This is a genomic window from Streptomyces sp. NPDC005483 (genome assembly GCF_040606035.1).
In the GTDB taxonomy this organism is placed as follows: domain Bacteria; phylum Actinomycetota; class Actinomycetes; order Streptomycetales; family Streptomycetaceae; genus Streptomyces.
Genome location: NZ_JBEXEA010000003.1, coordinates 183957 through 241627, shown reverse-complemented (window position 1 = coordinate 241627; position 57671 = coordinate 183957). Strand labels below are relative to the sequence as shown.

The 57671-nt window shown below is 68.9% G+C and carries 40 protein-coding genes and 5 pseudogenes (1 of these 45 only partly in view); 27 read left to right on the top strand and 18 right to left on the bottom strand.

The genetic code is table 11. The features are described from left to right. Positions 1-263: 263 nt before the first annotated feature. Positions 264-1325, bottom strand: coding sequence for a ferritin-like protein (locus tag ABZT06_RS07195; RefSeq protein WP_355736129.1), 1062 nt, complete (start codon positions 1323-1325; stop codon positions 264-266). Positions 1326-1647: 322 nt separating this feature from the next. On the opposite strand from ABZT06_RS07195, the gene ABZT06_RS07190 reads away from it, so the two are divergent. Then, a complete protein-coding gene (locus ABZT06_RS07190; protein WP_355736126.1) occupies positions 1648-2103 on the top strand; it encodes a cupin domain-containing protein in 456 nt (151 codons plus the stop codon). Between the two features lie 445 nt (positions 2104-2548). Here the strand turns inward: ABZT06_RS07190 and ABZT06_RS07185 are convergent, their stop codons facing one another. After that, positions 2549-4291, bottom strand: coding sequence for an FAD-binding protein (locus ABZT06_RS07185; protein ID WP_355736124.1), 1743 nt, complete (start codon positions 4289-4291; stop codon positions 2549-2551). A 218-nt stretch (positions 4292-4509) separates the two neighbouring features. Between ABZT06_RS07185 and ABZT06_RS07180 the strand changes: the two genes are divergently transcribed. The 3 genes from ABZT06_RS07180 (at position 4510) to ABZT06_RS07170 (ending at position 8858) form a co-directional block, all read left to right on the top strand. After that, complete coding sequence (locus tag ABZT06_RS07180; RefSeq protein WP_355736121.1) at positions 4510-7329, top strand: AAA family ATPase; 2820 nt, start codon at positions 4510-4512, stop codon at positions 7327-7329. Between the two features lie 164 nt (positions 7330-7493). Then, on the top strand, positions 7494-8228 hold the full coding sequence (locus ABZT06_RS07175) for a sigma factor (RefSeq protein ID WP_355736119.1): 735 nt from the start codon (positions 7494-7496) through the stop codon (positions 8226-8228). A 144-nt stretch (positions 8229-8372) separates the two neighbouring features. Then, positions 8373-8858: a MarR family winged helix-turn-helix transcriptional regulator gene (locus ABZT06_RS07170; protein ID WP_355736117.1), complete on the top strand. Its 486-nt coding sequence runs from the start codon at positions 8373-8375 to the stop codon at positions 8856-8858. A 130-nt stretch (positions 8859-8988) separates the two neighbouring features. Here ABZT06_RS07170 and ABZT06_RS07165 read toward each other — a convergent pair whose 3' ends face one another. Then, positions 8989-9330, bottom strand: coding sequence for an antibiotic biosynthesis monooxygenase family protein (locus tag ABZT06_RS07165; RefSeq protein ID WP_355736113.1), 342 nt, complete (start codon positions 9328-9330; stop codon positions 8989-8991). A gap of 285 nt (positions 9331-9615) precedes the next feature. Between ABZT06_RS07165 and ABZT06_RS07160 the strand changes: the two genes are divergently transcribed. From ABZT06_RS07160 to ABZT06_RS07145, 4 genes are all read left to right on the top strand, one after another. Beyond that, positions 9616-10059, top strand: coding sequence for a cupin domain-containing protein (locus ABZT06_RS07160; RefSeq protein ID WP_355736110.1), 444 nt, complete (start codon positions 9616-9618; stop codon positions 10057-10059). 165 nt (positions 10060-10224) lie between these two features. Then, positions 10225-10995, top strand: coding sequence for a DUF427 domain-containing protein (locus tag ABZT06_RS07155; protein WP_355736107.1), 771 nt, complete (start codon positions 10225-10227; stop codon positions 10993-10995). A 349-nt stretch (positions 10996-11344) separates the two neighbouring features. Continuing rightward, positions 11345-14116 carry an AAA family ATPase gene (locus tag ABZT06_RS07150; protein ID WP_355736104.1) on the top strand — a complete coding sequence of 924 codons (2772 nt, stop codon included), beginning with the start codon at positions 11345-11347 and terminating at the stop codon, positions 14114-14116. Between the two features lie 206 nt (positions 14117-14322). Beyond that, positions 14323-15036 (top strand): sigma-70 family RNA polymerase sigma factor, encoded by a 714-nt coding sequence (locus tag ABZT06_RS07145; protein ID WP_355736101.1) that lies wholly within the window; start codon positions 14323-14325, stop codon positions 15034-15036. A 231-nt stretch (positions 15037-15267) separates the two neighbouring features. On the opposite strand, the gene ABZT06_RS07140 is transcribed toward ABZT06_RS07145, so the two are convergent. Together ABZT06_RS07140 and ABZT06_RS07135 are read right to left on the bottom strand one after the other, a co-directional pair. Continuing rightward, positions 15268-17994, bottom strand: coding sequence for an AAA family ATPase (locus tag ABZT06_RS07140; protein WP_355736097.1), 2727 nt, complete (start codon positions 17992-17994; stop codon positions 15268-15270). 107 nt (positions 17995-18101) lie between these two features. Next, on the bottom strand, positions 18102-19301 hold the full coding sequence (locus ABZT06_RS07135) for a hypothetical protein (RefSeq protein WP_355736094.1): 1200 nt from the start codon (positions 19299-19301) through the stop codon (positions 18102-18104). Positions 19302-19677: 376 nt separating this feature from the next. Here ABZT06_RS07135 and ABZT06_RS07130 point away from each other — a divergent pair, with 376 nt between their 5' ends. The 6 genes and pseudogenes from ABZT06_RS07130 to ABZT06_RS07105 all read left to right on the top strand — a co-directional run bounded on the left by ABZT06_RS07130 (position 19678) and on the right by ABZT06_RS07105 (position 25795). After that, the gene (locus ABZT06_RS07130) at positions 19678-19920 is read left to right on the top strand and encodes a DUF5133 domain-containing protein (protein ID WP_355736091.1); all 243 of its coding nucleotides are present in this window, start codon (positions 19678-19680) and stop codon (positions 19918-19920) included. Between the two features lie 180 nt (positions 19921-20100). Next, positions 20101-20961 (top strand): annotated as a pseudogene (locus ABZT06_RS07125) (N-acetylmuramoyl-L-alanine amidase); the annotation flags it as partial. Further along, positions 20957-21211, top strand: a pseudogene (locus tag ABZT06_RS07120) (transposase); the annotation flags it as partial. The pseudogenes ABZT06_RS07125 and ABZT06_RS07120, both read left to right, overlap by 5 nt. 1003 nt (positions 21212-22214) lie before the next feature. After that, complete coding sequence (locus ABZT06_RS07115; RefSeq protein WP_355736088.1) at positions 22215-24569, top strand: FtsX-like permease family protein; 2355 nt, start codon at positions 22215-22217, stop codon at positions 24567-24569. Continuing rightward, positions 24530-25227 (top strand): annotated as a pseudogene (locus ABZT06_RS07110) (hypothetical protein). The gene ABZT06_RS07115 and the pseudogene ABZT06_RS07110 overlap by 40 nt, the downstream one beginning before the upstream one ends. 196 nt (positions 25228-25423) lie before the next feature. Continuing rightward, positions 25424-25795: a DUF3099 domain-containing protein gene (locus tag ABZT06_RS07105; RefSeq protein WP_355737029.1), complete on the top strand. Its 372-nt coding sequence runs from the start codon at positions 25424-25426 to the stop codon at positions 25793-25795. A gap of 129 nt (positions 25796-25924) precedes the next feature. Here the strand turns inward: ABZT06_RS07105 and ABZT06_RS07100 are convergent, their stop codons facing one another. After that, positions 25925-26494: a TetR family transcriptional regulator gene (locus ABZT06_RS07100; RefSeq protein ID WP_355736085.1), complete on the bottom strand. Its 570-nt coding sequence runs from the start codon at positions 26492-26494 to the stop codon at positions 25925-25927. 954 nt (positions 26495-27448) lie between these two features. Here ABZT06_RS07100 and ABZT06_RS07095 point away from each other — a divergent pair. Further along, entirely contained in the window at positions 27449-28543 is a 1095-nt protein-coding gene (locus tag ABZT06_RS07095; protein WP_355736082.1) for a carboxypeptidase regulatory-like domain-containing protein, read from the top strand. 1119 nt (positions 28544-29662) lie between these two features. Continuing rightward, positions 29663-30340, top strand: coding sequence for a hypothetical protein (locus tag ABZT06_RS07090; RefSeq protein WP_355736078.1), 678 nt, complete (start codon positions 29663-29665; stop codon positions 30338-30340). A gap of 332 nt (positions 30341-30672) precedes the next feature. Here the strand turns inward: ABZT06_RS07090 and ABZT06_RS07085 are convergent, their stop codons facing one another. The 5 genes and pseudogenes from ABZT06_RS07085 to ABZT06_RS07065 all read right to left on the bottom strand — a co-directional run bounded on the left by ABZT06_RS07085 (position 30673) and on the right by ABZT06_RS07065 (position 33770). Then, positions 30673-31335, bottom strand: coding sequence for a hypothetical protein (locus ABZT06_RS07085; RefSeq protein ID WP_355737026.1), 663 nt, complete (start codon positions 31333-31335; stop codon positions 30673-30675). Positions 31336-31362: 27 nt separating this feature from the next. Continuing rightward, positions 31363-31875 (bottom strand): annotated as a pseudogene (locus tag ABZT06_RS07080) (hypothetical protein); the annotation flags it as partial. 93 nt (positions 31876-31968) lie between these two features. After that, a complete protein-coding gene (locus ABZT06_RS07075) occupies positions 31969-32883 on the bottom strand; it encodes a pyridoxamine 5'-phosphate oxidase family protein (RefSeq protein WP_355736076.1) in 915 nt (304 codons plus the stop codon). A 77-nt stretch (positions 32884-32960) separates the two neighbouring features. Beyond that, entirely contained in the window at positions 32961-33296 is a 336-nt protein-coding gene (locus ABZT06_RS07070) for an Hsp20/alpha crystallin family protein (protein ID WP_355736073.1), read from the bottom strand. 168 nt (positions 33297-33464) lie between these two features. Next, positions 33465-33770, bottom strand: a pseudogene (locus tag ABZT06_RS07065) (dsRBD fold-containing protein). 252 nt (positions 33771-34022) lie between these two features. Here ABZT06_RS07065 and ABZT06_RS07060 point away from each other — a divergent pair. After that, positions 34023-35048, top strand: a complete 1026-nt coding sequence (locus ABZT06_RS07060; protein ID WP_355736070.1) for a 6-phosphofructokinase — start codon at positions 34023-34025, stop codon at positions 35046-35048. Positions 35049-35102: 54 nt separating this feature from the next. Here the strand turns inward: ABZT06_RS07060 and ABZT06_RS07055 are convergent, their stop codons facing one another. Then, positions 35103-35993 (bottom strand): universal stress protein, encoded by an 891-nt coding sequence (locus ABZT06_RS07055; RefSeq protein ID WP_355736068.1) that lies wholly within the window; start codon positions 35991-35993, stop codon positions 35103-35105. Between the two features lie 219 nt (positions 35994-36212). Then, positions 36213-36518 carry a BON domain-containing protein gene (locus tag ABZT06_RS07050; protein ID WP_355736065.1) on the bottom strand — a complete coding sequence of 102 codons (306 nt, stop codon included), beginning with the start codon at positions 36516-36518 and terminating at the stop codon, positions 36213-36215. A 370-nt stretch (positions 36519-36888) separates the two neighbouring features. Between ABZT06_RS07050 and ABZT06_RS07045 the strand changes: the two genes are divergently transcribed. The 3 genes from ABZT06_RS07045 to ABZT06_RS07035 all read left to right on the top strand — a co-directional run bounded on the left by ABZT06_RS07045 (position 36889) and on the right by ABZT06_RS07035 (position 41708). Further along, the gene (locus ABZT06_RS07045; protein ID WP_355736062.1) at positions 36889-37755 is read left to right on the top strand and encodes an oxygenase MpaB family protein; all 867 of its coding nucleotides are present in this window, start codon (positions 36889-36891) and stop codon (positions 37753-37755) included. Between the two features lie 60 nt (positions 37756-37815). Then, positions 37816-40065 carry a serine/threonine-protein kinase gene (locus ABZT06_RS07040; protein ID WP_355736059.1) on the top strand — a complete coding sequence of 750 codons (2250 nt, stop codon included), beginning with the start codon at positions 37816-37818 and terminating at the stop codon, positions 40063-40065. 71 nt (positions 40066-40136) lie between these two features. Beyond that, positions 40137-41708 (top strand): NAD(P)/FAD-dependent oxidoreductase, encoded by a 1572-nt coding sequence (locus ABZT06_RS07035; protein ID WP_355736056.1) that lies wholly within the window; start codon positions 40137-40139, stop codon positions 41706-41708. A gap of 26 nt (positions 41709-41734) precedes the next feature. On the opposite strand, the gene ABZT06_RS07030 is transcribed toward ABZT06_RS07035, so the two are convergent. Further along, positions 41735-42544, bottom strand: a complete 810-nt coding sequence (locus ABZT06_RS07030) for a glucose 1-dehydrogenase (RefSeq protein ID WP_355736053.1) — start codon at positions 42542-42544, stop codon at positions 41735-41737. A 54-nt stretch (positions 42545-42598) separates the two neighbouring features. Here ABZT06_RS07030 and ABZT06_RS07025 point away from each other — a divergent pair, with 54 nt between their 5' ends. The 3 genes from ABZT06_RS07025 (at position 42599) to ABZT06_RS07015 (ending at position 46217) form a co-directional block, all read left to right on the top strand. Continuing rightward, complete coding sequence (locus tag ABZT06_RS07025; protein ID WP_355736050.1) at positions 42599-43450, top strand: helix-turn-helix transcriptional regulator; 852 nt, start codon at positions 42599-42601, stop codon at positions 43448-43450. A gap of 107 nt (positions 43451-43557) precedes the next feature. Beyond that, positions 43558-44667, top strand: coding sequence for a nitronate monooxygenase (locus ABZT06_RS07020; RefSeq protein WP_355736047.1), 1110 nt, complete (start codon positions 43558-43560; stop codon positions 44665-44667). After that, positions 44664-46217, top strand: coding sequence for an acyl-CoA synthetase (locus tag ABZT06_RS07015; protein WP_355736044.1), 1554 nt, complete (start codon positions 44664-44666; stop codon positions 46215-46217). The genes ABZT06_RS07020 and ABZT06_RS07015 overlap by 4 nt, the downstream gene beginning before the upstream one ends. 3 nt (positions 46218-46220) lie before the next feature. Here the strand turns inward: ABZT06_RS07015 and ABZT06_RS07010 are convergent, their stop codons facing one another. Continuing rightward, on the bottom strand, positions 46221-48617 hold the full coding sequence (locus tag ABZT06_RS07010; protein ID WP_355736041.1) for a penicillin acylase family protein: 2397 nt from the start codon (positions 48615-48617) through the stop codon (positions 46221-46223). A gap of 63 nt (positions 48618-48680) precedes the next feature. Between ABZT06_RS07010 and ABZT06_RS07005 the strand changes: the two genes are divergently transcribed. After that, positions 48681-50177, top strand: a complete 1497-nt coding sequence (locus tag ABZT06_RS07005; RefSeq protein ID WP_355736038.1) for an acyl-CoA synthetase — start codon at positions 48681-48683, stop codon at positions 50175-50177. Between the two features lie 4 nt (positions 50178-50181). On the opposite strand, the gene paaK is transcribed toward ABZT06_RS07005, so the two are convergent. Continuing rightward, a complete protein-coding gene (paaK, locus tag ABZT06_RS07000) occupies positions 50182-51477 on the bottom strand; it encodes a phenylacetate--CoA ligase PaaK (protein WP_355736036.1) in 1296 nt (431 codons plus the stop codon). Positions 51478-51654: 177 nt separating this feature from the next. Between paaK and ABZT06_RS06995 the strand changes: the two genes are divergently transcribed. After that, positions 51655-52380, top strand: a complete 726-nt coding sequence (locus tag ABZT06_RS06995) for an alpha/beta hydrolase (RefSeq protein ID WP_355736033.1) — start codon at positions 51655-51657, stop codon at positions 52378-52380. Here the strand turns inward: ABZT06_RS06995 and ABZT06_RS06990 are convergent. Further along, a complete protein-coding gene (locus tag ABZT06_RS06990) occupies positions 52358-54052 on the bottom strand; it encodes a sulfatase (RefSeq protein WP_355736031.1) in 1695 nt (564 codons plus the stop codon). The two genes, ABZT06_RS06995 and ABZT06_RS06990, sit on opposite strands and share 23 nt — an antisense overlap. A gap of 231 nt (positions 54053-54283) precedes the next feature. After that, the gene (locus ABZT06_RS06985; RefSeq protein ID WP_355737023.1) at positions 54284-55897 is read right to left on the bottom strand and encodes an acyl-CoA synthetase; all 1614 of its coding nucleotides are present in this window, start codon (positions 55895-55897) and stop codon (positions 54284-54286) included. A gap of 177 nt (positions 55898-56074) precedes the next feature. Here ABZT06_RS06985 and ABZT06_RS06980 point away from each other — a divergent pair, with 177 nt between their 5' ends. Together ABZT06_RS06980 and ABZT06_RS06975 are read left to right on the top strand one after the other, a co-directional pair. Continuing rightward, the gene (locus ABZT06_RS06980; protein ID WP_355736028.1) at positions 56075-56875 is read left to right on the top strand and encodes a crotonase/enoyl-CoA hydratase family protein; all 801 of its coding nucleotides are present in this window, start codon (positions 56075-56077) and stop codon (positions 56873-56875) included. A gap of 120 nt (positions 56876-56995) precedes the next feature. Further along, positions 56996-57671: the 5' portion of an OB-fold domain-containing protein gene (locus ABZT06_RS06975; RefSeq protein WP_355736026.1), read on the top strand. The gene runs 266 nt beyond the window's last position; the window shows 676 of its 942 coding nt (coding positions 1-676); its start codon is at positions 56996-56998; its stop codon lies off the right edge, out of view.

The following is a 57671-nucleotide window of genomic DNA, read 5'->3' as shown; positions in this document are numbered from 1 at the left end:
GCCGTGTCGCCGGCGGCCCGCAGGCAAGGCCGCAACGGGACTGGCTGAACCGACACCGTCGCCGCGATGCGGCGACCACATTGCGTACGCACAGGGGAACTGGGTGGCCGAGATGACCAGGAACAGATCGGCATCGTGAAGCGGCCGAGTGATGACCGAGAAGCCCGGCGAGCCCTGCGGCCGTTACGGAGTCCGGGAGCAGGCGCTCAGTCGGATGCGGTTCGCCTACTCCCGGAACGCGGCAGCAGTCAGATCTCTCAGTCTCAGGACTGGGTTTCGACGTACTCGAATGTCGGGCCGGCCGTCGTGTCGTCTCCATCGGGCATCGTCATCAGATTCTGCGCCTCCGCCTTGAGTGCGTACATCGTGCCCGTTGCGGCTCCGAGCAGCTGCGGACTGCCGTTGAAAGCCTGTTCGAGCTGCTGGAGCAGTTGGCAGTACGTCCGGTTGAACTTCTCCTGCGCTTTCCGGATGGGGCTGCCCAGGGGATGGTCTGCCAGCAGGGGGTTGGGGCGCATCGGCAGGACGCCGTCCGAGTCGATCACGACGGCCTCACCCGTGGGTCCGGACTGCGGTGTGTCGCCGCGCAGATAGCGGCGTCCGAGCTTCAGTTCCTGGAACCGGTAGTAATGAGAAACCTCATCGCGGTCGGGATGGAAGATGTCCTGGTCGCCGTCCCAGACCTCGCCACGTGCCGTCCCCTCACCTTGTTCGACGATTTCCTCCAGAGCCGCGAGCGCCGAAGCGAGGTCCGTGACCGCGGTCAAGGTGCCGCCGGTATGGGCGAAGGGACCAGCCGTCACCTGGCGCGCCCCGTCACCGCAGAAGACTTCCGTCTCCCCGAGTTCAGCGCACAGGTGACGCAGCCCTTCTTCGATCGCGTCATAGAACTGACCGATCGTCTCGTAGTCGTCACCTTCCGGCGGAGCGCTGGGCGCCGCCGGCTGTTCCAGACGGAGGAACATCTCGAGTGCCTCCGTCCCGAACGGAACGAGCGACAACCGCAGGGTACGGTCGCCATGGGGGAGAGGGCGAGGGTGACGCTGCAGCAGCGTTGCCGGATCCAGCCGAGGCTCCCCGCCGACCGCGTTGAGCAGGTTCGCCACCAGTGCCAGGTGGATCATCTCCTCGACGAAGACGCTGCCGATTGCTTGAGCAGCGTCCGGGTTGCGCTGCGGGTCGAGAGAGTAGAGCGCACAGAGATAGGGCGGCAGGGTGGCGTGTTCCAGTTCAATCGCCCATTGAACGTGCTCGCGAAGGCTGTCGAGCGTTTCAATCCGTGCTGCCGTTGCCTGGCTGACATGCGACACTTCTTCGTTGTTCACGGGTTTCCCATTTCGGGTGCAGGGGTGATGGGCGTGATGCCGATGCTGCCCACTCGCGTCACCGGCTGGTCAGAACCGTCGAATGCCACTGCCAGCGGAAAAGTGCATCGCCGACCGACCGTTGGTTAAGACAGGGCAGACGCCCGTTCTGTGACATCAACGGGTCCCGGGAAGCCGTGACTTCGGCCCCGTTCCCCGCTGTCACAGATCTGCCGCGTCCCCGGTCATATGGAACAACGGGATGAGCCACCAACTTTCACAACCATGTCTTCGGCTACTTCACAGCCCACGACGTGGTGGACATCATGGAAGGTGCGAAACAATGTCGGAGAATGCGCATCACGGGCATGGGCACGGTCATGGGGACGGCGGCGAGGACGGCCCGAGTTGGACCAGGGCGGCGACGCTGCTTCAGGACGCCGCGCCGATCACCGTTCCCGAGGGTGCCTCGGCCATGACCATTCATGTGCACTGGGAGCCTGGGGACCCGGGCACTCCGCCGCATCGTCACTCCGGTCCGGCGTTCGGGTACGTCACCAAGGGTGCGGTCCGTTTCGAGCTGGAGGGGGAGCCGGAGCGGGTCGTCGAGGCGGGCGGCACGTTCTGGGAGCCGGGCGGTGACGCGATCCATTACCAGGACGGCAACGCCCTGGTGGACGAGACGACCGAGTTCGTGGTCACCATGATGTGCGCGCCGGGCAAGCCCATGCTCGAACTCGTCGACGAAGAGGAACTCAAGCAGCGCGCCCACCTCCGCGCCCCGCGACCCACCGCCTGACTCAGCGCTCTCCTCCCCGAGCCCCCGTCCGGGGAGGAGAGCTCGATGCGGCAGGAATCCCTGCACGTCGAGCGCCGCGTGCCGTTCGCGGCCACCCCGGATTGCGGGTTGCGCCGGAGGCGATGTCCAGCATGATGCTGACGCGCCAACCGCCTACGACAGCACCGCCATCGCCGAACCTGGCGACGGCGGTGCCGTCGTAGGTACGGCGAAAATGTGGTGCCGGTGAGGACCGGCCCGCATCGCGCACGTGACGCACATGCTGCACCTGGTGCCCTCCACCCTGCGCGCCTTGCCCGCTACGGCCTGCTCCGCCCGATACTTATGGGCCGCGCCACCGGCCCGGTCGTATGCCGCCACGCACGTGAGCGGCCCGGCCCCTGGTGCACGGCGGCACCAGTGAACTCGACGAGGACCCGATGGCAGCGGCCCTCATGACCGGCTCTTATCCGAGCAACTCCGCATCGGCCGAGACGTCGTACATCAGCTCAGCGATGTGGGTAGGGATGGGCGGGACGGGTTCGCGGCGCACTCCGGTCGTCGGGGACCACACCATGTTGACCTTCAGGTCCGGGTCGACATCGGGGTAGTCGGACCGGTGGTGACAGCCCCGCGTCTCCCGCCGTTCCAGGGCGCACTCAAGTGTCGCGCGAGCGGCGAGAACGGTGGACCTGAGGTCATAGGCGTACGCGAGGTCCTGGAAGCCGCCGACGTCGATGTGCACACCCACGTCCGCCATGCGGGCCTCGATCTCGGCGAGTCCGGCGAGTCCGGCGATGAGCCCGGCCGCGTCCCGCACGACACCGGCGCGCTCCGTCATCAGGTGGCGCACCGACCGTTGCAACGCGCGGACGTTCTGGTCGCCGTCGGCGGTCAGAAGCCGGCTCACGTCCGCCTCCGCGGCGCGAGTCGCTGCCGGCGACCGCTGCTGGCTGGTAAGCCTGGCCGAGTACTCCGCGGCGGCACGGCCGGCGATCCGGCCGTAGACGAGTAGTTCGATCAGCGAGTTCTCCTCCAACCGGTTCGCGCCGTGCAGACCACTGGCCGCCTCTCCGATCACAAAGAGCCCGTTGACATCCGTGCCGTGGTCCTCGGGCCGGACCCAGACGCCGCCCAGGGAGTACTGGGCGGTCGGTGCGACCTCGATCGGGTCGCGGGTGATGTCGAGCATCTGCAGGTCCAACAGGGTCTCGTGCACCCGCGGCAGCCGCGTCAGGACCGTCTCACGCGGCAGGTGGGACAGGTCGAGCCACACGCCGCCGGCCTGGGTGCCGCGTCCCTCCCTGATCTCGGTATAGGACGCCAGCGCGACCCTGTCCCGGCTGGAGAGCTCCATGCGCTCGGCGTCGTAGCGCGTCATGAACCGCTCACCGAGATTGTTGAGCAGGACACCGCCTGCGCCGCGTGCCGCCTCGCTGACGAGCATGCCGGCCGCGTTCTCCGGCGCGATCAGTCCGGCGGGGTGGAACTGCACCAGCTCGGGGTCGCGCAACCGGGCACCGGCTTCGACGGCGAGGCGGAAGGAGTCGCCGGTGTTTTCGTTGCGACGCGAGGACGTACGCCGCCAGACGCGCGTGTGCCCTCCGGTCGCCAGGATCACCGCATCGGCGTGCACGAGGTAGCGCGAGCCATCGACGACGTCGAATCCGTAGGCACCGAACACCGCCCCGTCGTCGACCAGCAGCCGGGTGACATACACGCCCGGCAGAACGGGAATGGCGAGCTGCTTGGCGCGGTCGCGGAGCGCTCGCTGCACCTCGAGGCCGGTGTACTCGCCGGTGAACGCGGCGCGGTGGTACCTGCCGTCGCCAAGCTGCCGCAGGGCGGCCCCGCCGTCGCCTTGTCGGTCGAAACGCATGCCGTAGCGCCCCATGTCATGGAATCCCTGAGCGGCGTAGTGGGCCACGACCTGGGCGGTGCGCGGGTCGGCCAACAAGTCGTCCTCACGCAACATGTCGGCCGCATGCCGCTCCCATGCGTCACTGCGCCCGGGGCCGACACCAGGGATCGCGGGTACTCCCTCAGGACCACTGAATCCAGTAACAGTGTGGATATCGTCAGCCGGGCGCTTGAGTACCGCGATGACCTCGACACCGGCCTCGGCGACCTCGATCGCCGCTCGGAGCCCTGACTTGCCCGCCCCCACCACGAGGACGGACGTGGCGAGCTGGTGACCGAGCGAAGACATGGGACCTCCTGCGACAGCGGACAGACGACATCATGGGCAGTGGTCGACCGGATAGTGGCACCGTGTGTGACAGCATCAGGGGAATTTCTTGACGTGGGGTCAATCACAGCAACCCGACACACGCGGCGGGGACCCACCCCAGGTATCGTTGCAAGGCTCGTTCCGAACAAACGTTGTGTATGACTCCCCCCTCGGATTCCTCGAAGGAGCCGCGTCGCATGATCGCCAGCCCCCTTCCCGACCTGGTCGGCCGGCATCGGGAGTGTGCGGCGCTCGACGACCTGCTGGTCGGCCTGCGCGAAGGTGGCTCCCGAGTCCTCGTGGTCCGCGGCGAAGCCGGCATCGGAAAGTCGGTGCTCCTCGAGTACGTGGCCGCGCAGGCGTCACGGGTGAAGGTGACCTGGGCGCGCGGCATCGAGGCCGACATGGAACTGCCGTACGCGAGCCTGCATCAGCTGTGTGCGCCGTTCCTGGACGAACTCGAAGAGCTACCGGGACCCCAGCGAGAAGCCCTCCGCGTAGCGTTCGGGATGGCGGCCGGCGACCCGCCCGACCGCTTCCTGGTCGGCCTCGCCGTGCTTACCCTGCTCACCCGGGCCTCGGAGACCCGACCGGTGCTCGTCCTGGTCGACGACGCTCAGTGGCTGGACCAAGTGTCCCTGCAGACCCTGGAGTTCGTGGCCCGGAGGCTGCTCGCCGAGGCGGTCGCGATGGCCTTCGCGGTACGGGACCCCGAGGGGCAGGCGGCACTCAGCGGACTGCCGGCGCTACGGCTCTCCGGTCTCGACACCGCCGCGGCCGGAGAGCTCCTGGAAGCCGCCGTCGGTGGGCGGCTGGAGAAGCGGATCCGGGACCGGTTCGTGGCCGAGATGCACGGCAACCCGCTCGCGCTGCTCGAATTCTCCCGCGGTCGCAGCGCTGCGGAGCTGGCCTACGGCCTGGACTCATCGAGTTCTCCGAGTGTCCAGGGGCCGGTCGTGAGCCGCGTCGAACGCGACTTCGCCAGCCGCCTCGCTTCGCTGCCCCCGGAGACCCGGACACTGCTCCTGATCGCCGCGGCGGAACCGGTGGGTGACGCGCGCCTGCTGGTCCGCGCCGCCGCCTCTCTCAAGATCACTCCCTATGCCGGACCGGCCAAGGCGGCCGGCCTGATCGAGTTCGGTGAGTCCGTCCGGTTTCGGCACCCCCTGGTCCGTTCGGCGGTCTACCACGGGGCCGAGCCCGAGGAACGCCGGGTGGTGCACCGGGCGCTGGCCGAGGCCACGGACCCGGTCTTGGACCCCGACCGGCGTGCCTGGCATGCCGCGCAGGCCGCCGACGGGCCGGACGAGGAGGTCGCCGCGGGGCTGGAGCAGGCCGCCGGCCGAGCGCGGCAGCGCGGCGGCATGGCCGCCGAGGCGGTACTTCTGGAGCGCGCGGCCGAGGTGACGCCGGACCCCTGGCAGCGGGGGCGCCGAGCCCTCGCGGCCGCCGAGGCGTACTTCTCGGCCGCCGCGCCCGACCGCGCCACGGAACTGGCGACGCTGGCCGAAATGTGTCCCCTCAGCCTCTTGGACCGCGCCCGCCTGGCGCGCCTGCGTGCCAGGATCCTCTTCGCCCGCCACCGCAGCGACGAGGCGGCACCTCTGCTCCTTGACGCCGCCGCCCAGTTTGCTGCCGCCGACTCGCCACTGGCACGGGAGACCTACCTCGAGGCGATCAGCGCGACCATCTTCGCAGGCAGGCTCCACGGTCCGACGGGCGCCCGCGCCGCGGCGATCGCGGCCCGCGGGTCCGGGGCACCCTCCTCGGGCTCCGAGGCCGCCGACCTGCTCCTGGACGGTGTAGCCACGCTCCTCACAGGCGATTACGAGACCGGTGGAGCGGCGCTGCGCCGCGCGCTGGAACCTCTTGTACACGAGGACGTCGGCACCCGGGAGGCGACGATGCGTTGGCTTCTCCTGGCCCCGGTCGCACTGGAGGCGTTCATTCACCACGCCTGGGACCTGACCGCGTGGGACACGCTCGCGACTCGTGCGGTGCGCCTGGCTCGTGACATCGGAGCGCTCGGCGCGCTGCCACCGGCACTGGTCTACGCAGGCGGGGTGCACATCCACACCGGCGACTTCGCCGAGGCGGCCCGGATGATGGACGAAGCCGACGCACTCGCCGCCGCGACGGGCCACGCCCCGCACAAATACGCGACGCTTGTTCTGTCTGGGTGGCGAGGCGACGAGGACGCTGCCATCAGCCTCATCGAAGACGCCAAGGCGACCGCCTCACTGCACGGCGAGGTGGGCCTCCTGGGCGTCTCGGGCTACGTCCAAGGCGTGCTGTTCAACGGCCTGGCGCGCTACGACCAGGCTCTGGTGGCCGCTCGCTCGGGCATCGACCACGACGGGTTCAACTTCACCGGCCTGTCGCTGGTCGAACACGTCGAGGCCGCGACCCGGTGCGGCGAGCTCGGCCAGGCCCGTGCCTCGCTTGCCCGGCTGGTCGAACTCACCCGCGCTGCCGATACCGGCTGGGCCCGTGGCGTCACCGCACGCAGCCATGCTCTCCTCACCGACGGGGACGAGGCCGACGGTCTGTACCGGATCGCGATCGAGGAGCTCGGCCGCGACCGCGTGGCCGTGAAGGTGGAGTTGGCACGCACCCACCTGCTGTACGGCGAGTGGCTGCGTCGGACACGCCGCCGTTCGCTGGCCCGAGAGCACCTTCGCACGGCGCACGAGATGTTCGACGGAATGCGGGCGAACGCGTTCGCCGAGCGGGCCCGCCGCGAGCTGATCGCCACCGGCGAGCACGTCCGGGCGCGGGAAACCAAGCCGGCGAGCGCCCTGACCCCACAGGAGTCGCAGATCGCGACTCTCGCCGCACGCGGCATGACGAACGCGAAGATCGGCGCGGAGCTGTTCATCAGCCCACACACCGTGGAGTGGCACCTGCGGAAGGTGTACACGAAGCTCGGGATCAACTCACGACGCGCGCTGCCTGCTGCCATCGCGAGCGCCCCGGCCACGGACACGACAGACGTGAGCGCGGCGCAAACCGGCTGAGGTCGCGGGCCCCGGGGTTGTCCCGGGTCCTCCGGTTTCCCCAGGGGACCCCATGGGGTCCCTACGGACTCGACCACGGGCACCAAGGGCGCGGTGAGCAGTGCTGCGGACCGAGGGTGGAACCAATGCCCTCGATGGGCGCCGCCCACGAAGAGGAGTCCTCGATGTCCGCGCCCAGCCCGGAGGCGACGACGCACGCCGAACCGCCTGTCGCCCAGCCAGCCGAGGACGACCTGGACCTCGCCCTCGACGACTTTCTGGCCCAGCGGACACGGCTGTTCCGCATCGCCTACCAAATCCTCGGCGACGTTTCGGGAGCCGAGGACGTGGTCCAGGAGGTGTGGCTGCGCTGGCAGCTCACCCACCGCGCGTCGATCGAGAATACGGCCGCGTTCCTGACCACGGCAACGACCCGTCTGGCGATCAACGTGATTCAGTCCGCGTGGCACCGCCACGAAATCCCGGCCGAGTCGCATTTGGTCGGCCTCGGCGACCGGGCCGCCCAGGATCCCGTGCTGCGTGCTGAGCAAGCCGTGGCCGTCGAGACGGCATTGGCGCTGCTCATGGCGAGGCTGACGCCGGAAGGGCTGGCCGCCTACCTACTGCGGAAGAGCTTTGACTACGCCTATGCCGATCTTGCGAGATTGCTTCGGATCAGCGCCCCGAACGCACGGGTAATGGTCCACCGAGCGCAAATCCGCCTGGAATCCGGCCGCGAGCGACCGGTCCCTGCTGAGTCACACCGTCGCCTCGTCGCCGCTTTCCGGACCGCGGCCGGCACCGGTGACCTGGAAGGCCTCATACAACTGCTCGCCCCCGACGGCCACGTGCACCGCCTGCTGCCGCCGACTCCTCGATCGCTTCGTCCGGGTCACCCATCGGCCAGACAAGCGGCATAAGGAAACATGGCTGTCACAACGATGGCCGCTGGCCTGTCTACTCGGTACAGGCAAGCGGCGGTGGCTCAACGCCGCTTCCTCCTGCTGGGACGTCGTTCCGGCAGAAGCGGTCGGGCGCTGCGGACAGCATGGAGGCCATCCCCGATGAGTGACAATGCCACGTTGATCACGCAGTGGAACACACTGACCCTTGTCCATCGCCGGATCGAGACCCGGATCGAGCGACACCTTCATCAACATCTGGGCCTGGGGATCAGCGAGTTCTACGCCCTTCGCGCCTTGTCGGAGGGCATGCGGGCGGGTACGGGCTTGCTGTACCTCAACGACCTGGCCAACGGGATAGGACTGAGCCCGTCCGCCACCAGCCGTCTCGTGGCGCGTCTGCGGGACCGCGGCCTGATCATCACGCACACCTCGTTGCATGACCGTCGGAGCGTCGAAACCGAACTCACCGCCGTCGCACACGACGTACTGAGGGTGGGTTCGCCGCTCCTCCACCAGGCGGTCGAGGAGGCCGTGCGGGAACTCGACGGCGGGGACACCGACGAAGACCTGCTCCGCTATCTCCGGGGGAACACGTACGGCGCGGCCCCTCAACCGGACGAGGAACAAGTCCCCGCACTGGGATGAGCGGCGGCCCGGTCTCGAGACACCATCGGGTGCGTGACGACGCCGTGGAAGGGCGCCGGCTGGCGGTGGCCGAGCCCCGTCAACCCTTGAATGGTTACGACTGGCTCAACTCACCGCCATACGGCCGAAGTCAGGAGGGTTGAAGTTCGACCACGAGGCGATAGCCGGCGGGTTCTGAGGTGATGTGAAGACCGGGATCATCGAACATACGCCGTAGCGAGGCGAGCCACTCGGGGTTGGCGGTGGCTCTGTCGAGCGCGGTGCCCGAACTCCATTCGGCGATGTGCACGAACCGCACCTCCGGCGCGTCGACGAGCGCCCTGTGCAGGCGGGAGCGAAGAAAACCAGGTTGGGTCGACATGATCCGGGCGTTCTCCCGGTACACGTCGATGAAGTACTCGGCTTCCCCCGCTGGCACCGTGTAGTTCTTGATCAAGGTGACGGGCTCATCAATGTCGGTCTTCGACTGCAAGGCTTGACTCATACTTGTGAAGACCAATCACGTCCCGCAGTTGTGACATTGAACTGGCCGTCGAACGCCTTCCACCTCCGAAGAGCCAAGCGGTGCTCCGACCGCAACGCCGATGCGCGTTCTGACGTCGAGCCCGCGATCAGCTGGAGCCCGTCGGCTCCGCTGTCACAGATCTGGGCATCGCTCGGTCTGGATATACGAGCCCTTGTCGCGACTGACTATGCGGTCACGCTTGGGGCGGACGGCATGGTGTCCGCTCGTGGACATACTGGAGGGTGTTTCTCAGTGTCGGAGAATGCGCATCACGGTCATGGGGACGGCGGCGAGGACGGCCCGAGTTGGACCAGGGCGGCGACGCTGCTTCAGGACGCCGCGCCGATCACCGTTCCCGAGGGTGCCTCGGCCATGACCATTCATGTGCACTGGGAGCCTGGGGACCCGGGCACTCCGCCGCATCGTCACTCCGGTCCGGCGTTCGGGTACGTCACCAAGGGTGCGGTCCGTTTCGAGCTGGAGGGGGAGCCGGAGCGGGTCGTCGAGGCGGGCGGCACGTTCTGGGAGCCGGGCGGTGACGCGATCCATTACCAGGACGGCAACGCCCTGGTGGACGAGACGACCGAGTTCGTGGTCACCATGATGTGCGCGCCGGGCAAGCCCATGCTCGAACTCGTCGACGAAGAGGAACTCAAGCAGCGCGCCCACCTCCGCGCCCCGCGACCCACCGCCTGACCTCGACTCCGCAAACGTGACCCAGCAGATTGCATCGAGCTGGGGACACCATGTGACAACAACCTGGTGACGCGCCACCAGGCCCACCCCAGAGCATCAACTGAGTGGATGTGTGGCCCTTTCTCCGGAGGGCGCACAGCCAGCGAATCAATCAAGGTGATCACTATGGCAACCGAGAGTGTTATGCATCCAAGCCTGATCGTTCCGATCGGGCACGTCGAGCCCGTGCCCCGCCGTATCCGCGGCACGATCGGTGGCCGCGTCGCCTTCGACACCCGCCGCGCCCTGTACGTGTGGGAATGGCAGGCCTACCCTCAGTTCAGCATCCCGATCGAGGACCTTGTGGACGGTGTTCTCCAAGACGACGACCACACGGAACAGCTCGGTGCCGGACCGGCGCACCGACACACTCTGCGGGTAGGCCCTCACGTGCGCGCAGGCGCGGCCTGGCTCTGGGGCGAGGGCGCCCCGGGGCCCTTGCATGACACCGTACGCTTCGAGTGGGAGGCCCTGGACGCGTGGTTCGAGGAAGACGAGCCCGTCTTCGTTCATCCCAGGAGCCCCTACTCCCGTGTGGACGCCCTGCGTTCCACCAGCAGCGTTCGGGTGGAGCTGGATGGTGTGGTGCTGGCGGAGGCCCCCAATTGTGTGAAACTGTTCGAAACGGGCCTCCCCACCCGTTACTACCTTGATCGCAACTGCGTCGACTGGACCCGACTGCGGCATTCAGACACCGTGACCCGATGTCCCTACAAGGGGACGACGAGCAGTTACTGGTCCTCCGGCAGCGACAGAGCCTCCCATGAGGACATCGCCTGGGGCTACGACTTTCCGACCATTCACGCCAACCGCATCGCGGGGCTGACTGCGTTCTACAACGAGCATGTCGACCTGTACGTCGATGGTGTCCTACTGCCGAGGTCCACTCACGGCTGACCAGTAGTGTTCTGGTTTCGGCTCTTGTGGCGGAGGGCGGCCGCAGGGCCGCGGATGCTGTTCTGCGGCCTTGCCGAGTTCTCGGGAGACGCAGGGGTCGGTAGTCGACCGCCGGCCTCCCGCCGGCCGCGGCTCGGAAGCACCCAGATCGCGCCCTCGCTCGCTGCGCGCCCTACGTTCCGGCGTGCACTGCTGACAGAGGAGGCGAGCCGATCGAAGCAGTGGGCTCCAGGCCCAGGGCTGATGGATACGGCTCGCGAACACTCGTGGTCCTGTCGTGTGAGTAGGGATAGATTTTGAGACAGCGTGTACACGAGGCCGAGGGTATGGTGACAGCCGGGAGGCTGCCATGGGGAGAGACGGAGCGCGGGCCGGGCTCGTCGGGCGCCGGAACGAGTGCCGATATCTCGACCACCTCTTGGCAGAAGCCAGGGCCGGGCAGAGCGGGGTCCTGGTCGTGCGGGGTGAGGCAGGCATCGGGAAGACCGAACTGCTGAACTACTTGATCGAGCGTGCCGTCGGGTGCCGCGTCGTCCGGGCAACCGGCGTCCAGTCCGAAATGGAGCTCTCCTACGCTGGACTGCACCAACTCTGCGCTCCACTGCTGTCCCACCTCGATGATCTCCCCGAACCGCAGCAGAACGCGCTGCGCGCGGCTTTCGGGATGCGGGCCGGTGACGCGCCTGATCGTTTTCTGGTGGGGTTGGCCACTCTCAGTCTGCTTGCCGGCGCTACTGGTGACGAGCCGCTCGTCTGTCTCGTGGATGACGCGCAATGGCTGGACCGCGTGTCGGCCCAGACGCTGGAGTTCGTCGCTCGTCGGCTGCTTGCCGAATCGGTTCTGCTCGTTCTCGCCGTCCGTGAGTCCGGCCCTCGCGAGGCTTTCACCGACCTGCGAGAGCTTCACGTGCGCGGGTTGAGCGACAGTGATTCCCGCAGGCTCCTCGCATCGGTGATCACCGGCCCGCTCGACCGGCGCGTGCGGGACCGCATCGTGGCCGAAACGCGCGGCAATCCGCTGGCACTTCTGGAACTGCCGAGGGGCCTGACCGCAGTCGAATTGGCAGGAGGGCTCGCAAGGCTCGAGCGCCGCCCACTGTCCAGCCAGATCGAGAACGGTTTCCTCCGTCGCGTCCAGTCGCTCCCGGCGGAAACGCGACAACTGCTGCTCGTCGCCGCTGCAGAACCGGTCGGTGATGTGGCCTTGCTGCGGCGGGCTGCTGAACGTCTCGGAATCGCTGTGAGCACTGCCGAGGCCAGCGCCGAAACGTCCGGACTCATCTCATTCGGTACGTGGGTTCGCTTCCGACACCCGTTGGTTCGGTCTGCTGCGTATCGCGCCGCCGACTTCGAACAACGGCGACGGGTCCACAAGGCCCTGGCGGACTCGATCGACGCGCAATTCGATCCGGAACGCCGTGTCTGGCACCTGGCGAGCGCGACGGCGGGGCCGGACGAAGCCGTGGCCGCCGAATTGGAGAGATCGGCCGGGCGTGCGCAACTGCGCGGCGGAATCGCCACGGCGGCAGCTTTCCTCCAGCGAGCCACCGAACTGACCTCGGACCCCGCACGCTGGGGGCCTCGGGCGTTGGCTGCGGCGCAGGCCCAGTATCGAGCAGGCGCTTTCGACGTTGCGCGGGAACTGGTCGACGCGGCGGAACTGAGCCGCCTCGACGACGTCAGGTCCGCGCAAGCCATGCTGCTCCGCGGGCAGATCATCTCCGTCTCCCAAAGTGCCAGTGCCGGACTACCGCTGCTGCTCAAAGCTGCCGAGCGGCTCCAGTCATTCGACGCCAAGCTCGCTCGTGAGACCTACCGGGACGCCCTCTACGCGGCATTGACCGCAGGCCGACTGGCCGCGGGGGGCGTCCGCGACGTTGCAGAAGCGGTGCTGAGCGCACCCTCCTTGACTCACCCCCCGACCCGCGAGGATCTCCTCTTGCAGGGTGTCGCACGGGTGATCACCGAAGGTTACGCCGCTGGTGCGCCGGTTCTCATGGAGGCTGTGGCCGCCTTCCGCACTGATGAGGTCGCGCCGGAGGACGGTCTTGGGTGGCTCCCGCTCGTGTGCCGTATGGCACACACGACGTGGGACTTCGATGCTTGGTCCGAGCTCTCCGCCCGGCTGGTCGACATGGGCCGCGACACAGGAGCTCTCGCTTTTCTGCCGTCATCCCTCCTGCTCCGTCTGTCGAATCGGGCATTCGCCGGCGACCTGCGGGGCGCCGATTCCCTTGTCGCGGAGGCGAACGCGATCGGTGAGGCGACGGGCAGCACTTTCTTCGCGCACTACGGCGCACTGGTTCTGGAACCTTTCAAGGGGCGGGAGTCCACGACCCATCAGGCGATCGAAGCGCTCACGCAAGACCGTCTCCTGCAGGACGAGGGGAAGGTGACGACAGCCACGCAATGGGCCTTGGCGGTGCTCTACAACGGCCTTGGGCGATACGAAGAGGCCTACGCGTGCGCAGAACGTGGATGCGAGAACCCGCAGGAACTCGGCTTGTCCCTCCAGTCCAGGGTGGAATTCGTCGAAGCCGCCGTACGGTTGGGGCGAACAACCAGGGCGGCCGAAGCCCAGCGGATGATCGAAGAGATGGCCCAGGCCAGCAAAACCACCTGGGCACTCGGTATTTCGGCCGCTACCCGTGCCCTGGTGAGCGACGGAGGGGCAGCCGAGGATCTGCACCGAGAAGCCATCGAGCTGCTCGACAGGACGCAGACCCGGATGGACAGCGCCCGCGCCCGACTCAGGTACGGTGAATGGCTGCGAAGTGAAGGCCGATCGGCGGACGCTCGTGAACGGTTGAGCGAAGCGCACGAGATGCTCAGCGAGGCGGGCGCCGAGGCATTCGCGGAGCGCGCACGACGTGAGCTCCAGGCTGCGGGAGCGAAGGTGCGCAAACGAGCCTCAGTCGCGGCGGCGATCCTCACGCCAAAAGAAGTCGAGATCGCGCGGCTTGCCAAGGAGGGTTTCACCAACCCGGAGATAGGCGCCCGACTGTTCCTCAGTCCTCATACGGTCGATTGGCATTTGCGCAAGGTGTTCGCGAAATTGGGTATCTCCTCCCGCAAAGAGATCTCTTCGGTGCGGCCGGAAGGTCTGACGGCCACACGTTGACCGTGTTCGACACGTCGCCCGCGCTCGGCGTGGGGCCTGTCCAAGCCCAGGCCGAGCGGGGTGGCCACGGACCCACCACGGCATCACTACGCAGTCCCCCACGGGGTCCCACGGAGTGTTGAAGGCGCGGGCTACGCCGTGTCGGCGCGAGGTTGGTCGCAGCTCGAATTTCCAGGTTGCTGACCCACCCAGCGGAGGATCCGACCATGGACAGGTACCTGCTCGAAGCCAGACGCTTGCCGATGGACGGGGGCCACGCATCGCCCTCGACCATTGACGATCTGGAGGATGCGGCGTCCATATACCTGCGGAATCGGCCGGCACTCCTCAAGATCGCCCATCGCATCCTCGACAACGAGAACGAGGCCGAAGAGGTGGTCCAGGAGGTATGGCTGCGACTGCAGCGCACCGATCGAACGTCCGTACGATCTCCTCAGGCGCTGTTGCGGACGATCACCGTCAGGTTGGCGATCAACTCGGTTCAATCGGCTTACAGACGCCGGGAACGCAGTGCCACCCCTTGGCTTCCGGAGGCGTTGGACCCGGGCCCCAGCCCGGAATCAGCAGCCGAGCAGCAAGACACCGTGGAGCGAGCGGTCTCGCTGCTTCTGGAGACGTTGACACCTCCGCAGCGCACAGCGTTCGTCCTCCGGGAGGGGTTCGGTTATCCGTACGAGCGGATTGCCGGCCTTCTGCATCTCAGCGTCGCCAACGCCAGGCAGCAGGTCACTCGCGCACAACGGCGACTGGGTGCGAAGCGTCACCGGCAACCGGTGGACTCCATCAGCCATCGCCGTGTTGTGCAGGCCTTCCTCGCGGCGGCACAGGGAGGCGACCTGGACCGCCTGGAGCGGGTCCTCCTGTCGGAGACCGGCCCGACAGTTCGAGCCGCGAGGCTGGCCGGGGCGCGGGCGGCGTAAGAACGTGGTCGGACTCATCGGCGCCGTTTCTGGTCTACCCCATGGATTGATTACCGTCCCTTTTCTTAGAGACCCGGGGCGTTTGCAGTGTCGACCGGACTGAGTCAGCGATTTCCCCCTTGAAGGGGGGTTGACATCAGGTTCACGCAGAGAGGTACCTGGTCGCGCCCTTGACAGGCCGTAGGTGTCTCCGTGGTCACCCCGTGGCCCCTGGGGCGGTCCGTCAATCGGTCAGAGCGCCCTGGGCAGGAGCCGGCGAGAAGTGATGTTGAGTTTCGCGTACACCTTGCGCAGGTGCCATTCCACGGTGTGCGGGCTGAGGAACAGCTGTGCGCCGATCTCGGTGTTGGTGAGCCCCGCACGGGCCAGCTGCGCGATCTGCGCTTCCTGGGGGGTCAGCGTCGCCGCGGCGGCACCGGTCCGCCGGGTCACGGTCTCGCCGGCGGCCCGTAGTTCACGGATAGAGCGCTCGGCGAACGCGCCGGCGCCGAACTGACTGAAGAGGGTGTGCGCCGCGCGAAGTTGCTCGCGGGCGTCGACGCGGCGGTTCTGCCGGCGCAGCCATTCGCCGTACACCAGGTGTGCCCGTGCCAGATCCGTCCTGACCCGAGTACGTCCGAGTCGCTCGATAGCCTCGCGGTAGAGCTCTTCGGCAGAGTCCTCCTGGCCGAGCAGAGCCTGCGAGCGTGCCTGAACCCCCAAGGCCCAGTCCGTGGCCGCGGCTTCGGTGGCCCGGGTCAGTTCGGCCAGTGCGGCCTCGGCCGCCTCACGGTGACCACTGCGAACTGCGGCCTCCACCAGTTCAGTCAATCCCCAGTTGTATACCGCGACATCCTGCGGGTGCGCGCTCGCCTGACGGGCGGAGTCGAATGCCTCCTCGTATCGGCCCAAACCGTTGTAGAGCACTGCTGCGGCCCGATGGCCGACGGACAGGCCGGCGCCTTCACCGCGATTGAGGGCCTCGTCCTGGCTGGCCCTGATAAGCGTTACGGCCTCGCGTTCCCTTCCTTGCCAGGCGGCGAGGGTAATCGTTCCGTAGGGCGTGAAGCTGTTGCCGCCGGCGGCCTCCTGGACACTGAGGCTCTCTGCGATGAGTAGTTCCGCCGCGTCCAGTTCACCGGCGAACGTGTGGACGACTGACCGTGAGTGGAGCGCGAGGGGCAACTCTGTCAGCGCGCCGACGGTGCGGGTGGTCTGCACGTGGCGTGTCGCCAGCTCAGTCCAACCTTCGTCGTCCCACATATCGGCAGCGAGGGCGCCGCCCAACCATGACCAGCGCAGGACCTGCTCGGGCTCGGTCTCCTGACGGAGCCCGGTCACCGCGTCACGCGCGCCGGCGACGGCGGCACGGTACCCACTGGTGAACCGGGGGGCCAAGGCGTCCATGAGAAGGTCGGCATTGCGTGACAGCCGTGTGCCGGACGGTGACGTCCTGTGCGCTGCTTCCGCCACCTCTCGCACCGTAGCCCCGACAGCGAGGCGCCCTGCGAACATGGCCGCTGACACGGTGTCCAGAAACGTCTCGCGAGCCAGGTCGACGTCGATCGGGACCAAGCGCTGCGCGGCGGCCAGCAGGAGGGGGAGCGCTTCGGCGCCGCGGCTGCCGACGAAGGCGATCTGAGCGTGGGTGAGGTGCACGCGAGCGCGACCGATCTCGTCCAGGACCCCGCTCTCGGCGAGGGACAGCAGATCACGCGCCGCGGCTGGTGCACCGGCCCGAAGCTTCGCCTGCGCTGCCGCGAGGGCACGCGTCGCTTTCCGTTGTGGCTGCGGAGTCAATACAGCCGCGTGTGCGAGAAACGCCGCGGCTGCGGCGGTGCCGCCGCGCGCCTGCGCCCGCGCGGCGGATGACTCCAGTTCGGCGGCGATCTCCTCGTCGGGCCGCACCGTTGATCGTGCCAGGTGCCACGCACGACGGTCGGGATCGTGGCCGGGGTCGGTCACCGCTGCCAGGACGCGGTGGATCTCTCGCAGCTCCGCGAGTTCGGCCGACCGGTAGATTGCCGAGCGCAGAAGCGGATGCTTGAAACGCACCAGAGCACCGATGTCGAACAGCCCCGCTGCCACTGCCGGGCCTGCCGCTTCAGGATCGATGTCCAGGAGCGCCGCTGCGCGTCTGAGGAGTGTCACGTCGCCGATCGGTTCGGCGGCGGCTGCCAGCAGCAGTCGCTGCGTTGCGGGCGGGAGGGAGCGGACCCGCTCGAGGTAGCTCCGCTCGATACGGCCGGTCACCGGTCCGGGGTTAGGGAGGCCGAATCCGTCAGTGGGTTCGGTCTCTTCCGGGTTGTGCGGAAGTTCCAGAAGTGCGAGGGGGTTGCCGCGGGCTTCTGACAGGATTCGGTCGCGGACTCGTTCGTCCAAGGGACCGCCGGCCTCCGAAGCCAGAAGCGCGCGGGCGTCGCTGTTGTCGAGGCCGTCGATCGTCAGTTCAGGCAGTCCGGCGAACTCGTCGCGTGCCTTCAGTTCACGTGTGGCGAACACCAGTACGAGGGGTTCGGCGAGCATTCGCCGTGTCACGAAGGCCAGAGTCTGTGCGGATACCCGGTCGAGCCACTGCGCGTCGTCCACCAGGCAGAACAGCGGCTTTTCGGCGGCCACCTCGGTCAGCAGTCCGAGCACGGCGAGACCGACCAGGAACCGGTCCGGTGGTGGGCCGGTGCTGACCCCGAACGCCGTGGTCAGCGCTTCTCGCTGCGGGAGCGGAAGGGAGTCGGCGTGACCGAGGAACGGCGCGCACAACTGGTGCAGGCCTGCGAACGGCAGTTCCATCTCCGACTCGGCACCCGCACTGCGGGCGACGCGGTATCCGGCGACGTGCCCGGCCAGATGATCGAGCAGAGCGGACTTTCCTATGCCGGCCTCACCGCGTAGGACAAGAGCTGAGCTCTGTCCGGCCTCGACTTTCGACGCCAGCTCTTCAAGCGCATTGCACTCGCGGTGCCGACCGCGCAGTTGCATACGACCCTGTCCGCTCACCTTGACCCCCGTACGGGAGCATAACAACACCGTAGTCGATCAAGGCCGAAACGATGATGTCACGGTGAGCTGCGGTTCTGTGCAGCCGGTCACTGCACAGGCGCAGTCGTACCCTTCAGAGGCCAACGGCGGCTGACACCCACATGCAAAAGCACGCCCGCGCCCAGGGCGTTCACGCAGACATGCGACACCCATCCCTCGGCGCTCGAGGTTGTCCAGGTGAGCGTGCCCGCATAGGTGATCAGCCCGCCGAAGAGCCCGGCACCCACAAATACCGAGACAAAGAGAGTCGTCGCCCGCTCCCACGCCGAGGACATCCCGGATCGGAAGGCTCCCTCGAAGAGCATGGCCACCAGCAGCCCGGCCGCGCTGAAACTGGTAACGGTGGCAAGGATGGTACGTGCCGCCACGCCGAACAAACCGTCGAGCAGTGCGAAGCTGAACGCCGTGCCGGCGAACACGAGCAGATTCCCCAGAGTGATCCGAAGCCATCGCCGGTCGAGTCTGTTCAACGGCCAGCCACGCCAAACGATGAAGAACCAAACCTGCCACGCCCCGCACAGTGCGAACACGGCACTGAGGTCCTCGTGCGAGAAGGGACCATCCTGACTGATCAGGCCGGAGCCCGCCGGCGCGTGAAATTTGTACGCCGTGTACTGCACGAGGAGAGCCAGCCCCCAGGAGAGTGCTAGCGCTGCGAAACCCGCGACCAGCCTGGGCAGTCGCTTGAACGGCCAGCCCTCGCACACGAGGGTGAGCTGCAACATCGCGGTGAAGACCGTGAGTCCCAGCGGTATTGCGGCGGGGTACAACGGTGCGCTGCCGAGTTCCGGGGTGGAGTCGAAGAGACCGGACACGTCGAAATGGCCCACGATCATCTGGCCGACGGCCGCCAGGGCCACACCCGCCGCTGCAATGAGAAGCGTGTCCACAAGGGCCGACCAACCAGGGCGCAGGGTCGAACCCGGCCAGTCCTCCCACCAGAACGCGACCATGGAGAGAACCGGCAGTGCGAACGTCATCAGTGGCGAGAGGATGACCACTGCGCTCTCGGCGCCGTCCGGTCCGAAGGCGAGCAGTGCGGCCAGTGGAACGACTACCAGTAGCCCGGCAAATCCAAGACCCGGCTGGGCGGCAAGGCGTGCACGTTCGGCGTTGAGGAAGGCTTCGGAGTGCCGGAGGTAGGGGGTCGTTATCGTCGGCTGGTCGGGCAGCCTCTGGAACCAGATGCGTCTCGCGAAAGTTCCGCGCCTGGATTGGACCTTTGATTTATCCATGAAACGCACCATGAGATGTTGTTCCGTGTGTCTCTGTCGTCGAGTATCGGTCGTGCCACAGTAAATCCGTAGTCAGGAAGGGACTTTGAGCTCCGACCGGGGCAGCCCGACCATAGAGACCGAGTGCCTGTCCCAGGTGTGACACTGTGTTGGCGAGCGGCCAGCGCGTGAAAGTTCGTTCCTCCCGCCGTGGTGTCACAGATAGGTGCTCTGGGTGGTCCTTGTGTGAGGGCGGCCAAGTGAAGCCGCAGTCTCGCCGAATCAGTGCGTGTGAAGGCAGGCTCCATTTTTGCGCCCTCTGTTGGGGCAGTTGGCGTGCGGTTGGTCAACATGCCGGAGGAATAAGGGCGCCTGAAGGTTTGTGCTGCAAGAGGGAGAGGGAACCGCAGTGATCGTTCCTGTGGAGAAGGAAGTGCGCATTGCGCTCGCCCGGTTCGCGCAAGCGCGGATCGAGTACGACGTCTGTCCCACTGGCCGGACCAGCCGGGCTCTGGAGGATGCGAAGTACACGCTGTGTGTCATGACCGGAGTGCGTACCGCCGAGCAGGCGCTGGTCGCGGCGGACACACTGCTGGAGCAGTACAGCACCCGCCGGAGGGGAAGTGATCGTCCCGACTGGCCCGATCGTTGAGGGGTGGCCGGTCATCTGTGCTGCTGGGTCGGCGGGTCGAAGTCCCGGCACCGCAAGGCGTTCCGATCCGTAGCATCGGTGTCACAACTTGCCTGACTGGCCTGTCATGTTGACATCCGCGCCTCCGGACCGTTCCAGCGATTGGGCTGCTCGACCGCCGGCGGCGGCTTCTTCGACTGCGCGGTGACGCAGATGGTGCCCACGAAGAACATCGCCTTTCACGCGGGCAACTACTCCACAAACCTGCACTCCGTCGGTATCGAGCATGAGGGATACGCCGTGCAGGGCGCGACCTGGTACACCGAGGCGCAGTATCAGGCCACGGCTGACCTCGTGACATACCTGGCGGGCCGTTTCGACATCCCCCTGAACCGCCAGCACATTCTGGGCCATGACAACGTTGCTGGGCCGAACTCCTCGCTGGTGTCCGGCATGCACTGGGACCCGGGCAACGGGTGGGACTGGGACCACTTCATGCGCCTGCTCGGCCGTCCCATCAGCGGACTGCACAGCGTCGCGTCCGAGGGCTCGGTCGTATCCATCGACCCGCCCTTCGACGACAATGTGCAGACGGTCCAGGTCTGCCCGTCCGACGATCCGACGGGCGCCACGACATCCTGCACAGACAAGCAGCAGGCGTCGAACTTCGTGTACCTGCGCACCGCTCCCGACGCGGAGGCACCTCTCTTCGGTGACCAGGCGATCCACGGGACCGCTGCCGGCACGAATCGAATCAACGACTGGGGCAGCACCGCACAGGCCGGCCAGCAGTTCGTCCTCGCCGAGGTTCAGGGCGACTGGACTGCCGTCTGGTACAGCGGTGCCAAGGTCTGGTTCCACAACCCGGCGGGCAAGAACACCCGGCCCGTCTACGACGTGAAGATCATTGAGCCCGCAGGCACCACACCCGTGGCCGTCTACGGATCCAGCTACCCGGACAAGTCCGAGTACCCCGCCGGCCTGGGCGCGTCGACGCAAGCACCGTTGAGCATGTACTCGGTCCCGGAGGGCCAGGCCTACGTCGCCACCCAGTCGGCGGCGGTGGGCTGACCACCGCCGCACGCTCGAGGCCATCGCGTGGAAGTACCGCACCAACTCGCCCTGGCGGGACCTCCCGGAGGAGCTCGGCTCGTTCCAGACCGCTCACAAACGGCTGATCAGGTGGGCCGTCGACGGCACGTCGGAGAAGATCCTCGCCGCCGTCCTCGCGGCAGCCGATGCCGTGGACGACATCGGCTGGACCGTGTCGGTCGACTCCACCGTCGTCAGGGCCCACCAGCACGCCGCCGGTTGCGTGGCGCCGGTAGCGAGCCGAATGACATGTCGTGGCCCGGGACACGGGCGCGACCACGGGGTTGAGGGGCGAGAGGAACACATGGTGTCTGTAACCCACGCTGCGCATGAGATCGAGGTCACCGCCGAGAGCCTCCAGGAGGACCTGGCTCGGCTGGAGGTCCAGAAGCAGTCCCTTGAACGGGAGTTGGCCGCGGTCAAGGCACACCTCGGCTCAGCCCAGCGGGCCCTGGGTGCGCTGCAGACCCTCATGTCCGCCGCCGGGTCGGCACCGCCCGTAGCCGTCGGCGCCACGGGCACACACGAGACCGGCGGCGCCACCCGCGTGGAGCGCGACGGGAGCCGGCCACGACGGCTCCCGTCGACGAGGCCACGGCCTCCGACGAGGCGCGCGGTCAGCAGAAGTACGGCAAACTCACCGAGCAGATCCTGGATTACTTCGCCGGAGCCGGTGACACCGACGTCCGGGCACGCGATGTCGCCGAGGCGCTCGGCCGTGCCACGGACAGCGGCAGCATCAACGCCGTGCGCAGCACTCTCGACCGCCTGGCCGGCACGTCCCGGATCCGCCGCGCGGGCCGGGGTCTGTTACCGCGCCGCGTGAATCCCCGCGTCGCCGGGGAGCACACGGCGCTCGAACCCGCCAGCGGCGACGCCCGCAGCGGAGCCGGCCTCCCCACGGCTCAGCGGCGGGAACCGCTCCGCTCGCGCCCCTGATCCAGCGGGCGACCATCCGTACGCTCCGCGCCGGTGACCGGTTACCACCGCATGACGTTGTGACACGGTGCACCATGGTTGCTGCGGTACAAGTATGCGCCGACTATACCTACGGTGTATAGTGCGGCGTGCCAGCTGGCGGGTTCCACGCCATGCCGCCCCCTTCTGTACGGCCGATTGTGATCGGCACCCCTCCCCCCTAGCCGCCGGGCTGTACGGACGGCGCCCCGCGCCCGTACGAGAGGAAGACAGTGAGCCCAGCTCCGCAAGATGAGCGCCATGTCGTGACCGCGAGAGTGCCGGGCGGTGGACGGCGTTTCGGAGCGCTTCGCGCGCTCGGCCTCGGTGCCCGGCTCGCCCTGACCGGTGGCCGCGAGGGCAAGATCCGCACCACCCTCACGGCCGTCGGGGTCGGGCTCGGAGTCGCCGTGCTGTTGCTCGCCGCGTCGGTACCCACCGCCAGGCACGACCGGGACGAGCGCATTCACCACCGCATCGACGTCAACCTCGACGACCGCACCATCAAACCCTCGGCGGGCACTGTGCTGATCAGTGATATCGACACCGTGTTCAGGGACAAGAAGATCCGTGGGCGCATGGTGCAGCCGGAGGGGTCCGGCACACCGCTTCCGCCCGGACTCCGGCGTTATCCACGCCCCGGAGAGATGGTCGTGTCACCAGCACTGCACAAGCTGCTGGCCGCACCGGGCAGCGAGCTGCTGCGCGAGCGCCTCGCCCACACCGTCGTGGGCGAGGTAGGCGACCCGGGCCTGCTCGACCCCGGCGAGTACGTCTTCTACCTGGGCGGAGATCACATGGTGAACGGCGTCGCGGGCACGCGGCGACTGGACCACTTCGGGAAGGTCTACCCGAAGAAGCCCCTCTCCCCCGAACTCGCCCTGCTCAGCATCGCGGGGATCGTCGTGCTGCTCGCCCCGGTCGGCGTCTTCATCGCCGCGGCCGTCCGGTTCGGCGGTGAGCACCGGGACCGGCGGCTGGCCGCCCTGCGGCTGGTCGGCGCGGACCGTCGGATGACGGCCGGCATCGCCGCGGGCGAGACGCTGCTCAGCACACTGGCCGGTATCGTGCTGGGCGCGATCCTGTTCATGGCGGGTCGTCAGTTCGTCGGGCTGGTGGAGGTACAGGGGCTGGGCGTCTTCACCGAGGATCTCACTCCACAGCCTCTACTGGCGGCCCTCACGGTCGTCGCCGTCCTGGCACTCTCCCTCGTCGTCACGCGGATGGCGATGAACAAGGTGGCCGTGGAGCCCCTCGGAGTCGTCCGCAGGTCCGGCGGGACCACCCGGCGCCTGTGGTGGCGTATCGCGCTTCCCCTGCTGGGACTGGTCCTGCTGCGGACGTCCGTGCGTAACGCACCCGACCTGCAGGACGTCACCACCGTCGTGCAGGTGATCACCGGCATGCTCGCGCTGCTCGTCGGGGTCACCGCCGTGCTGCCTTGGATCGTGGAACGCCTCACCGGGCTGATCGGCGGCTTCGGTCCGCTGTCCTGGCAACTGGCGGTACGGAGGATGCAGTTGCACGGCGAGGCTGCCACCCGCTCGGTCAACGGGATCGCGGTCGCCGTGGCCGGTGCCGTGGCGCTGCAGACCCTCTTCACCGGGATCACCCAGCAATCTGCGGACCACACCCCACAGGCGGCGGGCGGTTCCTCCTCGCCCCGCACACACATCGGTTTCGCCCGCCTTGATGACGGGAAGGGGGGCGAGGAGCGGTACGCCCCGGTGTTCGCCTCGACTCCCGGTGTGCGGCAGGCCGTCGGTTTTGGGGAGTTGTCGGTGAGTACGCCCGACGGCGCGTTCCCGCAGACGGTCCGCATAGCCGACTGCGCCGGGTTGCGCCGACTGGCCGTGGTGCCCGCCTGTTCCGACGGGGACGCCTTCCTCGTCACTCCGGCCGGGCCGCACGGAGCGGACGACATGACCACGTGGAAGGCGGGCATGAGGCTGCGCATCGGCGCTGACGGCCCCGAATGGAAGGTACCGCGCATCACCGCCACCACTCACGCAAAGAGCGCCGATCCAGCAGTCGACTTCCCCGAGAGCATGCTGCTCGCCACCCCCAGGGCAGCAGGGCCGAACGCGCTCGCACATGCTGTCAGCACGGTCGACCTCACCTACACGGCCGCAAGCAGGGACGTGCAGGACCGCATCCGTACCGCGGCCGCCCGGCTGGGCCCTTCCTTCACTGTCGACTTCCCCGGACAGCCTCAGGGCAATCCGGCCCTCGACGGGATCAAGCGGGCCTTGCTGGCCGGGGTGACGGCCGTCCTGATGCTGATCGCCGCGAGCATGCTGCTCGGCGCGCTGGAACAACTCCGAGACCGTGCACGCATCATTGCCGTGCTGGCCGCCGTCGGTACCGGGCGGCGTACGCTCGGCGCATCCGTCCTCTGGCAGACCGCACTGCCCGTCGCGCTGGGGCTGCTCGTCGCGGAGCTGGTCGGGACGCTCCTCGGCGGCGCACTGCTCGGTCTCATCGGCAAACCCCTGGTCTACGACTGGAGCACCCTGCCGGCCATGGCCGGGATCGGCGTGACCGCCGCCGTCGGCGTGACCCTGTTGACCCTTCCCACACTGTGGCGGTCGACGCGGCCGGAGGGCCTCCGACACGAGTGAGCGGTCGTCCCGGAGCGTGGCCGAGCCAAACGCGGCCCGCGGTCGCGCTGCTGGGAGACGAGACCGCCTACACGGGCTTGGCGCGCAGCGCCCACCACCGCCGGTTCACCGACCCGGCCTCCCGGCTCGTACATCCCGAGAGCGACCACGCCGCGCAGAGCCGTCTGATAGCAGCGGACCTCCATGGTGCCTACACACACCATGGCGAGAAGTCCCGTGCCGCGAAGCTCGTCGACGCACTCAAGCAGGAGAGCCCCGAATTCGTCGCACTGTGGCACGAGCACGTCTTCCTGGGCCCCACTGCGCCTCCAAACGCTTTCTGCACTCACAGGTCGGGGCGCTTGAACTGCACTGCCAGACGCTCGTGGACCCAGAGCAGTCGCAGCGGCTCGTGGTCTATACAGCAGTACCGGGCACGGAGAGCCACACCAACCTGCAACTCCTGTCTTTGCTGCCCATCGCGGAGGGGACGGCGAGTTCGGTCAACCCGGCCCGCCCCGTGGTGACCACGACTCTCTTCACCTTGACATCACGCCGACCACACAGCGCGTTGGCATGTGACGAGGACCTTCGAGGGGACTGCTGTCACAGATGCGGCGGCGATGCTGTCAATACGTACAGCAGGTATGTCCTCGTCGACAGCAAGCTCAACCCATAGCTATGCGCTCGACCGTCTCGATGAGGTGCCTCCGTATCGGCACTTTCTTCGTCGACGACGTTCTCCTGCGTGAGACGAGGGTTGAAGCGTGCCGGGTCTCAGGTAGTCGCGGCTGCGCGTCGGCCTTTCGGCACCGTGCGCAGCACGGGACCCCCAGTGACCAGGAAGTGCAAAGACAGGCAGGCGATGAAGTGTGATCAGCAAGCAGAACAACGTCCAGGTCTTCCGGATCACCGCGGCGCGGAAGGGGCTGGACGAGGACGTCCGCGCCCGGCAGCGACGCTACGTCATCGCCATGTCGGTGCGTACGGTGTCGGTGATCCTGGCTGCCACTCTGTGGAACGTCGAACGGTCCGTTGCGCTTGTCGCGCTGGTCCTTGGTATCGGCCTGCCCTGCATCGCCGTCGTCATCGCCAACGGGGGCCGCGAGAAAGCCCCGGCACCCCAGGCGTGGTTCGTCGCCGCACCGTCCCGTCTCGTGATCGCTCCGCCGCGGCACGAGGGTTCCGCGGCGGCGGCCCCCGAAGACATGGCCACCGGGTCGGGCACGACCTCGCGAGCCGAATGATGCGCACTGAGCTGCACCCGCCGCGGCACTCATGGCGTCCACGTCGGCATGTCGGCATGCCGGCGTCTGCCTTTACCCGCTTCCGACGGGAGACGAGTTTCGGGAGCGGTGGGTGATCAGCGCCGTGGGTCAGCCAGGCGCTGAGGTGGCTCCGTCGATGAGACGATCGGCTGCCGCGTCGGTGCGGACGACGTCGTGGGTCACCAGGCGATCCTGGCACAATCCGCGCAGGCCCGAAACGAGCAGCGTGGCTGCGGCTCGTGCCTGCTCCGGTGGGTGGCCCAGCCGGACGTACGCGTCGGCGATCGGCCCGATCACCACCTCAACGGTGTCGGCGGCCAGCTCGCCGTACTGCTGCGGGTCCGTGACGGCCAGGCTCAACAGCTGCAAGAGCATGCGAATTGGTCCGGACTGCTCCCCGACGGTCATCGCCTCCCACAACGTGCGGGCGGCCCGACGCAGGCCTGCGGTGTCGTGGACGTCGTCGAACATCGCACGGGCATCGGGGCGGTTGGCGTTCAGTGCCTGCGCCAGTAGATTCTCACGACTGCCGAAGTAGTACAGAAGCATGCGTTTGGTGGTGCCGATGGATTCGGCGAGCGGGCTCAGCGACATCTGCGCGAGTCCGTGATCTTGAAGGTGCGCCACCACTTCCCGCAGCAACTCGGCGCGCTTTTCGACATTGACTGGTCGGGGCATGCCCCGGACTGTACCGGTCGGTACGCATAGGGTCGCACAGTGTTGACGTTCCAGTCGGTACGTTGATCAGGCGATTGCGTCAGCGAGTACAGAGGGGCGGGTGCCGCGGTCGTGAGGAGTGTCGGTGTCCCGGCTGATCAGGGCACTATCGTCACGGCCACCGCCCGGCGCGCAGGCGGCGTTTGGTGGTGCCGAGGATCTCGGCGGGCGGGCTCAGCTGCATCTGCGTGAGCCGAGCCGAACTGCTGAAGGTGGCCAATGATCTGCGCCAGCGGTTCGGCTTTCGACGCTGGCGGGTCTAGGTGCGTTTTGACTGTACCGATCGGTACGCGTAGGCTCCACGAGGTATAGATGTTCCGATCGGTACAGTAACGAACGTGTGCAATGGCGACAGTGTGCGAGGAACGGAGATGGCGCCATGGAGGTGGCTCAACCGCAGAGGACCGCAAAGCATGGGGTCCGCATGCCGCCTGAACCCTCGCTCGGTTTGAGAAGGCCCGGTGCACAAGTGCACGCTGGGGGCCGCGCCGGACTGGTCAGTCGCCACGGGCGGCGCGGCCAAGGCAGCACCCCGCATCCGTTCGGTAATGAGTCTTGCAAGTACGGCATTCATCGATGCGTCCGGGGCGTGAATCTGTGAGACACGGGATCAAGCTCTCTCAGGAAGTTCACCCGGCCAGGACTTTGGCCGAAGCCTTGTGGTTCCCCACGACCCTCTTCCTTGGCCTGCTCTTCTGTTTGGCACCAGCTCTGCACGCGCCTCAGCCCCACAATGCGAAAGTCGTAGTTGCTCACAGCGCACCGGACTCCGGGAGCGAGGCAGTTCTGCGGCGACAGCATCCCGGCGGGTTCGACGTCACCACCGTGGCCGGTCGCCAGGAAGCCCGCCGAGCAGTACTCGACCGCAATGCCGTGGCGGGTTACGTCCCCGGGCGCACACACGGTGTGCTCTACGTGGCCAAGGCCAACGGAGTGTCACTCGAGCAGGCTCTCATCAAGGACTTCAGCACAGTTGCTGCACATGACCGCGTCAAGCTGCAAGTCGAGGACGTAGCACCCACTGTGGCAAAAGACCAGATGGGCACCACCCTGGTCTACTTCGGAGTCGCCTGGAGCATTCCTGGCTACATACTCGCGACTACGCTGCTGCGAGCGGTGACCTTCAACCGGCGCCGGAAACTGCTGACAGTGATGGGCCTTTCCGCCCTCCTCAGCCCCGTGGGCTTCCTGGCCGGAGTGGGACTGGGCTATCTTCCCGACGACCCCTCAACCATGGTGGTCGCCTTCTTGCTCACCACAGCGGTGGCCACATTCTCCTCCGGCGTTGCGCCCTTCACCAAACAGCTCTTCCCCGCAGTGGGCATGGGCCTATTCATCGTGCTCAGCGTTCCCAGCAGTGGTGTCGCACCCGTCGCGATGCTGCCGACGTTCTTCCAGTACCTGCACGACGTCATGCCGCTGGGGAACGCAGTGGACGCGTTGCGAGGATTCCTGTACTTCAACGGTGCCGGGGTACTCAGGCCGATCCTCGTACTCTGCGCATGGATCACGGCAGGCCTGGCTCTGTTGGGCCTCGATGCCTGGCGGCATCACCGCCAGTTTGCGCAACAGGTCTTGGACACCGAGGAAAATATCGAGGAGCCACCGGTAGAGGACCCCTCCGTGGAGACGCCCACGCCCACTGCGCTCCCGGTCCACCACCATCACCACTTCGGCGAGTCGGTGCCCATGCTTTTCGGCACCGTCCGCAACGCCCAGCAGCGACCCGTGCGCCATGCCGCAGTAACTGTCATTGACACGCGCGGTCGGCAGTTGGTTCGGACTATGACAAACGCGGAGGGAGAGTACGCCGTGACCGGGCTGCCAGAGGGGTACATCAGCGTTGTGATCTCGTCTTCCGGCCAAACACCGGTAGTGGACCAAAAGCTGCTCCAGTCCGGCGTAGCCGCGCAAGCTGACTTCGTCCTGCGCGGTCGACTCGGCGGCACTCCATTCGGCGGCGGTATGTATCGCGGAAGTGCCCCGTCCGATGAGATGCCGTATCAGTAGTACGGCCATCTCCCGGCAGATGGTGAGGCCGACGACCCGACCGCGCGACAGCGGTGAGCCCGAGATGCGCTTCTGCCTGGCTACCTGAGCCGAAGCCCGCTTGTCCTCGGACTCGCGCGGCTTCCAGAAAGGTCACCTCATGCAGGACGTCGGAGACGGAAAAGCCTCCTGCACCGGACGCATACTGTGAGGTCGCTACCGCAGCCGCCTCCCAAAAGCGTTGGACGAACTCGCGCCCCCTCTCAGGGGTCGTCAATCTGGCGCTGCATGTGGCCTGGTCCGGGGTCAGGAACTTCTCCGTCGATCGACCCAAGGCACGTGGGCCTTGCTCCCAGCGAAACGCCCCGTGACCTGCGATGTACCAAAGTGCCAACTATCTCTCTGATTGCGGGCATCCGGCTGCTGAACCTAGTTGGCATCAGTGCAGGTCACGAACATCCCCTGGTGCCAACTACCAATCCTGGTCACATGCATTGTGACGATGGGCATGGGGTCAGTCTCCCCAGGCCCGGGGCCGGGTCGACGTCCCGAGCCCGGTGGCGAGCCCCAGTTCCGAGGCAGCCGTACCACCAGCGAGCACGGTGCGGGCGAGGCGCGCGGCCTCCTCCTGTGTACCGTCCGCGTCCGGGACGACTCCGGGAGCACCTGGTGCAGCGCGTGCTGCGCACTGAGCGTGCGCCTGCCTTCTCGTGCTCGATCGCGAGATCGATGTACTTCTCGGCGGTGCGCAGCCGCTTGTGCACATCCACGCGCGGCATGTTGAGCGGAATCGGGCCGGCCACACCGGCCGGGTCGGGCGTCTGGCTCTTGTCGATCTCGTCCGCCGCGTAGGTGAAGAAGACCTGAAGCGCGTTGATCAACGGCGTGGGCTCGTCGAGGCACCCGAGACAGAGGGCCTTGATGTTCCAGGAGCACATGGGCTGCTGTGCGTGCAGTTCCAGTGCTTCGGCAGTCGGACCGTACACGCGAAGACCACCTTGGTGTCCTCGATGGCCTGGAGCGCCATCCGGGTGTGGGTGATGATGGGCGGGCCTCGGCGACTATGCGTGGGAGGTGGTGCAAACTGCTGGCATACCCGAGGACCAGGCGCAGTACACCCCTCCAGACTCACTGCTACAGGTGATCGAGAACCTCGCGCGGTTCCACCGAGAGCATGAGAAGTACTACTCACAGGCCCCACTGCGGCAGGCCGCAGAGCTTCAGGCGCGATCTCGGGCGCTGAAGTCACTGGCCGATCGGTGGAGCGACGTCGAGGCCGGTGAACAGACGTCGGCGATCGCGTTCGCAGGCACGGAGGACCTGAATGCTCCAGGTCTTGTAGCGGAGTCGGGCATCCTCTTCATGGAAGGGGAGGAGGAGCCCGCAGAACTCCGGAGGCTGAAGAGGGAAGTCGGCATGATTGCCGAAGACACCGAGCAGGGTGGTGCCTGGCTGGCCCAGGCGATGGAGCAGGCGTGGGAGATCGCGGGAAGCCTGGCCACCTACCCGGCGCTTGCCGACCTGTTGGGGGAACGGCACCGGATCATCGCCAATGACTGGCAGTCGGCGGGTCTGCAGGCTCTGGTTGCGCGGCTGCTGCGCCGCGCTCTCGACCTGCTGGCCCGGGTCGACTTCTCTCCGGCGGCGCTCCGGGCCGACCTGCGAGGCGAGCGGAAGGCTCCTTCCTACCTCTATTCGGCTTCTGAGCTGTTCGACCGGGCAGCCGACCTGATGGCGGAGTCAGCGACGCTTGTGCATGAGAACGAGAGGCGCTGGCGCACATTCCGTACCCGGGTTCGCGAACTGCAATCCGAATAGGCCGGCCACGGGAGTGTTCCCACCTCGAGAGATGATCTTCATGGAACCGCCGCCGCGCTCGCAGCGCCTTACAGGTCGGCGACCTAGAGCTGCAGCCCCCTCAGCGGTCGGGCGTCAGAGTGGTCGGTGGGCCGGCGGTGACGCCGCCGTCCGGGACGAATGAGGACATCGGCGACCGTCACAGCCGCGCCGTGCGTGGCGAACAGACGTGCCACGGCGGCGCAGATCCGTCTTGCTCCACCGGTGACGATCGCCACTTGCTCGTCGAGACGTCCCATCACGGCCTTCTGAACCGAAGTTCGACGAAGATTCGCCGGGGAATGACCTGTCGGTCAGGAGGTGTCGCAGACGACATCGACGAAATGGCCCGACTGGTCCTCGGGCATGTGGCGTGCGAGGTCCGCCTCGCTGATCATGCCGGCGAGGCGATGATTGTCGGTCACCGGCAGCCGAGGGATCTTGTGTGGTCCGGCAGCCAGCGCCCCGAGCGGCGGTTGAGATGCCACTCCTGGGTCTTCCTCACGGCCGTCGCTGCCGCTCTGCCAGGGGAACATGACCCCGCTCCGGTCGATCGCGGCGTCGGCTTCGCAGGCCCACGGGAGGCGTCGGTACCGGTAGTTCAGTAGAGCCCGTGAGACATCAGGGAAGTGCAGGTTGAGGTACGGCAGGACGAACAGCTCGTCCCAGAAGACGTGGCCCCGGTACGCCTCCCGTGCAGCCCCCGGGCGGGGTCGCCCACGTCCAGGTCCGCGGTGTGCGGTGACAGCGTCTGGAGGAGGTGGATGGAGGAGGTGGAAGAGGTGGAAGCGCAGGACGCGCCCGGACTGGCCGGGCACCTGGATCTTCGCGCGCCGCCACAAGCGTTCCCAGACCGCGACGTGGGAGTTCAGCAAGCCCGCGAAGTCAGCCGCCGCCGTCACTCGGTCGACCGCCGCCCCGAGCGGATCGCTGATCGCCGTGTCGCGTGAGGTGTGCAGCGCCACGGTCTTGTCCACGGCGACGGGACGGCCGGGAGCGAGTGGGATCACCAGGCGGTGAGCGGCACGGTGACGGGCTGGGCGGAGGTCCGACGACGTCGGAGGTCGGTCGGTGACGACGGTCCGCGCGGCCATGGCGACACTGATGTCGGAGGTGCTGGTCAGGCAGGCTCAGCCAGACCGTGTCGGGGCCCCGCGTCCCGGTCCGCACCTTGGTCAGCTGGTGGTGGTCGAGGGCGCGGTAACGGTGCACATTGCCGTTGGTCACCTCGCCGTCGAGGCAGGACTCGATTCGACCTCTCCCGACCAGTCCTCGGCCGTGAAGACCGTGCGCAGCGCGGCCAGATGAGGATCACCCATGTGCACCAGGCGGGTCTGTTCGACAGCGACCACGCCCGCTCTCTCGTCCCGGGGGCGGAAGAACCGGGTGAGCGTGGCGCGGCGCAGATCCAGGGAGTGCCGGTGGTCCAGGAGAGTTGCGGTGCGCCGGGTCGCGACGACGCTGGAGACGTACGGCACGACGAACCACCCGGCGCGCTCCCCAAGGACCTGGGACATGCCTCGGTCGTCGGACGGTGCCGGCTGGCTCATCGGAACACCCTTCGAGAGCCGTCGGGACAGGAGCGCTCTTCAGTGGCTGGCGCTGCCTGGTCATCCATCGGCTGGAGTGATGCGGCGGCCAGTGAGGTGTGCGGGCCGGATCGACACCCACATCGCGCGTTCACCGCCCGGCCATGGCGTGGTGTGGGCGTGATCGGTGAGCCTGCGCACGGTGTCAGGATCCGTCACAACGCTCGCGGGGCCGACAACGAGGACGCTCCAGCCCTGACTCAGGGCCTCGTCCATGTGATCGACCTCGAAGGCGACCTCGGATCCGACGGCGGCCGCGGGTGTGGAGTCCGGCGCGGTCCGGAAGACGATCGCGTCATCGACGACCTCGTAGTTGACCGGCACGACCGCCGGGCGGCCGTCGGAGGCCGTCACCGCGACGCGCCCCACGCCGTGGGTGGAGAGCAACGTGCGGCATTCCTCCGGGCCGATGTCCCGCAACCGAGGATGCAGCAGCGCGTGTCCTTGGCCGGGTGGCAGATCCATTCCGCCTCCGCGTAGCGTGGTGACGGTGGTGCCCAGCGCGTCGGCCAGCCTGATGAGGGTCGCCAGACTCGGGTCGCCAGGCCGTTCCTCCAGGTACTCCAGGTAACCGGGGGATATTCCGGCGCGGCGGGCCGTCTCCTCGCGGCTGAGCCGCTGCCTGTGGCGTTCGACGGCCACGCGTCGGCCGATGTCACCGGGGCCGGGTGCGGGTGCTTTGGGCGGCACGGCCTCCGCCTCGGCCGTGTCGGGGCCCGAAGGGGCATCGGTGCCCACGGGCCGGCCGGGTTCGAGATGGCGGATGTGTGCGTCGGGCCCGGGGAACACGAGTGTCACTTCGTCCGTATCCGACCAGCGCACGTCGTAAGGGGGCGTTCCGTCCTCGTGATGGAGTCCGACGATCTCGCCGTCGCGCTTGGCGGCGCCGGTCGTCGTGCGTTCGATGACGAGTTGGTCGCCGAGGTGAGCTCTCATGACGCCGCCCTCTCCTCAGAATGGTGCTGTATCCAACGTGCCACGCGCGACGGGCGGCCGCACGGTACCGATCAGCCTCAGGCCGCCCCGCTTCGGGGAAGCTGCTCCCCGCCTCGTTCCCGCACGGCCGTCGACCGACTCAGCCGGTGATCTCGATGCGCTGAAGCCTTGCCCTTTTCGGTCTTGGGGACCTTCACCGTGAGGACTCCGTTGTTCAGATCCGCGCTGATGTGCTCGGTGTCGGAGTTCGGCGGCAGAATCGTGCGGTAGTCGAACTGGCCGATGCGAGGGGTCTGCCGGCGCACCGTCCCGGTGTGTTCCTTCTCCCGGATCTCACTGTGGATGTCGAGTTCACCTTCGGCGACCTCCACGGTGATCTGGTCCTTTGCCACTCCGGGCAGCTCCAGTTCCACCAGGTAGGCGTTCCTTGGTGTCCTCGATGTCAGCAAGGGGCGCCCATGGCTCGGCCACGCCGAACCCGGGGAAGCCGCCAACGGGAAAGGCGGCGTGCATGAGTTGGTCCACCCTGGGCGCAGGTCCTCAAGCTCCCGCAGGGCTGACCGAAGCCCACCTCTGCTGTGTTACGCGGGATGTGTCATGGCTGATCCCTCCTTGACTTCTGCCTCGGGGGCGCTGTGCCGCCGTCGGTCACGTGGGCCACCCGGCGCCCCCCGGCCGTGTGGCCGCGACGCGCCCATGCCCTCGATGTCGCGCTCGGCGGTCTTCAGCAGTTGCCCGGCCAGGTCGTTCATGGCCCGGCCCGCTGCCAGTTGGCGGGCAGCCCCTCCGGCCGTGCGTACCGCTCATGGCACCTCCAGCAGACTCCGTGCCGCCGTCCCTTCACCGTCTTCCAGCGTGCCTTCGGCCGTCGGTAGCCGCCACGCCACGGCCTCGTGGGCGCTGATCCGGTGATGCGTGGCTTCGTGGTGCGGCGGGCTGGCTGGACCCGGAAGTTCGGGTCGGCACCGCGATCGTCGTGGGACGTGCCCGCCACGAGCGAGCCCTCCGGCTCCCAGGTCCGCCGAGTGGCCACTGCGGACCTTATGGGGGGAGCCTGGAGGGGAGGTGAGCCATGTTCCCCGACAGCGGTTTCGATCGGGCTGCCACCAGGTCGGGTGACCAGCTGATGGGAGGAAGCCATGAGGGTTGGAGTGCTGACCGGCGGCGGTGACTGTCCCGGCCTCAACGCTGTGATCCGCAGCGTGGTCCGCAGAGGCGTACAGGAGTACGCCTTCGACTTCGTCGGCTTGCGGGACGGCTGGCTCGGCGCGCTCCAGAACAGGGTGGTGCCGCTCGACATCTCCAGCGTGCGCGGAATCCTGCCCCGCGGCGGAACCATCCTCGGCTCCTCCCGTACCAATCCGTTCAAGCACGAGGATGGCCTGCGGCGTGTGCAGGACACTCTCGCCGCGCACGACGTGGACGCGCTCGTCGTGATCGGCGGCGAGGACACGCTCGGTGTGGCCACCGAGCTGAGCCGTCAGGGGATCGATCTGGTCGGCGTACCGAAGACCATCGACAATGACGTGTCCTGCACTGACTGCACCTTCGGCTTCGACACCGCTGTCGGCATCGCGACCGAGGCCATCGACCGCCTCCACACCACCGCCGAGTCGCACATGCGCACCCTGGTGGTCGAGGTGATGGGACGGCACTCCGGGTGGATCGCGCTGCATGCCGGCATCGCGGGCGGCGCCAACGCGATCCTCATTCCGGAGCAGCCGTTCGACATCGACCAGGTCTGCGCGTGGGTGCAGAGCCGATTCGAGATCAACTATGCGCCCATCGTCGTGGTGGCCGAGGGGGCCGTCCCCCACGAGGGACAGATGATGCGCAAGAACCAGACGCTGGACGAGTTCGGCCATGTGCGGCTGTCCGGCATCGGCGAGTGGCTGGCCCAGGAGATCTCGGAACGCACGGGCACGGACGCCCGCACCACGGTCCTGGGCCACGTGCAGCGCGGCGGCACGCCGAGCGCCTTCGACCGGTGGCTGGCCACGCGCTACGGACTGCACGCCGTCGACGCGGTCAAGGACCGTGACTTCGGCAAGATGGTGGCCCTGCACGGCACGCAGATCGTCCGGGTTCCGCTCGCCGATGCCACGGAGACGACCAAGAAGGTCGATCCGGCGCTCTACGACGAGTTCGCGGTGTTCTTCGGCTGACCGCTCCAGGTAGCCGGTGCCCACCGGATCCCCATCGGTCCTGTCGGTCCACCGTCAGGCCTCATGCGGAACTACTGCCACCGGGCAGACGGCGTGGTGCAGTACGGCGTGAGCGGTGGGCCCCAGTCTGCCCTCGACCGCCTGCGGATCGGTACGGCGGCCCACGACGAGCAGCTCCGCGCCGCGGGCCGAGTTCAGCAGCGCTTCGGCGGGGTGGAGCAGCACGACATCGGGACGGACCGTCACCCGCGGATACTTCTCCCGCCACGGGCGCAGTGCGTCGGAGAGTTGCAGGACCTCCTGATCCTCCCAGGTGGCGCGGTCCTCCTCGGTCACCGCCAGTGTGCCGGGAGACACGGACTCGGCAGGAAGCGCCCATGCTCGGACCACCCGCAGAAGTGCTCCGTGTGCCTCCGCGGCCGAGAAGGCGAAGTCCGCCGCCTCACCGACCGGGTGACGCGTGTCGAACCCCACCACCATCTCGGCGGCGCTGCGTGCCTCGTGCGTCCCTTCTCCGAGGGCGCCGTCACGTCGCCGGGGCACCAGTACGACCGGACAAGAGGCCCCCATGGCCATCCGCAGGGCCACCGAACCGACCGCAAGACCGTCGAAGCCACCCGTGCCCCGTGCGCCCACGACAAGGAGCCCGGCAGCGCGTGCCGCGGCCAGGAGCGCCGCGGCGGGGGCATCATCGGCCTGTTCACTCCGCACCTCGAGATCCGGGTGACGGTCGCTGAGGTCGGCGACCGCCCGCTGGAGCATCTGCTCACCCATGTGACGCAACCTGTCCGCCGCCGGGAGCGGCACGGCGGTGCCCGGAAGCGCTGGGGAGGCATGTACCAGATGCAGCTGGACGCCGCGCAGCACTGCCTCCCGGGCCGCCCAGTCGGCCGCCACCGAACTGTGTGCGGAGCCGTCGATACCCGCCAGCACAGGGTGACTCATCGTGCCCTCCTTCACGTGGCGCGCACCTTCAGGGGAACCGCACCGGCCCATGCCTCTTCTCTTGCAGGGTTCCACGGCAGGGCCGTGACGGCGTCCGCACAGGTGGCGGAGCCGAAGGCCCTCACCGGCCCGCACCCCGAAGCAGCCGCACAGGTCGGCAGCCCGGTGCCCGCGTTCCTCTGGAAGGCGCAGGTCGCATCCCGCCCACGGGGGATGAAGTCAACGGCCTGGTGCACCGGCTGCGGTCTCGCTGTCGGTGCGGAGGTGATGCGTGACGTCGATGACACCGTCGACGCTTTCGGACAGGCGTACCGCGATGGGGATGAGGCTTTCCTGCGGCACGGTGCCGTCGAGTGTCACCCGTCCGTCGGCGACGTGGACGCTGACGTCGCCGGGGCGCAGGCCGAGGCTCCGGATCATGACATCCGTGGTGATCTCTTCCTGGATCGCGATGTCTCGGCGCAGGAAGACGCGCGGCAGGTCATCGCGACTGACGACGCCCACCAGCAGGCCGAGGGCGTCCACGACGGGCAGCCGTTTGACCTGGTGCGGGCCATGGCGCGGGCCGCCTCCACGACCGACCACTGAGGCCGCGCCTGTAACGGCGGGGCTCGTCATCAGTTCCCCCGCGGTCAGCGCGTGCGCCTTGGCGCTCTCCGCCGGCAACAGGTGCGCGGCGCTCAGTGAAGGGCGGACCCCCGCCCGCGGACCACGGGGCCCGTCCGGGCGCTATCAGGTCATGTATGCGGAACGACGCATGCCGAGCTGAGCGGTGTCAACCGGGCCCTCCACATTCGAGCGGTACACCCGTTTCAAGTTACTCGAGCTACCTGGCATCGGCACAGGCCACGAATCGGGCCTTGTGCCGGCTGTCAGTCCTGGTCACACTGCGCGTATGGCGGACAAAGCGGGCTATGAGGCGGCTGATCCCGGACTGTTCACCCCGGACTCGGTGACCTGGCAGCTGCACGGCGACCCGATGATGTGGGTCGCCGGCATCCGCGCGCTCTACCTCCAGGCCCTGCATCCGCGCGCGGTGCGCGGAGTCATGCAGAACTCCGACTTCCGGCGCGACGCCTGGGGCCGGCTGATGCGCACCGCGAACTTCGTCGGCACCACGACCTACGGCACCACCGAGGCCGCGGAGAAGGCCGGCGCCCGGGTCCGGAAGATCCACAGCATGCTCGGCGCGACCGACCCCGACACCGGTGAGCGCTACGGCGTCGACGAACCCGGCCTCCTGCTGTGGGTGCACTGCGCGGAGATCGACTCCTACCTCCAGGTCGCCCGCCGCTCCGGCTTCCCCCTCACCGACGAGCAGGCCGACCGCTACATCGCCGAACACCGGGTCAGCGCCCGCCTGGTGGGCCTGGACCCCGACGCCGTACCGGCGAACCAAGGCGAGATGGCCGCCTACTTCGAGAAGGCGCTCCCCGAGCTCGCCGCTACGCCGGAGGCCCGCGAAGTGGACGACTTCCTCCTCCGCCCGCCGACGCACCCCCTCCTCGTCCCGGCGCGCGAGGTGCTGTGGCGGCGCGTGGCGCAGCTGGCGTACGCCGCCCTGCCGCCGTACGCCCACGAGCTGTACGGCAGGAAAGCCCCCGAACCCACCACCGTCACCCGCCAGTTGCGCGCCACCGGCACCCTGCTTCGCTGCGTTCCCGCACGTCTGCGCTGGCAACTCCCGCCCAAACACATCCTCCGTGCCATGGCACGGCTCGGACCGGGCACCCGGCCCGCCCCGTACAAACTCGGACGATAGGTCGCCATACTGGACGAGCCAGGGGAGGGCGGGGCGAGATTACGGGGGCGGTCGCAGGAGATGGGGGACAGCAGACTCATCCAGGGGCGGTACCGACTGCTCGATCTGATCGGGCGCGGGGGCATGGGCGAGGTGTGGCGGGCGCGCGACGAGTCGCTGGGCCGCCATGTCGCCGTGAAGTGCCTCAAGCCGCTGGGCGGGCAGCACGACCAGACCTTCACCCGGGTCCTGCGGGAGCGGTTCCGGCGGGAGGCCCGGGTGGCCGCCGCGCTCAGCCATCGCGGGGTGACCGTCGTGCACGACTTCGGCGAGTCCGACGGTGTCCTCTACCTGGTGATGGAACTCCTGGAGGGGCGCAACCTCAGCCAGCTCCTGGAGGACAACAAACAGCACCCCCTGCCCGTGTCCGACGTCGTCGAGATCGCCGACCAGGTCGCCGCCGCCCTCGCCTACACCCACCAGCAGGGCATCGTGCACCGGGACCTGAAGCCCGCGAACATCGTCCGGCTCACCGACGGCACCGTGAAGATCTGCGACTTCGGCATCGCCCGCCTCGGCCACGACGTCGACTTCACCTCCCGGCTGACCGGCACCGGCATCGCGATGGGCACCCCGCACTACATGTCGCCGGAGCAGATAGGGGGTTCGGAGGTCGACCAGCGCAGCGACCTGTACTCCCTCGGATGCGTGCTGTACGAGATCGCCACCGGGGCGCCGCCCTTCGACCTGGAGGACGCCTGGGCGATCCTCGTCGGCCACCGCGACACCCCGCCCCGGCCGCCGCGCAGCCACCGCGCCGAACTCCCCGAGTACCTCGACCGGGTCATCCTCGACCTGCTGGCCAAACAGCCCGAACAACGCCCGCACGACGCACGTGAGCTGGGCCGCCGGATCACCCTGGGCCGCACCACACCGGCGTACGTGCCCACCGTGGTGACCCCGCGCCCCGACTTCCGGCCGCCGGAGTTCCCCGAGACCGCCCGGCCCCACGAGAGGCGGCTGCCGTCCTGGACCCGGGGCATGACCACCGGCCACAAGGCCACCGGCGCCGGCCTCGTGACCACACCCCCGGACGCCGGGGCCGGTCTGACCGGTGAGTGGACAGCCCGCCCCGCCACCGGCCGCGTCGAGGTACCCGTGCCGGACGAGCCGCCCGCACCCTCCGGGCAGGCCCTCACGGCCCTCGCCGGGCGGCACAACGCGGGGCTGAGCCTCGGGCGTCTGGGCCGCTGGGCCGAGGCCGGCGAGGTGCACCGCGCGGTCGCCGCCGAACGCGAGCATCTGCTCGGCCCCGACCACCCCGACACCCTGGCCAGCCGTTACGAGGTCGCCTTCACCCTCAGCCGCACCGGACGGGCCGCGGACGCCCTGCGCGAGTACAAGCACGTGGCCGCGACCAGGACCCGCACCCTGGGCGCCGACCACCCCGACACACTCGCCGCCCGCCAGGAAATGGCGTACGTCCTCGGCCAGTTGGGCCGCCACTTCGACGCCCACCAGGTCTACAACTCGGTGCTCGCCGCCCGCGAGCGCGGGATGGGCCCGGACCATCCCGACACCCTGCGCTGCCGCCACAACCTCGCCTTCAACCTCAGCCGGCTCGGCCGCCTGGAGGACTCGTACCGCATGGCCTGCGAGGTGGCCGCCGCGCGCGCCCGGGTGCTGGGCCCCCACCACCCCGACACCCTGGTCACCCGCTACGAGGTCGCCTACGCGCTCGGGCAGTTGGGACGCTGGCCGGAAGCCCTGCAGACGTATCACGAGGTCGCCGAGGCGCGCGCCCGGGCCCTCGGTCCCGATCACCCCGACACCCTCGCCGCCCGCTACGAGGTCGGCATCAGCCTCGGCCGCCTCGGCCGCAGCGCGGACGCGCTCCAGCTCTACCGCGACCTGATCGACGACCGTACCCGCGTCCACGGCCCCGCCCACCCCGAGACCCTGCGCGCCCGCCACGGCCTCGGTGTCAACCTCGGCCGCCTCGGCCGCTGGGAGGAAGCCCTCGCCGAGTCCCGGGACGTGTGCGCGATCCGCGAGCGCGTCCTCGGCCCCGACCACCCGGACACCCTGGTGAGCCGCCGCGAGGTCGCCGTGGGCCTCGGCTGGCTCGGCCGCTGGACGGACGCCCTCACCGAGTACCGCACAGTGGCCACCGCCCGCGAACGGGTCCTCGGCGCCGACCACCCCGACACCCTCGCCAGCCGCAACGACGAAGCCCACTGCCTGGAACAGCTCGGCCGGGGCGCGGAGGCGGTCGAGCTCTACCGCAGGGTCGCGGTGCTGCGGCAGCAGCGGGCGTCCGGAGCGCAGTGACCCGGAGCGGGGTGTGGGTCGACTGCCGCCCACCTCTGGCCGACCTAGATCATCACGTGTTACGAAGAACCATGCCTGCACACGAGGGACACCACCGCCAGTACGACGCCGTCATCGTCGGCGGGGGCCACAACGGTCTGGTCGCCGCCGCCTATCTGGCCCGGGCGGGGCGCTCCGTACTGGTCCTCGAGCGGCTCGGGAACACCGGGGGAGCCGCGGTGTCCACGCGGCCGTTCGCGGGGGTGGACGCCCGGCTGTCGCGCTACTCGTACCTGGTCAGCCTGCTGCCCAGGAAGATCGTCCGCGACCTCGGCCTGGACTTCCGCGTCCGCACCCGCAACGTCTCGTCGTACACCCCCGTCGAACGCGACGGCAGGCCGACCGGACTGCTCGTCGGCGGCGGCGAGCGCCGCACCAGGGAGGCCTTCGCCAGGCTCACCGGCGGCGAAGGCGAGTACCGGGCCTGGCAGCGGTTCTACGACCTGACCGGCCGCGTCGCGCAGCGGGTCTTCCCCACCCTCACCGAGCCCCTGCCCACTCGGGACGAACTGCGTCTGCGGGTGGACGACGAGGAGGCCTGGCGGGTCCTGTTCGAGGAGCCGATCGGGGTGGCCGTGGAGGACCGTTTCGCCGATGACCTGGTGCGGGGCGTGGTCCTGACGGACGCGCTCATCGGCACCTTCGCCGACGCCCACGACCCCTCCCTCAAGCAGAACCGCTGCTTCCTCTACCACGTGATCGGCGGCGGGACCGGCGCCTGGGACGTACCCGTCGGCGGCATGGGCGCCCTCACCGACGCCCTGGCCACCGCGGCACGGCAGGCCGGCGCCGTCCTCGCCACCGGGCACGAGGTCGTGGGGATCTCCGCGGACGGCAGCTCGGCGGAGATCACGTACCGCACGGCCGAGGGAGAGGGCACCGTCGCCGCCCGGCACGTCCTGGTCAACGCCTCCCCGCAGGAACTCGCCACCCTCACCGGCGACGGGCCGCCCACCCCCGCCGAAGGCGCCCAGCTCAAGGTCAACATGCTCCTCAAGCGCCTGCCGCGGCTGCGTGACGGCGACGTCGACCCGCGCGAGGCGTTCTCCGGCACCTTCCACATCGCCGAGGGCTACCAGCAGCTCGCCGTCGCCCACGCCCAGGCCGCCGCCGGCCGGCTCCCCGACGCCCCGCCCTCCGAGATCTACTGCCACTCGCTCACCGACCCGACCATCCTCGGCCCGGACTTCGTCGAGCAGGGCTACCAGACCCTCACCCTGTTCGGCCTGCACACCCCGGCCCGGCTCTTCGACCGGGACAACGACGCCGTACGCGAGGAACTCCTCAAGTCGACCCTCGCCCAGCTCGACGCCCACCTCGCCGAACCGCTGGCCGACTGCCTGGCCACGGACGCGGACGGCCGGCCCTGCATCGAGGCGAAGACCCCGCTCGACCTGGAACGGGACCTGCGGCTGCCCGGCGGCAACATCTTCCACCGCGAACTGTCCTGGCCGTACGCCGAGGAGGGCACCGGCCGCTGGGGCGTGGAGACCCGGCAGGCGAACGTGCTGCTGTGCGGGGCGGGCGCGGTGCGCGGCGGCGGGGTGAGCGGGGTGCCGGGACACAACGCGGCGATGGCCGTGCTGGAGCAGCTCGACGGCTGACGCGCCCCGCCCGCCTGCCCGTACCGTCAGGCCCGGCTGCCGCCGTCGACCCGGAGCACCACTCCGGTGACGTACGAGGCCCGGTCGCTCAGCAGCCAGGCCGCGGCCTCGGCGATCTCGGCCGGGTCGGCACCGCGGCCCAGCGGGGTCTGCGCGACGAGCTGCTCGACGATGCCCGGGGTGGCGGCCTCCCAGTCGTCGATCATTTTGGTCAGCGTGCCGCCGGGGGCGACGGCGTTGACCCGGATGCCCTCCGGGCCGTACGTGGCGGCGGCCGACGCGGTCAGGCTGTTGACCGCCCGCTTGGCGGCGCCGTACGCGGGCAGCCAGGGGTTGGCCATCAGGCTGCCGACGCTGGAGTTGTTGACGATCGCGCCGGTCCCGGCGGTGGCCCGGATCGCGGCGATCTCGGCGTTCATCGCGAGCCAGGGGCCCTTCAGGTTGACGGAGACGACGTGGTCGAACTCGGCCTCGGACAGTTGGTCCATGGGGCCGGGCTGCTGGATGGTCGCGCCGTTGTTGAAGGCCACGTCGAGCCTGCCGTACAGCTCTACGGCCCGGTCGACGGCGGCCTGGACGCTCGCCGGGTCGGCCAGGTCGCAGCGGACGTGGTCGGCGGTGCCGCCCTCGGCGCGGATCTCCTCGGTCACCGCCTTGAGCTCGGTCTCGGTGCGGGCGGCGAGCAGCACACGGGCGCCTTCGCGGGCGAACAGCCGTGCGGCCGCGGCGCCGATGCCGCGTCCGGCGCCGGTGACGAAGGCGACCTTGTCGGCGAGCAGTGGTGTGATCGTGGTGTCGGTCATGCCGACGAGCCTGCGTCCGGCCGCGATCCTCATCCAGGCATCGGCAGTACCTGGCTGGGCATCCCGGTGTCCGCGCACACTGGGACCGTGGACCGACGAGAACTGGCCGACTTCCTGCGCAGCCGACGCGAGCGCATCGCCCCCGCGGACGCGGGCCTGCCCGCCGGGCCGCGCCGCCGCACCCCGGGTCTGCGCCGCGAGGAGGTGGCGCAGCTGGCGTACATCTCCACCGAGTACTACACCCGGCTGGAGCAGGCGCGCGCACCCCGTCCCTCCCTCGAGGTGCTGGCCCAGGTGGCCCGCGCCCTGCGGCTGTCGGACGCCGAACGCGACCACCTCCACCACCTCGCGGGCACCCCGCCGGGTCCGCCGCCCGGCCCCTCCCGGGAGGTGCGCCAGAGCATCGTCGACCTGCTGCACCGGTTGCCGCAGGCCGCGGCGATCGTCATCTCGGCGACCCACGAGGTCATCGCCTGGAACGATCTGGCGGCGGCCCTCATGGAGGACTTCTCCGCCCTTTCGCGCCGCGACCGCAACCTCGTCCGGCGGGCCTTCCTCGGCCCGCACCCCGAAGGGCGGCGCCTGTACGGGGTGTCGGACGGGGAGGAGTTCGCACGCTCCTCGGTCCAGCAGTTGCGTGCCGCCTCCGCCCGCTATCCCGACGATGCCGAGCTGACCGGTCTGGTGGCCGAACTCCTCGACGGGAGCGAGGAGTTCGCCCGCCTGTGGGCTGCCCATGACGTCACGGCCAGCCCGACGCTCTGCAAGACCTTCGATCACCCCGTGGTCGGCCCGGTCACCGTGAACTGCGATGTCCTGGACATCGCGGACCGGGACCAGCGCGTCGTGATCTACACCGCCACGCCCGGTACCCGGTCCGAGGAGGCGCTCCGGCTCCTGTCGGTGATCGGCACCCAGCGCATGGACGTCGCCGGCTGACCCGTCGGTCCCCGGACGCCGTCACGGAACTCTGTCCCGGGACCAGAATCTGACGGAGCATCAGAAAACCTCTTCCGTCGTCCGGAGGTCTGCGGCATCCTGCGGCCATGCAGACGGAGCTGAGCAAGAAACTGGGAGTCGAGCACGCCGTCTTCGGCTTCACGCCGTTCCCCGCCGTTGCCGCGGCCATCAGCCGGGCCGGCGGCTTCGGAGTGCTCGGCGCGGTCCGCTACACGGCCCCCGACGAACTCAAACGGGACCTCGACTGGATCGAGGCCCACGTCGACGGCAGGCCGTACGGCCTGGACGTCGTCATGCCCGCCAAGAAGGTCGAAGGGGTGACCGAGGCGGACGTCGAGGCGATGATCCCCGAGGGGCACCGGCAGTTCGTCAGGGACACCCTCGCCAAGTACGGCGTGCCCGAACTCGCCGAGGGCGAGGTCTCCGGGTGGCGCATCACGGGCTGGATGGAGCAGGTCGCCCGCAACCAGCTGGACGTCGCCTTCGACTACCCGATCCGGCTGCTCGCCAACGCGCTGGGCTCCCCGCCCGCCGACGTGGTGGCCCGCGCCCACGAGAAGAACGTCCTGGTCGCCGCCCTCGCGGGCAGCGCCCGGCACGCCGTCAAGCACCAGGAGGGCGGCATCGACATCGTGGTCGCCCAGGGCTACGAGGCCGGCGGCCACACCGGGGACATCGCCTCCATGGTCCTCACACCCGAGGTCGTCGACGCCGTGGCCCCGCTGCCCGTGCTGGCGGCGGGCGGCATCGGCAGCGGTCGGCAGGTGGCGGCCGCACTGGCACTCGGCGCCCAAGGCGTGTGGCTGGGCTCCATATGGCTGACCACCACAGAGGCGGAACTGCCCTCGCCCAAGCTGATCGAGAAGCTGCTCGCGGCAGGCTCCGGCGACACCGTCCGCTCCCGCGCGCTGACCGGGAAGCCCGCGCGCCAGCTCCGTACCGAATGGACCGACGCCTGGGACTCCGCCGACGGACCCGGCACCCTCCCCATGCCCCTGCAGGGTCTGCTGGTCGCCGACGCCGTCTCGCGCATCCAGAAGTACGAGGTGGAGCCCCTGCTGGGCACGCCCGTCGGCCAGATCGTCGGCCGGATGACCAGTGAGCGCAGCGTCCAGGCCGTCTTCGACGACCTCACCCGCGGCTTCGAGGAGGCCGTCGATCGCATCAACCGCATCGCCGGAAGGAGCGGCCAGTGACGAGCACACCTCCCGCGGGTTTCTGGGCCCAGGCCGCGCAGGACCCCTCCCGCACGGCCCTCATCGCCCCCGACGGCTCGCCCTGGACCGCGGGCCGCCTCCACGCCGCCGCCAACCAGCTCGTGCACGGACTGCGCGCGGCCGGCCTGGAGCGCGGGGACGCCTTCGCGGTCGTCCTGCCCAACAGCGCGGAGTTCTTCACCGCACACCTCGCCGCCAGCCAGGCCGGCTTCTACCTGGTCCCGATCAATCACCATTTCGTCGCCCCGGAGATCGCCTGGATCGTCGCCGACTCCGGCGCGAAGGTGCTGATCGCTCACGAGAGGTTCGGGGAAACCGCACGGCAGGCGGCCGCCGAGGCGGGCCTCCCCGTGAGCCACCGGTACGCCGTCGGCGAGGTCGAGGGCTTCCGGCCGTACACCGAACTCCTCGACGGACAACCGGAGTCGGCGCCCGCGGACCGTGAGCTCGGCTGGGTCATGAACTACACCTCCGGTACGACGGGCCGCCCGCGCGGTATCCGCCGGCCCCTGCCCGGCAAGCGGCCGGAGGAGGCGTACCTGGGCGGCTTCCTCGGCATCTTCGGCATCCGGCCCTTCGGCGACAACGTCCACCTCGTCTGCTCGCCGCTCTACCACACCGCCGTCCTCCAGTTCGCGGCCGCGTCCCTGCACATCGGGCACCGGCTGGTCCTGATGGACAAGTGGACGCCGCAGGAGATGCTCCGGCTGATCGACGCGCACAAGTGCACCCACACGCACATGGTCCCGACCCAGTTCCACCGCCTGCTGGCACTGCCTCAGGAGGTCCGGGCGCGCTACGACGTCTCGTCCATGCGGCACGCCATCCACGGCGCCGCCCCCTGCCCCGACCATGTGAAGCGGGCGATGCTCGACTGGTGGGGGCCCTGTGTGGAGGAGTACTACGCGGCCAGCGAGGGCGGCGGAGCCTTCGCCACCGCCGAGGACTGGCTGAAAAAGCCCGGCACGGTCGGAAAGGCGTGGCCCATCAGCGAACTCGCCGTCTTCGACGACGACGGCAACCGGCTGCCGCCCGGCGAACTCGGCACCGTGTACCTGAAGATGAACACCGGTGGCTTCGCCTACCACAAGGACGAGGCCAAGACGAGGAAGAACCGCATCGGGGACTTCTTCACCGTCGGCGACCTCGGCCTCCTCGACGAGGACGGCTATCTCTTCCTCCGCGACCGCAAGATCGACATGATCATCTCCGGCGGCGTGAACATCTACCCCGCCGAGATCGAGTCGGTCCTGCTCCAGCACCCCGCGGTCGCCGACGCCGCCGCCTTCGGCATCCCGCACGACGACTGGGGCGAGGAGGTCAAGGCCGTGGTGGAACCGGCCCCGGGGCACACACCCGGGCCGGACCTGGCCACCGACATCCTCGCCCACTGCGCCGCGCAACTCGCGGGCTACAAACGCCCGAAGAGCGTCGACTTCATCACCGAGATGCCCCGCGATCCCAACGGCAAGCTGTACAAGCGACGCCTGCGGGACCCCTACTGGGAGGGCCGCTCGCGACCGGTGTGAGCCTCAGGACCGGACCCGGACGACCCTCAGCGCGGGCGAGGTCAGGATGTCCTTCTCGCAGAACCGGGACGTCACCCACCTCTCCGCCGAGAACAGCCGGGTCTGGTCGCTGTGGTGCGGCGAGTTCGGGTTCGAGGACTGGGAGTACGTCAGCAGGGTCCGGGCCACCGGGCAACGGCCGCCGTCCCAGCCCACCGCCTGGATGTAGCTGGACCCGGTGGTCACCTCCGTGTATCCGCCGCCCGCCGGATCCCACACCGGCTCGACCTTGTTCCACACACCCAGCGACTCGGTGCCGCCAGGAACGGCGATGCGCTTACCGTTCCGTACGACGAACTGGTGCTCCCCGAGCCGGGAGTTCAGCGGGATGCCCGCCGCCGTGAGCTCGGTGACCGAGTCCGCGAGGGCCGTCACGAAGGCGGGAGAGCCGGTGTCGAGGGTGTTCGGGGTGTTCACCGGGTCGGCCGCCGAGAACGGCACCTTCCACAGCTGGGACACGGGCAGCTTGCGCCACAGCCGGTCGAACAGCAGCGCGCCCCGGCTTCCGGTGTCCGCGGTGCGGTCCCAGGCCGCGAGCACCCCGCAGGCCTCGCGGACGTCAACGGCCTTGCCGTCGCTGCCCGTTGCCGTGCCGCCGGGCAGCGCCGCGCACGCCTTCGCGGCGTCCGCCGCCACCAGGTCGCCCGCCGGCACCCGGTCGGCGAACTGCTGCGCCTGAAGGTCCCGTACGGTCAACCGCCCCCGCGCGGCCATCGCTGACACGTCCTGCAGCGCTCCGCGCGTGCGCATCGAGCGCTGGGTCCCGAGGGTGCCGAAGACCCTCTCGTACCCGGTGACCGGACGCTCGGCGTTGGCCAGCCAGGCGCTGTCGTTGGAGTTCTCCGCGTACGGCGCGTCCTTCAGGACCGGCATCTTCGCCGGCCCGAAGATCCCCGGCTGCACGGCGTCCGGGTCACTGCCGAGGGCACAGTCACCGCGCGAGCCGTCCAGGATGGCCACGCCCGAGGCGGGATAGGTGACCCTGCCCAGGGGAGTGGAGCACCGCTGGGCCAGTTCGTCGGTGATCCGGGGGAGCACCTGCGACTGCGTGAACAGGGTGTGCCCCTGTGCGTCGGCGGCGATCGTGTTCACCCACGGAAGACCCTGCGTGCGCTTCAGCGCGCCCAGCACCTCGCTCGTGCTGCGGGCCTTGCTGAAGCCGAGGGCCGTGTCGGAGGCGCGCAGATTGGTGGCGTTCGGGTCGTTCAGGGCGTACGCCGTCGTGGTGGTCCAGGGCAGCGGCAGCGCCGCCCCGAGCGAGGTGACGACCGGGCCGTACCGCGTCCACCACTGGGTCTTCGTCACCGGTGCGGAGTCCTTGACGGCGACGGTCACCTGGCGCCTGGTCATCCGCTCGGGCCTGCCGTCCACCAGGTAGGTGGTCGGGTCGGCCGCGTCCAGGGTGAGCTGGTGCAGGTTCAGGGTGATGCCGGTGGCCACGGTGTGGCTCCAGGCCACCCGCGCGTTGTGACCTATGGAGACGGTCGCCGAGCCGAGCAGTGAGCCGCCCGCGATGTTCAGTTCCCCGGGGATGGTCTGCTGCGACTGCCAGAAGCGGCGACCGCCCTGCCAGGGGTAGTGCGGGTTGCCGAGGAGGAGCCCGCGGCCGTTCGCCGTCGTGGCCCCGCTGAAGGCGACGGCGTTGGAGCCCATGTCGGCGGAGTCGGCGGCGAACAGTTCACGGGCCGCCCGTGCGGTGTCCCGGGCGTCCGGCGCGTGGGCCGTCGGGGTGGTGGGCGTGGGCGGCTGCGCGGCCGTGATGCCGTCCACGGCCCGGCCCTGACCGCCGAGCACGGCCAGCGCGAAGTTGCGGGCGGCCACGTCCTGGACCGACACGGGACGCACCCAGTCGGCCCCTCGGCACGCCGGGTCGTTGATCGGGTTCTTCCTCAGCCAGGCGTTGTAGCCCGCCGCGAAACCCCGCATCAGCTCCTTCACCGCACGGCTCGGCCCGCGCGGCGCAGGTGTGGCCATCAGCTCCTCCACCGTTCCCGCCTCCCGCACCCCGCGGAAGTACAGGTCGCTGGAGACGTTCTTGGTGGCCGAGGAGAGCGCGGAGTCGGAGGGCGCGTCGGCCCCGAAGAACCGCGAACGCTCGCCGCGCACGGTCACGAACCCGTCGGCGAGCGTGCACACCTGGTCGGTGGCCTGCGCCCACCCGGTGCCGAAACCGAGGTCCGCGTAGTTCTTCGCGAGGATGTGCGGGATGCCGTACTCGGTGTAGCGGATGGTGGCGGACAGGCCACCGTGGGACGGATGTTCCTGTTTCTGCCGGTCCTGCGCGGCTGCGGCCGGCAGCGTGCCGACGGCGGCGAACAGGGCCACGGCCGCGACGACGGCGCGTCTGGGGCGGGTGCGCATGGTGCCTCCCAACGTCATTGAGGGAAGGAGCGGTTGAGCGTACCAACCGGTAGGTTGTCCCGTATGACGCCTGGACACGGCAGTACGGTTGACGGGGTGCTGCGGCGCAGCGCCCGGCGCACCCCGGCGCGCGTCGCGGTGGAGTACGGCGAGCGCTCATGGACGTACGAGGAGCTCGACGACGCCGTCTCCCGCGCGGCCCGCCTGCTCCTCGACCAGGGCCTCGACCGCGGTGACCGGGTCGGCGCCTACGGACACAACTCGGACGCGTATCTGATCGCCTTCCTCGCCTGCGCCCGCGCGGGACTGGTGCACGTGCCGGTCAACCAGAACCTCACCGGCGACGATCTCGGGTACATCGTCGGCCAGTCGGGCAGCACGCTCGTCCTCGCCGATCCCGGCCTCGCGGGGCGGCTGCCGGAGGGTGTCCGCACGGTGCCCCTGCGAGACTCCGACGACTCCCTGCTGGCCCGCCTGGCCACGACATCGCCGTACGACGGGCCCGAACCGCGCAGCGAGGACCTGGTCCAGCTGCTGTACACCTCGGGGACGACGGCCCTGCCGAAGGGCGCGATGATGACCCACCGCGCCCTGGTGCACGAGTACCTGAGCGCCATCGCCGCCTGCGATCTGAGCGCGGGTGACCGGCCGGTGCACTCGCTGCCGCTGTACCACTCCGCGCAGATGCACGTCTTCCTGCTGCCCTACCTCGCGGTCGGCGCGACGAACATCATCCTCGACGCGCCCGACGGCGACCGCCTCTTCGACCTGATCGAGGAGGGCCGCGCGGACAGCCTGTTCGCCCCGCCCACGGTGTGGATCGGCCTGTCCAACCGCCCCGACTTCGCCACCCGCGACCTCGGCGGGCTGCGCAAGGCGTACTACGGCGCCTCGATCATGCCGGTGCCCGTCCTGGAACGGCTGCGCGAGCGGCTGCCCAAGCTCGCCTTCTACAACTGCTTCGGCCAGAGCGAGATCGGCCCGCTGGCCACCGTTCTCGCGCCCGACGAGCACAAGGGGCGGATGGACTCCTGCGGCCGCACGGTCCTGTTCGTCGACGCGCGGGTCGTGGACGAGGACGGCAAGGACGTCCCGGACGGTACCCCCGGTGAGATCGTCTACAGGTCACCGCAGTTGTGCGAGGGCTACTGGGACAAGCCCGAGGAGACCGAGGCGGCCTTCCGGGACGGCTGGTTCCACTCCGGCGACCTCGCGGTGCGGGACGCGCACGGCTACTTCACGATCGTCGACCGGGTGAAGGACGTCATCAACTCCGGTGGTGTGCTGGTCGCTTCACGCCAGGTCGAGGACACGCTGTACACGCACGACGCGGTCGCCGAGGTCGCCGTGATCGGTCTGCCCGACGAGCGGTGGATCGAGGCCGTCACGGCGGTCGTCGTCCCGCGCGGCGAGGTCACCGAGGCCGAACTGATCGACCACGCCCGGGAGAAGCTCGCCCACTTCAAGGCGCCCAAGCGGGTGCTGTTCGTGGACGAGCTGCCGCGGAACGCCAGCGGGAAGATCCTGAAACGGGAGCTTCGGGACCGGTTCTCGTCGTGACGGGCTAGCGCGGGCGCAGGTCGACGATCCGGCGGATCTTGCCCACGGACCGCTCCAGGGACTCCGGTTCGACGATCTCGACGGTGACCGACACCCCGACGCCGTCCTTCACGGCCGCGGCGATGGCCCGCGCGGCCGCGTCCCTGGTCTCGGGTGAGGCGTCCGGCCGGGCCTCCGCCCGCACGGTCAGGGCGTCCAGTCGGCCCTCGCGGGTGAGCCGGAGCTGGAAGTGGGGCGCCACGCCGGGGGTGCGCAGGACGATCTCCTCGACCTGGGTCGGGAAGAGGTTCACCCCGCGCAGGATCACCATGTCGTCGCTGCGGCCGGTGACCTTCTCCATCCGCCGGAACACCCGGGCCGTGCCCGGCAGCAGCCGGGTCAGATCCCGGGTCCGGTACCGGATGACGGGCATGGCCTCCTTGGTGAGCGAGGTGAACACCAACTCGCCCCGCTCTCCGTCCGGCAGCACCTCCCCGGTGATCGGGTCGACGATCTCGGGGAAGAAGTGGTCCTCCCACACATGGAGCCCGTCCTTGGTCTCCACGCACTCCTGCGCGACGCCCGGGCCGATCACCTCCGACAGCCCGTAGATGTCCACGGCGTCGATGGCGAACCGCTCCTCGATCTCCCGGCGCATCTCCTCCGTCCAGGGCTCGGCACCGAAGACGCCCACCCGCAGGGAGGTGCTCCGTGGATCCACGCCCTGCCGCTCGAACTCGTCGAGAAGCGTGAGCATGTACGACGGGGTCACCATGATGATCCGGGGTTCCAGGTCCTGGATGAGCTGGACCTGGCGTGCCGTCATGCCGCCGGACGCGGGGACGACCGTACAGCCGAGCCGTTCGGCGCCGTAGTGTGCGCCGAGCCCGCCGGTGAAGAGCCCATAGCCGTACGCCACATGCACCACGTCCCCGGACCGGGCGCCCGCCGCCCGGAGGGAACGCGCCACCATGTCGGCCCACAGGGAGAGGTCGTTGTCGGTGTATCCGACGACCGTGGGGCGCCCGGTGGTCCCGCTGGAGGCATGGATGCGGCGCACATGGTCCCGGGGCACGGCGAACATCCCGTACGGATAGTTCTCCCGCAGGTCCGCCTTGGTCGTGAACGGGAACCTGGCCAGATCGCTCAGAGACCGGCAGTCCTCCGGCCGGACACCGGCCTTGTCGAAGGACTCCCGATAGAACGGCACATGCTCGTACGCGTGCCGCAGCGAGGCCCGCATCCGCTCCAGCTGCAACGCGCGCAACGCCCCGGCATCCAGCCGTTCCCCCGAGTCCAGCAGCTCCGCCGCATCCGCCATCGGAACGTTCCTTTCACCCACTACCTGATCACGGGCGACCGATCATTCGGTCGAGGTGCTGAGGATCAGTAATCCAGGCGAGCGGGGCTGAGGCAAGTGGCCCGTGAGGGAAGCAGGCGATCTGCCCTGGGCAGAGCAGGGTCTCGGCCGGCCGCTCCTGCGGATAGGTTCACTGGCATGGACACCGTCAAGGCGAACGGCATCACCCTCGCGTACCGGGCCTGGGGGCCCGAGGGCGCGCCGCCCGTGTTGCTGTTGCACTGCCGTGGTGCGGATGGGGCGGACTGGGCCGGGATCGCCGAGCGGCTTGCCACGGGGGAGCGTCCCTACCGCGTGTACGCGCCCGATCTGCGGGGGCACGGGCGGAGCGACTGGCCGGGAGCGTACGCGTATGAGGCGATGCGGGACGACATGCTCGGTTTCCTGGCCGCGCTCGGTGTCGACCGCGCCGACGTCGTGGGCCATTCGCTCGGCGGGGCCGTGGCCTGCCTCCTCGCGCAGCACGCGCCCGGCGTCGTACGACGGCTGGTGCTGGAGGACGTCCCCGCGCCGATTCCCCTCGACCCGCCTCGACCGCCCGCCCCCGCCCCGGACACCGACCCGCCGTTCGACTGGGCCATGCTGCGGGCCACCGACGCGCAGCGTAACGCCCCCGACCCCATGTGGTTGGACCACATGGGGCGGATCACCATGCCCACGCTGCTCATCGGGGGCGGGCCCACCAGCGTTATTCCGCAGGAGGAAGTCGCCCTGCTCGCCTCAGTGATCCCGGACGCCCGGCTGGTCACTCTCGGCGGCGGTCATCTGGTGCATGAGGCCAGGCCGGAGGAGTTCCTGGCCGCCCTCGTGCCCTTCCTGGAGGCACCGGCGCCGCCGGACGTCACTTCGAGAACGCCGTCATGAAGCGGTCGCGGAACTTGTCCATGCCCCACTCGGGCGCGTTGTCGGCGGGCTTGAGACCGTCCGTCCAGTTCCAGCTGTCGACCCGGTCCAGCACCTTGGGGTCCTTGGCGACGATCGTGACCGGCACGTCCCTGCTGGTGGAGCCCTTGGTGACGGTCGGGACGGGCTGGTGGTCGCCGAGGAAGACCAGAACCGTCTTCTCGTCGCCGTAGCGCTGCATCCACTGGGTCAGGCTGTCCACGGAGTACTGGATGGCCTTGCGGTACTCGGTGCGCACCCGCTCCTGGCTCTTCCAGACCTCCGTCGGGTTCGTGCCCTCCTTCTTGATCTGCTCGAAGACCGAACCGTCACCGAGGTCGTTCCAGTCGATCGTGTGCGCGATCGGCGACCAGGGGTTGTGACTGGAGGCCAGGATGATCTCCGCCATGATCGGGTCACGGTTCTTCTTGCCGTGCTCCAGCTTCTGGAAGGCCTCCAGGCTGAACTGGTCCGGCACGGGCGTCCAGCTGAAGTAGGGGCCCTTGTAGCCGAGGTGCGTGGAGTCGTAGATGTGGTCGAGACCGAAGTACTTGCCCTCGGGCCAGGACTTGCGCACACCCGGCACGATGCCCACCGTGCGCCAGTCGCCGGTCTTCTGGAAGTAGCTGGTGAGGGTCGCCCGTTTGCTGGAGGTGAGGTTCAGGTACCGCTGCTGGTTCTTGACCCACAGCCCGGACAGGAACGTCGAGTGGGCCATCCAGCTGCCGGCGCCCGTCACGGGGGACCTCAGCCAGCCGCTGCGGGACGCGAAACCGGCCGCTTTCAGCGTCGCGTTGCCCTTCTTGAGCGTCGCGTCCATCTCCGGTGCCATCGCCGGGTCGTCGATCGCCACCCGCCCGTAGCTCTCGATGAAGGTGAACAGGACGTCCTTGCCGCGCAGGCCGTTCAGGAGCTGGTCGGGAGGGGTGGCGGCGAAGGCGTCGACGGCGGACTCCTTCTCGAAGACCTTGGCGTCGCCCAGTCCGTTGCGCACATGCTGCACCCGGTTGGCGAGGAACTCGGTGTTGCCCTTGGTGGCGAACGAGACACCGCCGAACTGCACGCCCACCGTGAAACACGTGACCCACACCGTGCCGAGGACGAGCGTGGTGCCGACGGCGGTGTGGCGGTGCCGGGACATCACGTTCGTCAGCCGGATCATCGCCCAGGTGCACAGCGCGAGCAGGGCGATGAACAGGACGATCACCCCGGTCACCGCGAGCACCTCGCCGGTGCGGCCGAACGACTCCCTGAGCCAGTCCGTCGCGTTGCCCAGCATGATCCAGTCGAAGACCAGGTCGAACGGCCGGGCCAGGGTCTGGTAGAAGCCCATGTCCATGAACTTCAGGACGGTGAACAGCCCGAGGAACACCCCGAAGAAGACCGCGGCGATCCGGCGTGCCTTCGGCGGCAGCACCAGGAGGACGGCCACGATGACGATCGCCTCGACCGGGAGCCGGAAGAACGACCGCAGGTTCATGTGGTCGAGCCGGTTCGGGAAGAGCAGCACGAGCAGCACCAGAAGTCCGGCCAGCACGCTCGTCCCCACGGACACACCGCGGGCCGTACGGGGGTAGCGGCGGCGCCAGCCGAACCAGCCGGGGCGCACCACGTCGCTCTGCGCCCGGGCCTCCTCTACGGCCTCCTCCGTCACTTCCTCCCCCGTGGTACCCCCGCCATCCGCTTCCGCCTCGTCCCCAGTGGTGTCCGGCAGTTGACGAGAGCGAGTGAAGAGCGACACCCGGTGGTCCTTCCGTGCGGTCTTGCTATGGCGTGCGGTCCTGCCACGACGGCATGACGAACAGGGCCCGCTGGCCGAGCCTGCCACCACCAGTACGTTCGCACGTCACGTTCGGTTCAATCGCACGGGGTCGGGATCGGGCCGTCATCCGTCGGCCGCCACCGCCACGTTCCGCGCCCACCGGTAGTCGGCCTTGCCGCTCGGCGAGCGGTGGATGGACTCCGCGATCACCAGCTGGCGCGGCACCTTGTACCCCGCGAGCCGCGTCCGGCAGTGGGTCTGGAGATCGTCCAGGGACATCGCCACCGCCCCCGCGCGCAGCTGCACGACGGCCGCCACGTGGTGCCCCCACCTCACGTCCGGCACCCCGGCCACGAGCGCGTCGTACACATCCGGATGCGCCTTGAGCGCTTGCTCGACCTCCTCCGGGTACACCTTCTCGCCGCCCGTGTTGATGCACTGCGAACCCCGCCCGAGGACGGTGACCACCCCCTCCTCGTCGACGGTGGCCATGTCACCGAGAAGCACCCACCGCTCACCGTCCTTCTCGAAGAAGGTCTCCGCAGTCTTCCGCGGGTCGTTGTAGTAGCCGAGCGGCACATGGCCGCACTGCGCGACCCGGCCCACCTCGCCCACGGCGACGGGTTCGTGGGTCGCGGGGTCGACCACCTGGGTACGGGAGTTGACCCGGACGCGGAAGCCGCGCTCGGGGCCGGAGTCCTCCGTCGCCGTCCCGTTGAAGCCGGATTCGGAGGAGCCGAAGTTGTTGAGAAGCATGGCGTTCGGGACGAGTGCCCGGAACTGTCGGCTCACCGTGTCCGACATGATCGCGCCCGACGAGGAGACGCTGAACACCGACGACATGTCGGTGCCCTTCATGGGGCCCTCCAGCGCGTCGATGAGCGGCCGCAGCATCGCGTCGCCCACCAGCGACATGGCGCTGACCTTCTCCCGCTCGACGGTCCTCAGCACTTCCTGGGGCACGAACTTGCGATGCAGCACGACCCGTTGGCCGAAGTTGAAGCCGATGAGGGCGGTCAGGGTGGAGGTGCCGTGCATCAGCGGGGGAGTGGGGAAGAAGGTGATCCCCGCCCCGCCCGCCGCGACCCGCTCGGCTAGCTCCTCCGGCCGCTTCACCGGCTCCCCGGTCGGCGCGCCCCCGCCCAACCCCGAGAAGAACAGGTCCTCCTGACGCCACATCACACCCTTCGGCATTCCGGTGGTGCCGCCGGTGTAGATGATGAACTGGTCGTCGGCCGAACGCGCCGGGAATCCACGCTCGGGCGACCCGGAGGCCTCGGCGTCCGTGAAGTCCACCGCCGGCAGCCCGCTCGGCTCCGCGTCCCCGACCCGCACGAGGTGCCGCAGCCGTCGCGCCTGCGGCAGCGCGGCCGTCACCCGTTCCGTGAACTCGGCGTCGAAGACCAGCCCCACCAGATCCGCGTCCCGGTAGAGATAGACCAACTCCTCTTCCACATAGCGGTAGTTGACGTTGACCGGGACGATCCGAGCCTTCAGGCAGCCCAGTAGCGCCTGTACGTACTCCACCCCGTTGTAGAGGTGCAGCCCGACGTGGTCACCGGCTCGCACTCCGCTGTCGAGCAGATGGTGGCCGATGCGATTGGCCGCGGCGTCCAGTTCCGCGTACGTCAGCCGGCGCTCCGCGCCCGTGCCGGGAACGTCGATGTACGCGAGCGCCGCACGCTCCGGCACCACGTCGACGACCGACTCGAACAGGTCGGCAAGGTTGTACTCCACCGGCTCCTCCTGACCCAAGGCGGCCTGGCTGTTGGACGGTTCGCCGGTCATCAGAGCAAAGGGCGGCGTGACTGTGAAGGGCTCGCGCGAATAAATCTGACTGTCTGTCAGAAAACTCTTGAAGTGCATCGGCGGCTCCTGCAACCTGTTCTCGTTCTGGCAGAGGGGAGACGGGCGATGGGTGGCACGGAACATCTCGACATCCAGCGCGAGGGCGCCACACTGGTGCTCACGCTCAACAGGCCGGAGGCGAAGAACGCGCTCTCGTTGCCGATGCTGGTCGGCCTGTACGACGGCTGGGTGGAGGCGGACGCGGACGACTCGATCCGCTCGGTCGTCTTCACCGGCGCGGGCGACTCGTTCTGCGCCGGCATGGACCTCAAGGCCCTCGCGGGCAAGGACACCGGCGGCGAGCAGTACCGGGACCGGCTCACCGCCGACCCGGACCTGCACTGGAAGGCGATGCTGCGCCACCACCGCCCCCGCAAACCGGTGATCGCGGCGGTCGAGGGGTACTGCGTGGCGGGCGGCACGGAGATGCTCCAGGGCACCGACATCCGGGTCGCCGGCGAGTCCGCGACCTTCGGCCTCTTCGAGGTCAAGCGAGGCCTGTTCCCGATCGGCGGCTCCACGGTCCGGCTGCAACGACAGATCCCGCGCACCCACGCGCTGGAGATGCTGCTCACGGGGCGGCCGTACACCGCGCGGGAGGCCGCCGGCATCGGCCTGATCGGGCATGTCGTCCCCGACGGCACGGCACGCGCCAAGGCCCTGGAGATCGCGGAACTGATCAACACCTGCGGTCCGTTGGCGGTCGAGGCGGTCAAGGCCTCGGTCTACCAGACCGCCGAGATGACCGAGACCGACGGGCTGGCCGCCGAGCTGAAGCGGGGGTGGCCGATCTTCGACACGGCTGATGCGAAGGAGGGTGCGCGTGCCTTCGCGGAGAAGCGGTCACCCGATTACAAGCGTGCGTAGCGCTTCGGCCGGTTTTCAGCTGTGGCTGGTCGCGCCCATGCGGCGGAGCCGCACATGTCACCGCCCCGCGCCTCTGAAGGGGCGCCTCTCGTACCGACCTCTGATGGAGGCAACGCGCCGATGGCTGACGTACTCAAGGCCCCGCTCGTCGTGGAATTTCCCTTCACCCGTTCCCTCAGCCCCGTTCAGAGCGCCTTCCTGACCGCTCTGCGCGAGCGCGTGATCCTCGGTGTGAAGACCCGCGACGGCCGCACCCTGGTCCCGCCCGTCGAGTACGACCCCGTCACCGCCGAGGAGATCAGTGACCTCGTCCACGTCGGCGGCACCGGCACCGTCACCACCTGGGCCTGGAACCACGAGCCCCGCCGCGGTCAGCCGCTGGACACGCCCTTCGCCTGGGTCCTGGTGAAGCTCGACGGCGCCGACACCGCCCTGCTGCACGCCCTCGACGCCCCAGGACCCGACGCCGTCCGCACCGGCATGCGCGTCCGTGTCCGCTGGGCCGAGGAACGCACCGGCGCCATCACCGACATCGCCTGCTTCGAGCCGTACGACGGGCAGGACGCCGAAGTCACCGTCCACGCGGGCGAGTTCGAGGACCCGGTCCACGGCATCGTCGCCCAGGCCCGTCTCGACTACACCTACTCGCCGGGCCGCGCCCAGACCGCCTACATAAACGCCCTCGCCGAACGCCGGGCCGTCGGTGAGCGCTGCCCGTCCTGCCGCAAGGTGTACGTGCCGCCGAGAGGTGCCTGCCCCACCTGCGGTGTCGCCACGGCGGAACAGGTGGAAGTGG

What these genes read in the sequence shown, in the direction of transcription:
- ABZT06_RS07190 (WP_355736126.1), top strand. Translation starts at nt 1,648, where the DNA reads ATGTCGGAGAATGCGCATCACGGGCATGGGCACGGTCATGGGGACGGC.
- ABZT06_RS07185 (WP_355736124.1), bottom strand. Translation starts at nt 4,291, where the DNA reads ATGTCTTCGCTCGGTCACCAGCTCGCCACGTCCGTCCTCGTGGTGGGG.
- ABZT06_RS07180 (WP_355736121.1), top strand. Translation starts at nt 4,510, where the DNA reads ATGATCGCCAGCCCCCTTCCCGACCTGGTCGGCCGGCATCGGGAGTGT.
- ABZT06_RS07175 (WP_355736119.1), top strand. Translation starts at nt 7,494, where the DNA reads ATGTCCGCGCCCAGCCCGGAGGCGACGACGCACGCCGAACCGCCTGTC.
- ABZT06_RS07170 (WP_355736117.1), top strand. Translation starts at nt 8,373, where the DNA reads ATGAGTGACAATGCCACGTTGATCACGCAGTGGAACACACTGACCCTT.
- ABZT06_RS07155 (WP_355736107.1), top strand. Translation starts at nt 10,225, where the DNA reads ATGGCAACCGAGAGTGTTATGCATCCAAGCCTGATCGTTCCGATCGGG.
- ABZT06_RS07150 (WP_355736104.1), top strand. Translation starts at nt 11,345, where the DNA reads ATGGGGAGAGACGGAGCGCGGGCCGGGCTCGTCGGGCGCCGGAACGAG.
- ABZT06_RS07145 (WP_355736101.1), top strand. Translation starts at nt 14,323, where the DNA reads ATGGACAGGTACCTGCTCGAAGCCAGACGCTTGCCGATGGACGGGGGC.
- ABZT06_RS07140 (WP_355736097.1), bottom strand. Translation starts at nt 17,994, where the DNA reads ATGCAACTGCGCGGTCGGCACCGCGAGTGCAATGCGCTTGAAGAGCTG.
- ABZT06_RS07135 (WP_355736094.1), bottom strand. Translation starts at nt 19,301, where the DNA reads ATGGTGCGTTTCATGGATAAATCAAAGGTCCAATCCAGGCGCGGAACT.
- ABZT06_RS07100 (WP_355736085.1), bottom strand. Translation starts at nt 26,494, where the DNA reads ATGCCCCGACCAGTCAATGTCGAAAAGCGCGCCGAGTTGCTGCGGGAA.
- ABZT06_RS07075 (WP_355736076.1), bottom strand. Translation starts at nt 32,883, where the DNA reads ATGAGAGCTCACCTCGGCGACCAACTCGTCATCGAACGCACGACGACC.
- ABZT06_RS07060 (WP_355736070.1), top strand. Translation starts at nt 34,023, where the DNA reads ATGAGGGTTGGAGTGCTGACCGGCGGCGGTGACTGTCCCGGCCTCAAC.
- ABZT06_RS07055 (WP_355736068.1), bottom strand. Translation starts at nt 35,993, where the DNA reads ATGAGTCACCCTGTGCTGGCGGGTATCGACGGCTCCGCACACAGTTCG.
- ABZT06_RS07045 (WP_355736062.1), top strand. Translation starts at nt 36,889, where the DNA reads ATGGCGGACAAAGCGGGCTATGAGGCGGCTGATCCCGGACTGTTCACC.
- ABZT06_RS07040 (WP_355736059.1), top strand. Translation starts at nt 37,816, where the DNA reads ATGGGGGACAGCAGACTCATCCAGGGGCGGTACCGACTGCTCGATCTG.
- ABZT06_RS07035 (WP_355736056.1), top strand. Translation starts at nt 40,137, where the DNA reads ATGCCTGCACACGAGGGACACCACCGCCAGTACGACGCCGTCATCGTC.
- ABZT06_RS07030 (WP_355736053.1), bottom strand. Translation starts at nt 42,544, where the DNA reads ATGAGGATCGCGGCCGGACGCAGGCTCGTCGGCATGACCGACACCACG.
- ABZT06_RS07020 (WP_355736047.1), top strand. Translation starts at nt 43,558, where the DNA reads ATGCAGACGGAGCTGAGCAAGAAACTGGGAGTCGAGCACGCCGTCTTC.
- ABZT06_RS07010 (WP_355736041.1), bottom strand. Translation starts at nt 48,617, where the DNA reads ATGCGCACCCGCCCCAGACGCGCCGTCGTCGCGGCCGTGGCCCTGTTC.
- ABZT06_RS07005 (WP_355736038.1), top strand. Translation starts at nt 48,681, where the DNA reads ATGACGCCTGGACACGGCAGTACGGTTGACGGGGTGCTGCGGCGCAGC.
- paaK (WP_355736036.1), bottom strand. Translation starts at nt 51,477, where the DNA reads ATGGCGGATGCGGCGGAGCTGCTGGACTCGGGGGAACGGCTGGATGCC.
- ABZT06_RS06995 (WP_355736033.1), top strand. Translation starts at nt 51,655, where the DNA reads ATGGACACCGTCAAGGCGAACGGCATCACCCTCGCGTACCGGGCCTGG.
- ABZT06_RS06980 (WP_355736028.1), top strand. Translation starts at nt 56,075, where the DNA reads ATGGGTGGCACGGAACATCTCGACATCCAGCGCGAGGGCGCCACACTG.